55 protein-coding genes and 1 pseudogene (2 of these 56 running past the window's edge) are annotated in these 57,671 nt (G+C 35.1%); 49 read left to right on the top strand and 7 right to left on the bottom strand.

The window, feature by feature from the left end:
* Both miaA and hfq read left to right on the top strand, forming a co-directional pair.
* A protein-coding gene (miaA, locus tag F0362_RS18170) for a tRNA (adenosine(37)-N6)-dimethylallyltransferase MiaA (protein WP_000504365.1) crosses the window boundary here: on the top strand, positions 1-579 show its 3' portion. It extends 375 nt beyond the left edge of the window; only the last 579 of its 954 coding nucleotides appear in the window; its start codon lies off the left edge, out of view; the stop codon is at positions 577-579.
* 21 nt (positions 580-600) lie between these two features.
* The gene (hfq, locus tag F0362_RS18165) at positions 601-825 is read left to right on the top strand and encodes an RNA chaperone Hfq (protein WP_000813896.1); all 225 of its coding nucleotides are present in this window, start codon (positions 601-603) and stop codon (positions 823-825) included.
* Between the two features lie 80 nt (positions 826-905).
* Here hfq and F0362_RS18160 read toward each other — a convergent pair whose 3' ends face one another.
* Positions 906-5,153: a Gly-Xaa-Xaa repeat protein gene (locus tag F0362_RS18160; protein ID WP_149889917.1), complete on the bottom strand. Its 4,248-nt coding sequence runs from the start codon at positions 5,151-5,153 to the stop codon at positions 906-908.
* A gap of 113 nt (positions 5,154-5,266) precedes the next feature.
* The gene (locus tag F0362_RS18155; RefSeq protein ID WP_000450335.1) at positions 5,267-6,232 is read right to left on the bottom strand and encodes a tyrosine-type recombinase/integrase; all 966 of its coding nucleotides are present in this window, start codon (positions 6,230-6,232) and stop codon (positions 5,267-5,269) included.
* 265 nt (positions 6,233-6,497) lie between these two features.
* Between F0362_RS18155 and spoVK the strand changes: the two genes are divergently transcribed.
* Positions 6,498-7,454 (top strand): stage V sporulation protein K, encoded by a 957-nt coding sequence (gene spoVK, locus F0362_RS18150; protein WP_000438193.1) that lies wholly within the window; start codon positions 6,498-6,500, stop codon positions 7,452-7,454.
* A gap of 32 nt (positions 7,455-7,486) precedes the next feature.
* Here the strand turns inward: spoVK and F0362_RS30595 are convergent, their stop codons facing one another.
* Both F0362_RS30595 and F0362_RS18145 read right to left on the bottom strand, forming a co-directional pair.
* Positions 7,487-7,624, bottom strand: a complete 138-nt coding sequence (locus F0362_RS30595) for a hypothetical protein (RefSeq protein WP_000181509.1) — start codon at positions 7,622-7,624, stop codon at positions 7,487-7,489.
* Between the two features lie 100 nt (positions 7,625-7,724).
* Positions 7,725-8,348, bottom strand: a complete 624-nt coding sequence (locus F0362_RS18145) for a trimeric intracellular cation channel family protein (protein WP_000312260.1) — start codon at positions 8,346-8,348, stop codon at positions 7,725-7,727.
* A gap of 92 nt (positions 8,349-8,440) precedes the next feature.
* Here F0362_RS18145 and hflX point away from each other — a divergent pair, with 92 nt between their 5' ends.
* The 4 genes from hflX to glnA all read left to right on the top strand — a co-directional run bounded on the left by hflX (position 8,441) and on the right by glnA (position 12,927).
* Positions 8,441-9,715 carry a GTPase HflX gene (gene hflX / locus F0362_RS18140; RefSeq protein WP_000391426.1) on the top strand — a complete coding sequence of 425 codons (1,275 nt, stop codon included), beginning with the start codon at positions 8,441-8,443 and terminating at the stop codon, positions 9,713-9,715.
* Positions 9,708-10,979, top strand: coding sequence for a methionine gamma-lyase family protein (locus F0362_RS18135; protein WP_000460314.1), 1,272 nt, complete (start codon positions 9,708-9,710; stop codon positions 10,977-10,979). The genes hflX and F0362_RS18135 overlap by 8 nt, the downstream gene beginning before the upstream one ends.
* Before the next feature lie 175 nt (positions 10,980-11,154).
* The gene (gene glnR / locus F0362_RS18130) at positions 11,155-11,544 is read left to right on the top strand and encodes a transcriptional repressor GlnR (protein WP_000656783.1); all 390 of its coding nucleotides are present in this window, start codon (positions 11,155-11,157) and stop codon (positions 11,542-11,544) included.
* Positions 11,545-11,592: 48 nt separating this feature from the next.
* Positions 11,593-12,927: a type I glutamate--ammonia ligase gene (gene glnA / locus F0362_RS18125; protein ID WP_000135333.1), complete on the top strand. Its 1,335-nt coding sequence runs from the start codon at positions 11,593-11,595 to the stop codon at positions 12,925-12,927.
* A 203-nt stretch (positions 12,928-13,130) separates the two neighbouring features.
* On the opposite strand, the gene F0362_RS18120 is transcribed toward glnA, so the two are convergent.
* On the bottom strand, positions 13,131-13,790 hold the full coding sequence (locus F0362_RS18120) for a LexA family protein (RefSeq protein WP_000409433.1): 660 nt from the start codon (positions 13,788-13,790) through the stop codon (positions 13,131-13,133).
* Positions 13,791-13,992: 202 nt separating this feature from the next.
* Here F0362_RS18120 and F0362_RS18115 point away from each other — a divergent pair, with 202 nt between their 5' ends.
* The 36 genes and pseudogenes from F0362_RS18115 (at position 13,993) to F0362_RS17940 (ending at position 51,245) form a co-directional block, all read left to right on the top strand.
* Positions 13,993-14,256, top strand: a complete 264-nt coding sequence (locus F0362_RS18115) for a helix-turn-helix domain-containing protein (RefSeq protein ID WP_000283429.1) — start codon at positions 13,993-13,995, stop codon at positions 14,254-14,256.
* 186 nt (positions 14,257-14,442) lie between these two features.
* Positions 14,443-15,200 (top strand): annotated as a pseudogene (locus tag F0362_RS18110) (ORF6C domain-containing protein).
* An 11-nt stretch (positions 15,201-15,211) separates the two neighbouring features.
* Positions 15,212-15,406 carry a hypothetical protein gene (locus tag F0362_RS18105; RefSeq protein ID WP_001189063.1) on the top strand — a complete coding sequence of 65 codons (195 nt, stop codon included), beginning with the start codon at positions 15,212-15,214 and terminating at the stop codon, positions 15,404-15,406.
* 148 nt (positions 15,407-15,554) lie between these two features.
* Positions 15,555-16,424, top strand: a complete 870-nt coding sequence (locus F0362_RS18100) for a DnaD domain protein (RefSeq protein WP_000511428.1) — start codon at positions 15,555-15,557, stop codon at positions 16,422-16,424.
* 397 nt (positions 16,425-16,821) lie between these two features.
* A complete protein-coding gene (locus F0362_RS18095) occupies positions 16,822-17,208 on the top strand; it encodes a hypothetical protein (protein WP_000464429.1) in 387 nt (128 codons plus the stop codon).
* A gap of 238 nt (positions 17,209-17,446) precedes the next feature.
* Complete coding sequence (locus F0362_RS18090) at positions 17,447-18,415, top strand: lysozyme family protein (protein ID WP_000025071.1); 969 nt, start codon at positions 17,447-17,449, stop codon at positions 18,413-18,415.
* 254 nt (positions 18,416-18,669) lie between these two features.
* Positions 18,670-19,491: a M23 family metallopeptidase gene (locus F0362_RS18085; RefSeq protein ID WP_000190134.1), complete on the top strand. Its 822-nt coding sequence runs from the start codon at positions 18,670-18,672 to the stop codon at positions 19,489-19,491.
* A gap of 67 nt (positions 19,492-19,558) precedes the next feature.
* On the top strand, positions 19,559-20,554 hold the full coding sequence (locus F0362_RS18080; protein ID WP_098908389.1) for a GH25 family lysozyme: 996 nt from the start codon (positions 19,559-19,561) through the stop codon (positions 20,552-20,554).
* A 171-nt stretch (positions 20,555-20,725) separates the two neighbouring features.
* The gene (locus tag F0362_RS18075) at positions 20,726-20,956 is read left to right on the top strand and encodes a BhlA/UviB family holin-like peptide (protein ID WP_073990767.1); all 231 of its coding nucleotides are present in this window, start codon (positions 20,726-20,728) and stop codon (positions 20,954-20,956) included.
* 342 nt (positions 20,957-21,298) lie between these two features.
* Complete coding sequence (locus F0362_RS18070; RefSeq protein ID WP_001031071.1) at positions 21,299-22,039, top strand: YveK family protein; 741 nt, start codon at positions 21,299-21,301, stop codon at positions 22,037-22,039.
* Positions 21,988-22,650: a CpsD/CapB family tyrosine-protein kinase gene (locus tag F0362_RS18065; RefSeq protein ID WP_000323603.1), complete on the top strand. Its 663-nt coding sequence runs from the start codon at positions 21,988-21,990 to the stop codon at positions 22,648-22,650. Before F0362_RS18070 ends, F0362_RS18065 begins: the two co-directional genes overlap by 52 nt.
* Before the next feature lie 295 nt (positions 22,651-22,945).
* Positions 22,946-24,772: a polysaccharide biosynthesis protein gene (locus tag F0362_RS18060; RefSeq protein WP_000222377.1), complete on the top strand. Its 1,827-nt coding sequence runs from the start codon at positions 22,946-22,948 to the stop codon at positions 24,770-24,772.
* Between the two features lie 33 nt (positions 24,773-24,805).
* Complete coding sequence (locus tag F0362_RS18055; RefSeq protein WP_000253762.1) at positions 24,806-25,963, top strand: glycosyltransferase family 4 protein; 1,158 nt, start codon at positions 24,806-24,808, stop codon at positions 25,961-25,963.
* Positions 25,948-27,057: a glycosyltransferase family 1 protein gene (locus tag F0362_RS18050; protein ID WP_000537132.1), complete on the top strand. Its 1,110-nt coding sequence runs from the start codon at positions 25,948-25,950 to the stop codon at positions 27,055-27,057. Before F0362_RS18055 ends, F0362_RS18050 begins: the two co-directional genes overlap by 16 nt.
* A gap of 5 nt (positions 27,058-27,062) precedes the next feature.
* Positions 27,063-27,956 (top strand): glycosyltransferase family 2 protein, encoded by an 894-nt coding sequence (locus F0362_RS18045; protein ID WP_000793795.1) that lies wholly within the window; start codon positions 27,063-27,065, stop codon positions 27,954-27,956.
* 35 nt (positions 27,957-27,991) lie between these two features.
* Complete coding sequence (locus F0362_RS18040; RefSeq protein WP_000154273.1) at positions 27,992-29,053, top strand: EpsG family protein; 1,062 nt, start codon at positions 27,992-27,994, stop codon at positions 29,051-29,053.
* Positions 29,054-29,088: 35 nt separating this feature from the next.
* The gene (locus tag F0362_RS18035) at positions 29,089-30,261 is read left to right on the top strand and encodes a glycosyltransferase family 1 protein (RefSeq protein ID WP_000510527.1); all 1,173 of its coding nucleotides are present in this window, start codon (positions 29,089-29,091) and stop codon (positions 30,259-30,261) included.
* Between the two features lie 119 nt (positions 30,262-30,380).
* Positions 30,381-31,589: a glycosyltransferase gene (locus F0362_RS18030; RefSeq protein ID WP_000730211.1), complete on the top strand. Its 1,209-nt coding sequence runs from the start codon at positions 30,381-30,383 to the stop codon at positions 31,587-31,589.
* A 63-nt stretch (positions 31,590-31,652) separates the two neighbouring features.
* Positions 31,653-32,621 carry a polysaccharide pyruvyl transferase family protein gene (locus F0362_RS18025; RefSeq protein WP_149889916.1) on the top strand — a complete coding sequence of 323 codons (969 nt, stop codon included), beginning with the start codon at positions 31,653-31,655 and terminating at the stop codon, positions 32,619-32,621.
* A gap of 43 nt (positions 32,622-32,664) precedes the next feature.
* Positions 32,665-33,933, top strand: coding sequence for a hypothetical protein (locus tag F0362_RS18020; protein ID WP_001084457.1), 1,269 nt, complete (start codon positions 32,665-32,667; stop codon positions 33,931-33,933).
* An 18-nt stretch (positions 33,934-33,951) separates the two neighbouring features.
* A complete protein-coding gene (locus F0362_RS18015) occupies positions 33,952-35,511 on the top strand; it encodes a lipopolysaccharide biosynthesis protein (RefSeq protein WP_001222558.1) in 1,560 nt (519 codons plus the stop codon).
* Between the two features lie 338 nt (positions 35,512-35,849).
* Entirely contained in the window at positions 35,850-38,084 is a 2,235-nt protein-coding gene (locus F0362_RS18010; protein ID WP_000269322.1) for a right-handed parallel beta-helix repeat-containing protein, read from the top strand.
* A gap of 611 nt (positions 38,085-38,695) precedes the next feature.
* The gene (locus F0362_RS18005) at positions 38,696-39,301 is read left to right on the top strand and encodes a sugar transferase (RefSeq protein ID WP_000825901.1); all 606 of its coding nucleotides are present in this window, start codon (positions 38,696-38,698) and stop codon (positions 39,299-39,301) included.
* Positions 39,288-40,265, top strand: coding sequence for an ATP-grasp domain-containing protein (locus F0362_RS18000; protein WP_000509383.1), 978 nt, complete (start codon positions 39,288-39,290; stop codon positions 40,263-40,265). The genes F0362_RS18005 and F0362_RS18000 overlap by 14 nt, the downstream gene beginning before the upstream one ends.
* Position 40,266: 1 nt before the next feature.
* Positions 40,267-40,962, top strand: a complete 696-nt coding sequence (locus F0362_RS17995; RefSeq protein WP_000236583.1) for an HAD family hydrolase — start codon at positions 40,267-40,269, stop codon at positions 40,960-40,962.
* A 30-nt stretch (positions 40,963-40,992) separates the two neighbouring features.
* The gene (locus F0362_RS17990; RefSeq protein WP_000557691.1) at positions 40,993-42,156 is read left to right on the top strand and encodes an aminotransferase class I/II-fold pyridoxal phosphate-dependent enzyme; all 1,164 of its coding nucleotides are present in this window, start codon (positions 40,993-40,995) and stop codon (positions 42,154-42,156) included.
* Positions 42,157-42,447: 291 nt separating this feature from the next.
* On the top strand, positions 42,448-44,385 hold the full coding sequence (locus F0362_RS17985; protein WP_149889915.1) for a lasso peptide isopeptide bond-forming cyclase: 1,938 nt from the start codon (positions 42,448-42,450) through the stop codon (positions 44,383-44,385).
* A gap of 15 nt (positions 44,386-44,400) precedes the next feature.
* Positions 44,401-44,526 (top strand): paeninodin family lasso peptide, encoded by a 126-nt coding sequence (locus tag F0362_RS17980; RefSeq protein WP_000712621.1) that lies wholly within the window; start codon positions 44,401-44,403, stop codon positions 44,524-44,526.
* Positions 44,527-44,602: 76 nt separating this feature from the next.
* The gene (locus F0362_RS17975; protein ID WP_000460441.1) at positions 44,603-45,574 is read left to right on the top strand and encodes an aldolase; all 972 of its coding nucleotides are present in this window, start codon (positions 44,603-44,605) and stop codon (positions 45,572-45,574) included.
* On the top strand, positions 45,537-45,845 hold the full coding sequence (locus F0362_RS17970) for a lasso peptide biosynthesis PqqD family chaperone (RefSeq protein ID WP_000260275.1): 309 nt from the start codon (positions 45,537-45,539) through the stop codon (positions 45,843-45,845). The genes F0362_RS17975 and F0362_RS17970 overlap by 38 nt, the downstream gene beginning before the upstream one ends.
* Before the next feature lie 36 nt (positions 45,846-45,881).
* Positions 45,882-46,355, top strand: a complete 474-nt coding sequence (locus tag F0362_RS17965; RefSeq protein ID WP_149889914.1) for a lasso peptide biosynthesis B2 protein — start codon at positions 45,882-45,884, stop codon at positions 46,353-46,355.
* A gap of 1 nt (position 46,356) precedes the next feature.
* Entirely contained in the window at positions 46,357-47,559 is a 1,203-nt protein-coding gene (locus tag F0362_RS17960) for a nucleotidyltransferase domain-containing protein (RefSeq protein ID WP_000409751.1), read from the top strand.
* Complete coding sequence (locus F0362_RS17955) at positions 47,556-49,355, top strand: ABC transporter ATP-binding protein (protein WP_001106590.1); 1,800 nt, start codon at positions 47,556-47,558, stop codon at positions 49,353-49,355. Before F0362_RS17960 ends, F0362_RS17955 begins: the two co-directional genes overlap by 4 nt.
* Before the next feature lie 227 nt (positions 49,356-49,582).
* Positions 49,583-49,906: a PadR family transcriptional regulator gene (locus tag F0362_RS17950; RefSeq protein ID WP_001102631.1), complete on the top strand. Its 324-nt coding sequence runs from the start codon at positions 49,583-49,585 to the stop codon at positions 49,904-49,906.
* Positions 49,899-50,441 (top strand): DUF1700 domain-containing protein, encoded by a 543-nt coding sequence (locus F0362_RS17945; protein WP_001031393.1) that lies wholly within the window; start codon positions 49,899-49,901, stop codon positions 50,439-50,441. The genes F0362_RS17950 and F0362_RS17945 overlap by 8 nt, the downstream gene beginning before the upstream one ends.
* Positions 50,442-51,245: a DUF4097 family beta strand repeat-containing protein gene (locus F0362_RS17940; RefSeq protein ID WP_000976110.1), complete on the top strand. Its 804-nt coding sequence runs from the start codon at positions 50,442-50,444 to the stop codon at positions 51,243-51,245.
* Positions 51,246-51,359: 114 nt separating this feature from the next.
* On the opposite strand, the gene lexA is transcribed toward F0362_RS17940, so the two are convergent.
* Positions 51,360-51,980 (bottom strand): transcriptional repressor LexA, encoded by a 621-nt coding sequence (lexA, locus tag F0362_RS17935; protein WP_000413736.1) that lies wholly within the window; start codon positions 51,978-51,980, stop codon positions 51,360-51,362.
* 141 nt (positions 51,981-52,121) lie between these two features.
* Between lexA and F0362_RS17930 the strand changes: the two genes are divergently transcribed.
* Both F0362_RS17930 and F0362_RS17925 read left to right on the top strand, forming a co-directional pair.
* The gene (locus F0362_RS17930; protein ID WP_000991792.1) at positions 52,122-52,778 is read left to right on the top strand and encodes a YneB family resolvase-like protein; all 657 of its coding nucleotides are present in this window, start codon (positions 52,122-52,124) and stop codon (positions 52,776-52,778) included.
* A gap of 45 nt (positions 52,779-52,823) precedes the next feature.
* Entirely contained in the window at positions 52,824-53,063 is a 240-nt protein-coding gene (locus F0362_RS17925; RefSeq protein WP_000931861.1) for a DUF896 domain-containing protein, read from the top strand.
* A gap of 30 nt (positions 53,064-53,093) precedes the next feature.
* Here F0362_RS17925 and F0362_RS17920 read toward each other — a convergent pair whose 3' ends face one another.
* Positions 53,094-54,677: a bifunctional metallophosphatase/5'-nucleotidase gene (locus F0362_RS17920; RefSeq protein WP_001075251.1), complete on the bottom strand. Its 1,584-nt coding sequence runs from the start codon at positions 54,675-54,677 to the stop codon at positions 53,094-53,096.
* 185 nt (positions 54,678-54,862) lie between these two features.
* Here F0362_RS17920 and F0362_RS17915 point away from each other — a divergent pair, with 185 nt between their 5' ends.
* The 4 genes from F0362_RS17915 to phnE (F0362_RS17900) form a co-directional block, all read left to right on the top strand.
* On the top strand, positions 54,863-55,801 hold the full coding sequence (locus tag F0362_RS17915) for a phosphate/phosphite/phosphonate ABC transporter substrate-binding protein (protein ID WP_000915069.1): 939 nt from the start codon (positions 54,863-54,865) through the stop codon (positions 55,799-55,801).
* Between the two features lie 95 nt (positions 55,802-55,896).
* Complete coding sequence (gene phnC, locus F0362_RS17910) at positions 55,897-56,670, top strand: phosphonate ABC transporter ATP-binding protein (RefSeq protein ID WP_000569223.1); 774 nt, start codon at positions 55,897-55,899, stop codon at positions 56,668-56,670.
* A complete protein-coding gene (gene phnE, locus F0362_RS17905; protein ID WP_001000771.1) occupies positions 56,667-57,461 on the top strand; it encodes a phosphonate ABC transporter, permease protein PhnE in 795 nt (264 codons plus the stop codon). The genes phnC and phnE (F0362_RS17905) overlap by 4 nt, the downstream gene beginning before the upstream one ends.
* Positions 57,461-57,671, top strand: partial view of a phosphonate ABC transporter, permease protein PhnE gene (gene phnE, locus F0362_RS17900; protein WP_000047884.1) — the 5' end (the start) only. It continues 593 nt past the right edge of the window; 211 of the gene's 804 nt are visible here — the first part of the coding sequence; it begins with the start codon at positions 57,461-57,463; the stop codon falls past the right edge of the window. The genes phnE (F0362_RS17905) and phnE (F0362_RS17900) overlap by 1 nt, the downstream gene beginning before the upstream one ends.

Genomic DNA, 57,671 nt, shown 5'->3' with positions numbered 1-57,671 from the left:
ATATACCGAGAGCAAATGGAAAAGCTAGCTCAAGAACGTGGTGTGGAATATGTACATGAAAAATTGCAAGAAGTAGATCCAGAAAGCGCGGAGCGTATTCATGCTAATAATGTGCGTCGTGTCATTCGGGCGTTAGAAATTTTCCACACGACGGGCGAAAAAATGAGTGATCAACTCGAAAAACAAGAAAACGAGTTATTATATGATGTTTCATTAATTGGCTTGACAATGGATCGAGAAATGCTATACGATCGCATTAACTTACGAGTGGATTTAATGATGGAACAAGGTTTATTAGAGGAAGTAGAAGGGCTGTATAATCGTGGGATAAGAGATTGTCAATCTATTCAAGCGATTGGGTATAAAGAGGTATATGATTATTTTGAGAATCGTGTCTCTTTAGAAGAAGCGGTATCACAATTAAAGACGAATTCACGTCGTTATGCAAAACGTCAATTAACGTGGTTCCGTAATAAAATGGATGTCACATGGTTTGATGTTACAGATGGTGAAAAAACGTCAGAAATTTTACGATACATAGAAGGAAAGTTACAACTAAAGTCGAATAATAGTAAGTAGAGAAAAAGAGGAGGATTCGACATGAAGCAATCAATCAATATTCAAGATCAGTTTTTAAATCAACTCCGTAAAGAAAATACGTTTGTTACGCTGTACTTATTAAATGGTTTCCAGCTTCGTGGATTAATTAAAGGATTTGATAATTTTACAGTCCTACTGGAAACAGAAGGTAAGCAACAGCTTATTTATAAACATGCAATTTCTACATTCGTACCACAAAAAAATGTTTCGATTGAATTAGAGTAGTAATGAATTATTGTACATAACAAAAAAAGAGCGAGTTTCTCGCTCTTTTTTTATTTGTCATAAACAATACATAGTGAAATTTAAGCGATTCTAAATACAGTAAGGCGAATGTTAGTATTTCCTGTTGCAGGGATCGTAATCTCGTTAAGAGTAGATTGGACAGAGATGTTTGCACCAGCTGCTAACGTTTCAATTGTAGTAAATGAAAGTGAGTCACCTATTAAACTTGAAGAGAAGTTGTCAGTTGCGACTGCTCCATTAATTGAAATTCCTACTCCAAGTGGAGCACATCCTGGCGCAGTTGTAGCGATGGATACGCTAATTACATAAATGCCAGCGTTAATAACAGTAACTGTATTTGTGCCGTTAAAGATCATATTGTTTACGTTAATTGCAGTACTAAAAATAAAGTTATTAAATTGCAGTACTGTTTGTTGAATGTTATTTGTTACAACAATTGTTGCTACAGGGAAGCTAGGTCCAGTAGGTCCAGTAGGCCCAGTAGGTCCGCCAGAAGGTCCGGTTGGTCCAGTAACTCCTATACCAGTAGCGCCAGTGGCACCCGTTGGTCCTTGGATACCTTGAACACCTTGAGGTCCGGTAGCACCAGTAGCACCTGTGTTACCTTGAACGCCTTGAGGTCCGGTAGCACCAGTAGCACCTGTGTTACCTTGAACGCCTTGAGGTCCGGTAGCGCCAGTAGCGCCTGTGTTACCTTGAGCGCCTTGAGGTCCGGTAGCACCAGTAGCACCTGTGTTACCTTGAGGTCCAGTGGCACCAGTAGCGCCAGTAGCACCTGTGTTACCTTGAGGTCCAGTGGCACCAGTAGCGCCAGTAGCACCTGTGTTACCTTGAACGCCTTGAGGTCCAGTGGCACCAGTAGCGCCAGTAGCACCTGTGTTACCTTGAACGCCTTGAGGTCCAGTGGCACCAGTAGCGCCAGTAGCACCTGTGTTACCTTGAGGTCCAGTGGCACCAGTAGCGCCAGTAGCACCTGTGTTACCTTGAGGTCCAGTGGCACCAGTAGCGCCAGTAGCACCTGTGTTACCTTGAACGCCTTGAGGTCCAGTGGCACCAGTAGCACCAGTAGCACCTGTGTTACCTTGAGGTCCGGTAGCGCCAGTAGCGCCTGTGTTACCTTGAGCGCCTTGAGGTCCGGTAGCACCAGTAGCACCTGTGTTACCTTGAGGTCCAGTAGCACCCGTGGCACCTGTGTTACCTTGAACACCTTGAGGTCCAGTAGCGCCAGTGGCACCAGTAGCACCTGTGTTACCTTGAACGCCTTGAGGTCCAGTAGCGCCAGTGGCACCAGTAGCACCTGTGTTACCTTGAACACCTTGAGGTCCAGTAGCGCCAGTGGCACCGGTAGCACCAGTAGCACCAGTAGCACCTGTGTTACCTTGAGGTCCAGTGGCACCAGTAGCGCCAGTAGCACCTGTGTTACCTTGAGGTCCAGTGGCACCAGTAGCGCCAGTAGCACCTGTGTTACCTTGAGGTCCAGTGGCACCAGTAGCGCCAGTAGCACCTGTGTTACCTTGAGGTCCAGTGGCACCAGTAGCGCCAGTAGCACCTGTGTTACCTTGAGGTCCAGTGGCACCAGTAGCGCCAGTAGCACCTGTGTTACCTTGAACGCCTTGAGGTCCAGTGGCACCAGTAGCGCCAGTAGCACCTGTGTTACCTTGAGGTCCGGTAGCGCCAGTAGCGCCTGTGTTACCTTGAGCGCCTTGAGGTCCGGTAGCACCAGTAGCACCTGTGTTACCTTGAGGTCCAGTAGCACCCGTGGCACCTGTGTTACCTTGAACACCTTGAGGTCCAGTAGCGCCAGTGGCACCAGTAGCACCTGTGTTACCTTGAACGCCTTGAGGTCCAGTAGCGCCAGTGGCACCAGTAGCACCTGTGTTACCTTGAACACCTTGAGGTCCAGTAGCGCCAGTGGCACCGGTAGCACCAGTAGCACCAGTAGCACCTGTGTTACCTTGAACGCCTTGAGGTCCAGTAGCACCCGTGGCACCTGTGTTACCTTGAACACCTTGAGGTCCAGTAGCGCCAGTGGCACCAGTAGCACCTGTGTTACCTTGAACGCCTTGAGGTCCAGTAGCGCCAGTGGCACCAGTAGCACCTGTGTTACCTTGAACACCTTGAGGTCCAGTAGCGCCAGTGGCACCGGTAGCACCAGTAGCACCAGTAGCACCTGTGTTACCTTGAACGCCTTGAGGTCCAGTAGCACCCGTGGCACCTGTGTTACCTTGAACACCTTGAGGTCCAGTAGCGCCAGTGGCACCGGTAGCCCCAGTAGCACCAGTAGCACCTGTGTTACCTTGAGGTCCAGTAGCACCCGTGGCACCTGTGTTACCTTGAACGCCTTGAGGTCCAGTAGCGCCAGTGGCACCGGTAGCCCCAGTAGCCCCTGTGTTACCTTGAACGCCTTGAGGTCCAGTAGCGCCAGTGGCACCGGTAGCCCCTGTGTTACCTTGAACGCCTTGAGGTCCAGTAGCGCCAGTAGCGCCAGTGGCACCGGTAGCCCCAGTAGCCCCAGTAGCCCCTGTGTTACCTTGAACGCCTTGAGGTCCAGTAGCGCCAGTGGCACCGGTAGCCCCAGTAGCCCCTGTGTTACCTTGAACGCCTTGAGGTCCAGTAGCGCCAGTGGCACCGGTAGCCCCAGTAGCCCCTGTGTTACCTTGAACGCCTTGAGGTCCAGTAGCGCCAGTGGCACCGGTAGCCCCAGTAGCCCCTGTGTTACCTTGAACACCTTGAGGTCCAGTGGCACCAGTAGCGCCAGTAGCCCCTGTGTTACCTTGAGGTCCAGTAGCACCCGTGGCACCTGTGTTACCTTGAACGCCTTGAGGTCCAGTAGCGCCAGTGGCACCGGTAGCCCCAGTAGCCCCTGTGTTACCTTGAACGCCTTGAGGTCCAGTAGCGCCAGTGGCACCGGTAGCCCCCGTGTTACCTTGAATACCTTGAGGTCCCGTGGCACCAGTAGCCCCTGTGTTACCTTGAATACCTTGAGGTCCCGTGGCACCAGTAGCCCCAGTGTTACCTTGAACACCTTGAGGTCCAGTAGCGCCAGTGTTACCTTGAGCACCTTGAGGTCCCGTGGCACCGGTAGCCCCAGTGTTACCTTGAACGCCTTGAGGTCCAGTAGCGCCCGTGGCACCAGTAGCCCCAGTGTTACCTTGAACACCTTGAGGTCCAGTGGCACCAGTAGCGCCAGTAGCCCCAGTGTTACCTTGAGGTCCAGTAGCACCGGTAGCGCCAGTGTTACCTTGAACGCCTTGAGGTCCAGTAGCGCCAGTGTTACCTTGAGCACCTTGAGGTCCCGTGGCACCGGTAGCACCAGTGTTACCTTGAACGCCTTGAGGTCCAGTAGCGCCAGTGTTACCTCGAGGTCCAGTAGGTCCAGTAGCACCGGTAGCGCCCGTGTTACCTCGAGGTCCAGTAGGTCCAGTAGCACCGGTAGCGCCCGTGTTACCTCGAGGTCCAGTAGGTCCAGTAGCACCGGTAGCGCCCGTGTTACCTCGAGGTCCAGTAGGTCCAGTAGCACCGGTAGCGCCCGTGTTACCTCGAGGTCCAGTAGGTCCAGTAGCACCGGTAGCGCCCGTGTTACCTCGAGGTCCAGTAGGTCCAGTAGCACCAGTAGCGCCCGTGTTACCTCGAGGTCCAGTAGGTCCAGTAGCACCGGTAGCGCCCGTGTTACCTCGAGGTCCAGTAGGTCCAGTAGCACCGGTAGCGCCCGTGTTACCTCGAGGTCCAGTAGGCCCAGTAGCACCAGTAGCGCCCGTGTTACCTCGAGGTCCAGTAGGCCCAGTAGCACCAGTAGCGCCCGTGTTACCTCGAGGTCCAGTAGGTCCAGTAGGCCCTCTGCCGAACGAAGCTGAATTAACTAGAGTAGTTTGTAACTCTGCAATTAATTTAAGGAGTTCTTGGAGTGTACAATGATCGATTCGGAATAACTTTGTAATGTAAAGTAAATAATTAATTAAAATTTGGAGTTCAACAAATACAGCACTTGCTACGAAGGTTGGATTTCTTAATATAGTTATTAAGTTTTTTATAATAGCTAATCCTTGCGCTTTCAGGGAGGAAGTAGCGTCTAGCGAACAGATGAACTTACTTAGTAGGTTTAATGTATCAATTAAATCTTCGATGTTTTTAGGGGATGGATTAGCGAAAAGTTTTGGAATTATTTTAATTAAATCGTTAATAATCGCTCGAAATGTTCTAATTTGTGCTTTAGAAATTGGGATGGATGGTGTGTTTGAGATTCGTCCGGCACTACTTGGAAAGCATGGTTTGGAGAATTTGTTTTGACTGTCGTCATAACGAGACATTAAATCGCTCCTTTCTAATGAGAATGTGAATGAAACTCATCATAGTAGATGCAAAAATTAGTTAAATGGTCATAATAAAATCGTTTGTTTAAAGAAAAAATAGAAAAAACGCCTTACAATAAGGCGTTTTTTCTATTTTCTGCGTATTTATAATATCGTTTTAGTGAAACTTTTGATTTGAATCCAGCTAGTTTTATAATTTCTGATTCCGGCGTTTCTTTTTTTATTAAGTTTAAAATATAGGTGTTACGAAAGTGTTGCCCTGAGATTCCTTTGCGTAAATTAGCTCTAGCTACTTCAAGGCGAATCATTTTTTGGATAGCGATTTCTGTTAATCCCTTCGGTGAATCATTTTCGTATACCCATCTGTATGTTCCGCGGTTAAAATCGAATGCGACAAACAGTGGGTCATTACTATGGTATTTTGGACGAACGGGTTCAGGGATGCTTTTGTAGTATGTGTATAATTGCTTTTTGTCTTCTTTTGTTAATGTAATCGTTCTTTCTACTCCTGCGGTTGCTGGGATAGATAATGTATTAGTTTCAAAGTGAACATGATACATAGTTAATGCTGTAAGCTCTTGTAGGGATAAACCATAGTCAATTAATAGGTTTAAAATAGTGATATTACGATCCATCAATAAAGGTCGTACAGGACGTTGTTTTTCTGATAGTCCTTCCAATGAAGTGACGATACGCTTTAATTTTTTTTCTTCATTAGATGAAATAAAATCTTCATTTCGTAGTGCGCGATCTGGTTGAATGGAAATTTCCATATTCTTTAATGGATTAGGGATGTTTAGGAAATGATTCATTCTATTTAGTACAATAAATACACGATGCATCGTCTTTTCTGAGTAGTTTCGATTCGTTTTTAAGTCAGAAAAGTAATCTTCGTAGTCTTTTGTACAAAGTGTAGCCCATATATTACTGGAAGGGAGCTTTTTGTTTTTTTCTAACCAATGTCCGAAATCTTCAATGTCATAAACATAACGTTTAATGGTTGAGGTTTTTCGGCCTTTATTCAATAAAAAAATAGAAAAGGCTTGTATTGTATCATGGAATTCCGTTGTCTCCATAGTCCCACCACCTTAATTATTTCTTATATTATAGCAAATTTTTCTGAAAATAGGCATTTGTAAGAAGGACGGGAATAATAATATGTGTTGAGTGGATAAAGTGAAACTTTAATCAGTGGGGGGGTGTTCATCCTCCGCTGATTATCAGCCCACACCAATCGGGCATTTACGGGCAGTTATCCCCCGCCTAACTTCCTCGCATTCGCTGAATTTTGAGGTGGGAGTCTTACTGCCTGCAAATTGCGGGATAAAATGAGGTGATTGTATGGAACAATCGATGCGAAAGAAAAATAATAATCAAATTAATATTGTGTTAAACCATCGAAAGAAAATTTCTTTACCAGCATCAGAAAATAAAACGGAAATTTCAAATGAAACTACAATTAAACATGAGATGCTGCAAAGAATTGAAGAAGAGATGGGGAAACTCGTTGGGATGGATGATATAAAAAAGATAATAAAAGAAATATATGCTTGGATTTATGTAAATAAAAAAAGACAAGAAATGGGATTGAAATCTGAGAAGCAAGTACTCCATATGTTGTTTAAAGGGAATCCAGGTACAGGAAAGACAACTGTTGCTAGAATGATAGGGAAATTGTTGTTTGAGATGAATATTCTATCAAAAGGGCATTTAGTTGAAGCGGAACGTGCTGATCTTGTAGGAGAATACATTGGCCATACGGCTCAAAAAACAAGAGATTTAATAAAAAAAGCAATGGGAGGTATTTTGTTTATTGATGAGGCGTATTCTTTAGCTCGAGGTGGAGAGAAGGATTTTGGAAAGGAAGCAATTGATACGCTCGTAAAGCATATGGAGGATAAACAACATGGTTTTGTATTGATTTTGGCTGGGTATTCAAGAGAGATGAATCACTTCCTTTCATTAAATCCAGGACTGCAATCTCGTTTTCCGTTTATTATTGAGTTTGCGGATTATTCGGTAAATCAGTTGTTGGAAATTGGGAAGAGAATGTATGAAGAGCGTGAATACCAGTTATCAAAGGAAGCGGAATGGAAATTTAGAGATCATTTACATGCTGTAAAGTATTCGTCGCAAATTACATCGTTTAGTAATGGCCGATACGTACGGAATATTGTTGAAAAATCGATTCGTACACAGGCTATGCGGTTGTTGCAAGAAGATACGTATGATAAGTATGATTTAATTGGAATATCAAGTGTTGATTTAATGTTGGAAGAGGAGACGCACAGTACATAAACTGTGCGTCTGTTTTTTGTGCATATGTTCGTTTATTCTTTTTTTTCTTTTTCTTGGTGAGATTTATGGAAACGTTCCATTTTAGCGCTCTTTTCGTGTGCTGAATTAGAATCGTGCCCAAATTGGTTTACTGAGCTTTTTTGAGCTCCTTTATTAACGTGGTTTGTCATTTGTATTCACCTCACTTTAAAAATTAGTATAAACATTAAGTAAAGAAAAAATCGTTAGAAAAGAAAAACCTCTTTACGATATGTAAAGAGGTTAGAATTGCTATTTATGCATTGAACGTTCGTTTGTGTCGATACGTCGATGCGGTAAATGCCATTTGTAATGAATAGAAAGCATGCGGAAGCAAACAATTAAAATGAATAAGGTGTAAAGAGCCCAATCACTAACAATAATTTGAGCCCCAATTAAGAAGCCTGCTAGAATCGTCCAAAAAGCATATACTTCAGCTCGAAGGACGAGAGGTTTTCTACGGGCTAAAAGATCGCGAATAATCCCGCCGCCAATACCGGTTAAAACAGCTGCTACGATTGTAGCGCTAATGGGTAAATTTAGTTTTTGAGCATATAATGCCCCTTGTATGGCGAATGCTGATAAGCCGATAGCGTCAGTAATGTTTTCCCATTTTTTCCAATGTTTAATTAATTTATTTGGAAAAAGAAAAATAATTGTCATTGATAAAAGTGCGATTTGGAATAACATGTCTTGTTGCCAAAACGCGACAATCGGATAACCGATTAGTAAATTACGAAGGGCACCTCCCCCAAATGCGGTTGCCATTCCTAAAATATACACCCCGAAAATGTCATAATCCTCTTCCATTGCAACAATGGCTCCGCTTAGTGCGAATGCGATTGTGCCTATGATGCTAAAAATCTCCCATGCCATGAATTTTCTCCCCCGCTAACTAGATGAAATGTGCTTCCTCTGCTATTATATTAGAAGGTTTAAATTTCGAAAAGGATGAGTGAACATATTTGATGGAAGAAAAAGAAAAAGTCATATTAGTAGGCTGTCAATTACAGCAAGATGACGATGAACAGTTTATGCATTCCATGAAAGAACTTGCATCGTTAGCAAAGACTGCGCGAGCGAAAGTGTTAGTGTCAACAACGCAAAAACGACCGAAGTTTCATCCAGTGACTTATATAGGTAAAGGTAAATTAGAAGAGCTTACAATGTTAACAGAAGAATTAGAGCCGGATGTTATTATATTTAATAACGAGTTAACGCCGAGTCAAATTCGGAATTTATCCTCAGTATTAGATGCAAGAGTAATCGATCGAACGCAACTCATATTAGATATTTTTGCGCAACGTGCGAAGTCGAGAGAGGGTAAGCTTCAAGTGGAGTTAGCCCAGTTGCAATATACAATGCCGCGTCTAATGGGGCAAGGTTTGTCTTTATCACGTCTTGGTGGTGGTATTGGAACAAGAGGGCCGGGTGAGACGAAACTTGAGACGGATCGTCGTCATATTCGATCGCGTATTGATGAAATAAAGAAACAACTTGCGGTTGTTGTGGAACATCGAAAAAGATACCGTGAGAGAAGAAAAGACAATAAAGTATTTCAAGTTTCATTAATAGGATATACAAATGCAGGGAAATCGACGCTATTTAATAGATTAACGGAAGCGGATACGTTTGAAGAAAACTTATTGTTTGCAACGTTAGATCCGACAACAAGGAAGATGCCGTTACCTTATGGTTATACAGTGTTGCTAACTGATACGGTTGGTTTTATACAAGATTTACCTACGTCGTTAATTGCAGCTTTTCGTTCAACACTAGAAGAAGCTGGTGAAGCAGATGTTATTTTACATGTTGTTGATTCTGCAGATCCAAACTATGTAGGGCATGAGAAAACGGTAAAGAAGTTATTGTCAGAACTTGAAATTAATCATATTCCGATTATTACGTTATACAATAAAAAAGATGCATTACATCAAAATTTTATTCCGTTTCCGAAAAGCGACTTCTTAATGACTAGTGCTTTTGAAGAAATCGATTTATTACATATAAAAGAAGCGATAGAAACGAAAATGAAGGAAGAAATGGATCCATATCAAGTGGAGATTCCTCCGAGTGAAGGTAAGTTGTTAACGTTATTAAAGACGGAAACTCTATTAACAAAGATGGAATTTCTGGAAGATAAATTTGTATATAGTTGTACAGGATATATATTTGCCTATTCGCCATATAATGGGCAGTTAAAGAGATTTTTAGTGGAAGAAGGAGAAAATGATAATGTTTGATCGTTTAAAAAATGGAGAAAAAATGGCTCCTATTGTAAAAGAAGTAGAAAGTCAAATTACAGAAGTGCATAAACGTGCAGATGAAGTGATTGAAAGTAATCAATTTCGTGTATTAGAAAATTTTCGTAAACATAAAATTAGTGACTCGCATTTTATTCCAACGACTGGCTATGGATATGACGATATTGGTCGTGACACATTAGAAAAAGTGTATGCTGATGTATTTGGAGCGGAAGCGGGTCTTGTTCGTCCGCAAATTATTTCGGGGACTCATGCGATTTCAACAGCTTTATTTGGTATTTTACGTCCGGGAGATGAGCTACTATACATAACGGGGAAACCGTATGATACGTTAGAGGAAATCGTTGGTGTACGCGGAAAAGGTGTAGGGTCATTTAAAGAATATAATATCGGTTATAACGCAGTTTCGTTAACGGAAGAGGGGCTTGTGGACTTTGAAGCTGTTGCGGCTGCGATTCATAGTAATACGAAGATGATTGGTATTCAGCGCTCAAAGGGATATGCTACTCGTCCGTCGTTTACTATTTCTCAAATTAAAGAGATGATTTCGTTTGTTAAGGAAATTAAACCTGATGTAGTTGTATTTGTTGACAACTGTTATGGCGAGTTTATTGAAGAACAAGAGCCGTGCCATGTAGGTGCAGATTTAATGGCGGGCTCGCTTATTAAAAACCCAGGCGGTGGAATCGTTAAAACTGGTGGTTACATTGTTGGGAAAGAACAATATGTTGAAGCATGTGCATATCGTTTAACATCTCCAGGGATTGGTGCTGAAGCAGGGGCATCTTTATACAGTTTACAAGAAATGTACCAAGGGTTCTTCTTAGCGCCGCATGTAGCGGGACAAGCACTAAAAGGTGCAATCTTTACAGCGGCATTTTTAGAAAAGTTAGGAATGAACACGTCACCAGCGTGGAATGCGCCAAGAACGGACTTAATTCAATCTGTTCAATTCGATGATAAAGATCGTATGATTGCCTTTTGTCAAGCGATTCAATATGCATCTCCGATTAATTCTCATTTCACTCCGTACGCAAACTATATGCCGGGTTATGAAGATGATGTAATTATGGCTGCGGGAACGTTTATTCAAGGTGCAAGTATTGAATTGTCGGCTGATGGCCCAATTCGTCCGCCTTACGTTGCTTATGTACAGGGTGGATTAACGTATTCTCATGTGAAGATTGCAATTTGTTCTGCGATTGATGCGTTAATCGAAAAAAAATTATTAACAATTTCTTAAAGGGAAGCTGTCGATTTCGGCAGCTTTTTTCGTGTAAAAGTAATGATTTGTGCCATTAGAAAAAAGAATGAAAAAAAACTTTAAAAAATCATGTAAGAAAAGCTAACATCTATTGACACTAAACATAACATAATATAAAATGAGAAGCAGTTAAGGCGAAGGAGGAACTGAAACAATGAAAGAAGATAGACGTTCTGCCCCGCTGTTTCCTATTGGTATTGTTATGGATTTAACACAATTGTCTGCACGTCAAATTCGCTACTATGAAGAGCACAATCTTGTTTCTCCAACCCGTACAAAGGGGAATCGTAGATTATTTTCATTTAACGATGTAGATAAGTTGTTAGAGATTAAAGATTTATTAGATCAAGGCTTAAATATGGCTGGTATTAAGCAAGTGTTACTAATGAAAGAAAATCAAACAGAAGCAGTGAAAGTAAAAGAAGAAACGAAAGAAATTTCAAAAACGGAGCTTCGCAAAATACTTCGAGATGAACTACAACATACAGGTAGATTTAATCGAACTTCATTGCGACAAGGTGACATTTCAAGGTTTTTTCACTAAAGATAACTGATTCTGAAGGTGTTTAGAGGGACTAAGGAGGAATTTATAATGGCTAGGTACACAAAAGAAGATATTTTCCGTTTGGCGAAAGAAGAGAATGTAAAGTATATCCGTCTGCAATTTACGGACCTTTTAGGAGTAATTAAAAACGTAGAAATTCCAGTGAGCCAATTAACAAAAGCTCTTGATAACAAAATGATGTTTGATGGATCTTCTATTGAAGGTTTCGTACGTATTGAAGAATCTGATATGTATTTATATCCGGATTTAGATACTTGGGTAATTTTCCCTTGGACAGCTGAAAAAGGTAAAGTAGCTCGTTTAATCTGTGATATTTATACTGCAGATGGTGCTCCATTTGACGGAGATCCACGTAACAATTTAAAACGTGTATTAAAAGAAATGGAAGCTTTAGGATTCTCAGATTTCAATCTTGGACCAGAGCCAGAATTCTTCCTATTCAAAGTTGATGAAAAAGGAAATCCAACATTAGAATTAAACGATAACGGTGGATACTTCGACCTTGCGCCGATGGATCTAGGGGAAAACTGTCGTCGTGATATCGTTCTTGAGCTTGAAGAAATGGGCTTTGAAATTGAAGCGTCTCACCATGAAGTTGCACCAGGTCAACACGAAATTGACTTTAAATATGCAAATGCAATTCGCTCATGTGATGACATTCAAACATTCAAACTTGTTGTAAAAACAATTGCTCGTAAACATGGTTTACATGCAACATTTATGCCAAAACCATTATACGGTGTGAACGGTTCAGGTATGCACTGTAACTTATCACTATTTAAAAATGGTGAGAACGTATTCTTCGATCAAAACGGTGATTTACAATTAAGTGATGATGCTCGTCACTTTATCGCAGGTATTTTAAAACATGCACCAGCATTTACAGCGGTAGCAAACCCAACTGTAAACTCTTACAAACGTTTAGTACCTGGATATGAAGCTCCTTGTTACGTAGCATGGTCTGCACAAAACCGTAGCCCATTAGTACGTATCCCTGCATCTCGTGGTATTAGTACACGCGTAGAAGTACGTAGTGTTGACCCAGCTGCAAACCCATATTTAGTAATGGCTACATTATTAGCTGCAGGTCTTGACGGAATTAAAAATAAATTAACTCCACCAGCTGCAGTAGACCGTAACATCTATGTAATGACAAAAGAAGAGCGCGAAGAAGCAGGTATCGTTGACTTACCAGCAACATTAGCGCAAGCGTTAGTTACATTACAATCTAATGAAGTAGTATGCAGTGCACTAGGAGAACATTTACTTGAGCACTTCATCGAAGCAAAAGAAATTGAGTGGGATATCTTCCGCACACAAGTTCACCAATGGGAACGCGATCAATATATGTCTCTATACTAAGAGAGAAAAAAGCCCTGATACTACGGTATCAGGGCTTTTTTCTTTTTTATAAAGTTAACTTCAAGTGGCGCAAAATGAAAAGAAACCACAAAACAGCCACTAAAAATCTTCAGTATAAGAGTATCTTAATAATAGGGATGGTAATTTCAATAAACCTTTATTAGAATCGGTTCTTTTTTCAATAAATTGCTAGCGCTAAAAATTTAATAATTTTTTACTGCTTGTACAACGCGACCAATGATTTTTACATCTTCAGCTGAAAGGTCGTAAGTCTGTGGTTCATGGATAGGATCATTACTCAATGGTATTAAAGTAATGATGCTTCCAGATTTTGAGATTTTTTTCACAGTTGCATCATAACCATTGACTTTTACAACAGCAATTTGCCCATTCTCAACATAAGGAGTTTCTTCTACCAGAACATAAGAACCATCAGGGAATTCGAGATTCATGCTAGTGCCTTTTACAGTAAGATAAAAATACTTTTTACGTTTATTTAAAAATGTACTTAGCATTGGTAAATAACCCTCGATATTTTCTTCGGCGAATATAGGTGTACCGGCTGCGACAGAACCAATGATTGGGATATGGATAATGTTTGATTGGTCGTTTTGAATGGTTTCATAAATAGAAACTTCTTCTTTAACTGTATTATCCCCTTTAGTTGTGAGCACCTCTAAATCATCAGTAGTGATCCCTAATCCCTTACAAACTTTTATTACATTATCAACAGATGCTTTACCGATTCCTCTTGATAACATTGATTGCAGTGTTGTGGGAGGGAGCCCGATTTTTTCTGCGAAAGCTCTTTTGCTATATCCAGCTTCTTTTATTAAGCGTGTTACAATCTTTGCTTTTTCCATAAACTTCACCATCCTTCTTATAAAATGTATACGATATTGAGTATGTTTGTTACTATCATAACTTAGCTGAATTTATAAGTAAATAGTGTTTTGTACGATATTGAGTGTATTTCCCTATTGTATCATTGACTTTGTACGGAAATGCGTATATATTAAAGTGGAAATAAACGCAATTTCGTATAAAAATTAAGGAGGTGAGCTAATGTATCCGAATCTGCGTGCAGAGATGGCGAGAAAAGGGATTGTAATTACCCAAATCTCTTCGCATCTGAATCTTCGCTACGCAACAGTGTGCGACAAAATTAATGGTAAATTTCGTTTTTATTATGATGAGGCTCTTGAAATTAAGGAAACCTTTTTTCCTGATCATAATTTAGAATATCTTTTTGAATTTGAAGAAAACAAGCCGAATTGTAGTGTGAAAAGAAACCCTACTTTTTTGGAACATAAAATATTGAATTTTTAACTCAATAACGAAATTATTAAGCAAAGCTTTATTGGAGAGTTAAGGAAATATTTTATATTAAATCACATAATTTGAATGTTGAGGATTGGTTAATGCCCAAGAAAACTGGTAAATAATAACAATTGATGCAAGGGTATGTAAATGTAAGGAAGGTAATTGAAAATTAAAGATGAGGAGGAGATCAGAATGGATCACTTAACCGAAGTATTAATACATAGTGAACTAGTATTTGAAGTTAATGGTGAGGTAGTAACGGATAGTTTGGTAATTGCGAAAACGTTCGGGAAAGATCATTACTACGTTTTGGAGGATATTGTAAAAATATTGTATATGCGGGTGAAGAATTTGCGCAAGGAAATTCTTACGAGTCCACTTATATCAATTCACAGGGTGAGCGCATGTCTAAATACAATTTAACTGAAGAAGCTTTCGTATTACTTGCTATGGGGTATAACTCTAGAGAAGCTGTGCAAACGAAAATAAAATGTATTGAAGAGTTCAAACGGATGAGGAGGTATATACAAAGTCAGAACAAAATACCAAAGGATGCTATGGGAGTCCTAAAGTTAACGTTTGCAGCTTTAGAAGGACATACGCAAGAAATACAAGAGATTAAGACTGAAGTGAAGGGGTTACGAGAAAACGCTCCGCTATACGCCATTGAATGTGACGAAATAACAAAGGCTGTAAAAAGGTTAGGTTTTTTGTTATTGGGGGGTAAAAATTCGAATTCTTATCAGGATAACAGTCTTAGAAAAAAGCTGTATAGCGATATTTATAGTCAATTACATCGAGAGTTTGGTGTGAATAGTTATAAAGCTATTAAACGTAATCATTTGGATAGAGCTATACAAATAATTAATGAAGAATATTCAATTCCAACAGTTTTAAATGAAGAAATTAAAGTTAAAAACTCACAAATAAATATGGCAGAATTTCAATAGGAGGAAGAAACATGCAACGGAAAATTTTAGTGATTACTGGCAATTTAGTAGGTCTACCAACTGTCAGTGAATTTAAAACAAAAGATGCCGCAAAACAGCAGATTAAAAAGCTTATCCAAAAAGGAATAAGTCCAAATGTTATTCGTATAACACAAGAAATTTCTATGAATATCGAAATTCAAGTTGATGTTGAATTTGAGGAATAAGAAAGATTTAGGAGAAAAAATATGGATAGCATGATGGATTTAAATGAGTACATAAAAAAAGAATCCGTTGCAGCGGATTCTATAAAAAAATATCTCTGAATAAGTATAACATTGAATATCGATTTTGAGAATTTATGAGGTGACTAGTATGGGGATTATTCGAGTGAAAAAAGATAGTAATTATTCCGTCATAAATAATACTGGTTTAAAAGATAAAAGGTTGTCATGGAAGGCAAAAGGAATTTTGGCTTATACACTTACACTACCAGATGATTGGACTTTTCATATTAGTGAATTAGCTCAACATGCAAAGGATGGAGAAGATTCATTACGTACAGGTTTTAAAGAACTAAAAGAATTAGGGTATGTAAAGCGTTATCCCGTTCGTGATGAACATACAAAAAAAATTAAAAGATGGGATACGGAAATTTATGAAACACCACAAAAGAGAATTCCACAAGTGGAAAAGCAAGATGTAGGAAAGCCATATGAGGAAAATCCGACACTACTAAATATCAATAAACTAAATACTAAAATACAAAATACTAATCATGATGATAAGGATAAATTAGAATCTCATATATTATTCGGTAGAGAGTTTAAAAAAAATTATAATTTTTTAAAAGAGAGAGGCATTCCGTTAAGTGAAATTGCATTTACGGAGTTAGGCGATTTTTGTGATTTGTTTAGTAGTGAGTTAATTCAGTATGCAACTAATAAAGCTATTGATGAGAATGCACCAAGATGGAACTACGTTAAAGCTATATTGAGTAATTGGAAGGAGCAAAAAGTTAAAACATTTGCTGATGTGACCGCGCTAGATAGACGTTTCAAAATGAGTAAGAATAAGAAATTTAATGAATCAGGTAGAAATTATTCGACTAGAAAAGAGCTTGTCCCAGATTGGTTATATAAAGATGACGAACACACGAATCAAGAAGTGGAAAGAAAACCCGCGCAGTACACTGAGGAAGAGCGTGAGAGATTAAAAGAGGTATTAAATAAATATAAGTCTTAAGAAAAGATAAAATGGTCGACGACTTTGGTGTTTAAAAATGTATTATCTTAATGCTAAGATTAAATGATTATATTCTTCAAAAATGTTTGATGTATATTAAACATCTTTGAAGATATTCGTGAATGTTTGGAGCAAGTATTAACAATTTGTGATTTCTGTTTGATTATTAATGTCTTACAAGGATTGTTCGAAGGGTGTTTTTCATTATCTATTCAGGAGTTAATTACAGTATTGGAATTCTAAAGAGAAAATGAATTTATAAATAGTAGGAAATGGTTGTGTTTATTAAATGAAAGATGTTCTACAAATAACAAAGATTGAAAAAGCCAATAAGGATATAAGTTTTATTAAATTAGTAGTATTTAAATTTACAAAAAGGAAGTAGGTGAATCGTCAGATGTTTGAATGGCTCAAAGATTATAAGAAGTTAGAAGAAGAAATCGCTTATTTAGAATACAACTTAGACAAATCAAAAGCGGAATTAAAGCGCTGGACTAGTGGGGACTTGCAAAATGTACGATTAACCGCTGAGTCGGAAGGGGCTAAGGTAGAAGACCGGATTGAAGCAATTGAATATGAATTAGCTCATAAGATGAATGAAGAATTTGATTTAAAGCTTTTGATGAATAAGTTTGCAGGACTGGATCATCAAATACTTAAAATGAAATATGTTGATGGAATGACCTTAGAACAAATAGCATTTGAATTGCATTATAGTACAGGCTATATTCGACGCAAACACGCTGAAATAAGAAAAATTGTCAAGTTTTTAGATGGATTTTAATGTTACCTTTTTGTAGGGTACATGCGGTGTACAGAAAGTATTGAAAAAGTGATTTATAGTAGTAATATAAGATTTCGACGAAAGAGCAACTATTTTTATGGCTGCTCTTTTTGTTGTGAAAGAAGGTGAGCAACATGAAGTAATTTTATAAATTAATGAGTATTGGGCTGATAACCATATGTAGTAAAGTAGTAGTTTTTTAGACAAAAATAATAGTGGAATAAGGAGATGATTAGTAATGAGTATACTAGCTGCTTCAGTTAAAACAAAGAATCTGCCACAACAAGTGTTACGTTGGCAATCAATGGTAGAAAGTGAATGTGCTGCACAAGGTGTTTCTGAGTTAGTTCCTTACGTACTTGGAATTATTATGGTGGAAAGTGGAGGGAACTCTGAAACAACACCGGATATTATGCAGTCAAGTGAATCACAAGGGTGGGCGATGAATACAATCAAGAATCCTAAAGATTCAGTGTATTACGGGGTAAAGCATTTAAAAGGAGCCTTTGATGATGCAAAGAAGAATGGTATTACAGATTTAAGTGCTATTGTTCAATCATATAATTTTGGACGAGCTTACCTTCGTTGGTTAGCTTCTAACAATAAACAACATTCATTACCGGTGGCAGATCTGTATTCTAAGACGGTTGTTGCACCATCGCTTGGAAATAAAACTGGCGCTATGGTTAAATATAGTCACCCTATCGCCGTGGCGTACAATGGTGGTTATCGATATAAAAATGGCGGTAATTTTTTCTACGCTGAAATTGTTAAACAATATGTAGATTTTAATGCAGGTGGTGTCCCGCAACCAGAAGGAATTGGGTTCGCAAAGTCAATATACTGGGAAGGTTATGGTATTAACTATCATGATAGACCACATGGCAACTATCAGGGAAACTTTACAACAGCAGCAGAAGTATTATACTGGGGTGCGTACTGGGGAGAAGATAACGATGTGTGGTTAGATTTAGGTAGAAGCCGTTGGGTAAAAGCGGAGCATTATTATTGGAGACCTTTCAAAGCAATATCAAAATATCCAGAAGGATATGGAGTAAACTTTTATGATGGAATTAACGGTTCATACAAAGGACGTATTACTTCAAAAGAACCTCTTACAGTATTCTTCCGTAAAGAAGGCTGGATTGATATTGGTGGGAATAGTTGGGCACCTGAGGAACACTTTGATATTGTAGATATTCGATAAAAAACAACTCTACTAAGAGTTGTTTTTTATTCTTAAACTGTAATGTAGGAAAGAAGAATTAGTCATATAAAATAATAGTCTTTCAAGAGTTTTTGGTAATCTTAATAATATTTAACTTATGGTTAAAAGAATAATATTTTGATGGTAGATAACAATGGAGAAATTCTCTGTTTTGTTCGTTTTAAGGTTGGAAAACCTACAATATATCTAAAAATAATAAATATAGAAAATATAAAATAGAAAGGAAGATTCATATGGCAACATTTATTTATCCAACAAATACAACGAGAGTAACAAGTGGTTTTAGAGGTGACAGACCAGATCATCATGGGGTAGATCTTGCTGAAGCAGGCTATCATCCGATTTATGCAGCGGCTAGTGGGAAAGTTAGTCGTTCGTATTTTTCATCTAGTTACGGTGAATGTATTATGATTGTTCATAATATTAATGGAGTTACATGGGAAACTGTATACGCTCACATGCGAAGTGGTTCTCGTACAGTTAAAGAAGGCGATTCTGTTACACAAGGACAAACAATTGGGGTTATGGGAGAAACGGGACAGGCTTATGGTCAGCACTTACATTTTGAAATGCATAAAGGCGGCTGGAATATTAATAAGAGTAATGCTGTGAATCCATTAGACTACTTGGGGAAAGGTGGCGCTGTTGGTACACCGCAACCAGAAGGAATTGGGTTCGCAAAGTCAATATACTGGGAAGGTTATGGTATTAACTATCATGATAGACCACATGGCAACTATCAGGGAAGCTTTACAACAGCAGCAGAAGTATTATACTGGGGTGCGTACTGGGGAGAAGATAATGATGTGTGGTTAGATTTAGGTAGAAGCCGTTGGGTAAAAGCGGAGCATTATTATTGGAGACCTTTCAAAGCAATATCAAAATATCCAGAAGGATATGGGGTAAACTTTTATGATGGAATTAACGGTTCATACAAAGGACGTATTACTTCAAAAGAACCTCTTACAGTATTCTTCCGTAAAGAAGGCTGGATTGATATTGGTGGGAATAGTTGGGCACCTGAGGAACACTTTGACATTGTAGATATTCGATAAAAAACAACTCTATTAAGAGTTGTTTTTTTATTCGTAAATTTTGATATAGGAAAGAAGAGGAATAGAAATGAAGAAAATTGCAGATTTATCTCATCACAATGGTTCAATAAATTGGGCGGCAGCTAGTAAAGAGCTTGAACTTGCTATTATACGTGTACAATATGGATCAAGGACAATTGATACACGTTATAAAGAGTATGTACAAGGTTGTAAAGACTATGGTGTCCCATTTGCACACTATGCTTATGGATGTTATGTAAGTGTTCAGGATGCTATTGTAGAAGCGAATGATTTTATGGCGCGCGCTGACAAAGAAGCGAAATTTTTAGTATTAGATGTGGAAGATGATACATTAGCAAGTTGTGGAGCAGCTAACTTAGCGAAAGCTTCACAGGCATTTATTGATACATGCCGTGCAGCAGGCTGGAAAGTAGGTCTATATGTATCACATCACATGTATACAAGCTATGGACTAAATACTGTGAATGCGGATTTCCTTTGGATTCCACGTTATGGAAATAAACCATCCTATAACTGTGATTTATGGCAGTATACGGAAACTGGTAGTCTTGCGGGCGTATCTGGTAATGTAGATTTAAATTACTTAAACGGAGAAAAATCTCTTGAATGGTTTACAGGTAAAGGTGGCGTTGTTGGTACATCGCAACCAGAAGGGATTGGTTTCGCAAAGTCAATATACTGGGAAGGTTATGGTATTAACTATCATGATAGACCACATGGCAACTATCAGGGGAACTTTACAACAGCAGCAGAAGTATTGTACTGGAATGCGTACTGGGGAGAAGATAATGATGTGTGGTTAGATTTAGGTAGAAGCCGTTGGGTAAAAGCGGAGCATTATTATTGGAGACCTTTCAAAGCAATATCAAAATACCCAGAAGGATATGGAGTAAACTTTTATGATGGAATTAACGGCTCATACAAAGGACGTATTACTTCAAAAGAACCCCTTACAGTATTCTTCCGTAAAGAAGGCTGGATTGATATTGGTGGGAATCGTTGGACACCTGAGGAACACTTTGACATTGTAGATATTCGATAAAAATTCCAGTAGTAACTGTTTTTGTATTTTATAAAGTTATGACATAAAAGATAGCTTTAGCAAGAATTATAAGACAGAGATAGCTATAAGGACATATTGGTGTTAAAAGATGATAAAAGATTAGAGTCACTCGAATGAGTAATTATTTAGATTAGAAAAGGAGTGAGAATAATAGAAGAGCAGATCTTAAATTCAATGATTCAACAAGGAGCATTCGCAGCGTTATTTGTGTGGATGCTTATTACTACACAAAAAAAGAATGAACAGCGCGAAGAACAATATCAAAAAGTTATTGAAAAAAACCAACAAGTCATTGAAGAACAAGCAAAAGCGTTTAGTTCGTTGGCGAAGGATTTATCAGATGTTAAACAAAAAATTTTGGGACATGGTGATATGAAATAAAGCATCATGTTAAACTATTTATTCCGCAAGCAAGTTCACTAATGAGAACGTAATCGAAATACATCTCTATACTAAGAAAAAAAGCCCTGATACTACGATATCAGGGCTTTTTCGTCATTTATCTACAATGAATTGCAGTGAATATTGTCGTAATTTATGAGGTGTAATTAAGAAGTCATTTAACAAGAATAATTTATGTTGACTCGTTCTGTATAAAGAACTAAAATGGCATTAATTAGAAATGTTTGTATATTTAAAAAATAAAACATATTACTTTTATTTCTGTTTTTTTATGGGAATGTCAACTGGAATCTCATTGGTATTAAATGAGGGGGAGAAGTAATGAATAAGGAAATAAATTTAAAAAATCTATTTACTGTTATATGGAAAAGGGTATGGATACTACTGTTGTTTACGACTCTCACAACCGTAGGAGGAGCGATGTATAGTATGTATATGAAAACACCTTTGTATGCCTCCTCAGCAAGGGTTATTGTTCAAGCTAATGCTGAAACGATGAATACATTAAAAGCGATGGTAAAGGAGCCTGTAATATTAGAAAAAGTAGCGGCTGAATTAAATATTAACAGATCTGCAGGTGCATTAAGTGGACAAATAAGTATAGAAAGTGTACAAGGCTCTCAGATTATGAGAATAAATGTAGTGGATATTGATCCTGTACTTGCACATAAAATTGCAAATACGACAGCGGCTGTTTATAAGAAAGAAGTAGCAAATATACTAAATTTTAATAATGTGAGTATATTACCAGAAGACCCAGTTCAAAAACATTCGATGCCTATAAATATAAATCACCTTAAGACGATACTAATTGCGTTCTCTGTAGGTATGGTGCTCAGTATCGGTTTTATTTTTTTATTGGATTCATTTGATGATAGAATCAAATCGGAACGACGAATTGAGCAATTGTTAGATGTCCCTGTTTTGGGCGGGATTTCTAAAATGAATAGGAAAAATACGGAAGACAAATTCAGTAAAAAAAATACAGTGGTACTGGGGGATGGAACGGAGTGGCCTACAAAAATAGACGAAAAACAAATAAAGTTAAAGGAGAAAGTATAATTGCTTATACAGCTCCAAGATCGAAAATTTCGGAGCAGTATCGTTCGCTTCGAACAAACCTTCAATTATCTTCGTCTATTCATAAAAGCAGAACTATAGTTATTACTTCTCCAAGGTATGGTGAAGGAAAATCAACGATTACAGTTAATTTAGCAGTCTCAATAGCACAAAAAGGTGAAAAAGTATTGATAGTAGATGCAAATTTACGAAAACCCACGATTCAGGAAATGTTTGGAGTAGAAAATACAGTTGGATTAACTGATATATTGAACGGAAAAACAAATTTAGAAGGCGCTGTAAAAAAAACAGAGATGGAACGTCTTGATATATTAACTAGCGGTCCAGTACCATTCAATCCATCTGAAGTACTTGGTTCAGGTGAGATGGATATGTTAATTCAAAAGGCAATGGAACGGTATGACATCATATTATTTGATTCTTCCCCTGTATTAGAAGTAACAGATACGAGTGTATTAGTTGATAAGTGTGAAGGAGTACTTTTGGTGATCCGATATAATCGTACTGTGAGCGAAGATGCGCTTGAAACGAAAAGAGCGCTAAGTTTTACGAAAAGCAGAATATTGGGTGCAATTTTGAATGGGAAAGTATAAAGGGGATTAGAATAATAAATTTAACCTTCTTACATAAAAATGTTCGTTATAAAGAAAGAATAATAGAATTGTGATGTGGTGATGTCTCCTGACCGCTATCAATGGAGGCACTCGATTATGCTGTGGGTCGTGAAAGCAACCTTAGATGCGAGTCATCAAAAGTGTAATGTGAGGGAGGGTTAGATGCCCATATTTTATTAAAGTTTCTAGCTATGTACTTTTAATAAAGAGTATATAGTTAGAAACTTTAACTTTGAAAGAGTTCAGTAAGGAATTGATTAAAGGAGGAAGTTATATGACGTATCGCCGGAGGATATCGTTATTGCTTTTAATGGATTCACTGATTGTATTAAGTGCAGTTTTTTTTAGTTATTTTTTTGTAAATGCTAGCTTTAGTGTTATCACTTTATCATCAGTTATTAGCTCTATCACTCTATTAGTTAGTCATCATTTATTTGCTTTTGTTTATAAATTGTATAAAAAAGCTTTGGAATATGCAAGTATAGGAGAGTTGCTAATTATATGCAAGGTCGTTACATTTTCAATACTTACTACAGCGGTTGTACAGCAAATCATTATGCAAAAAATGTATTTTCGATTGTTAGTTGTAACTTGGATGATTCATATTTTATTAATTGGTGGTTCCCGCTTTATTTGGAGAATGTACAGAGATATTTATTATGTAAAGAAGGGTGATAAAAAAAGAACGTTAATTGTTGGTGCTGGATCAGCTGGGACGATGGTTGCAAGGCAGTTGTTGAAGAATAATACTGCTGAATTAATGCCAGTCGCGTTTATTGATGATAATGTCAAAAAGCATAATCTTGATATTTGGGGGATTCCAGTAATAGGTGGTATGAATCAAATTGATTATGTTATTAAAAAACTGAATATTGAGATAGTTATCTTGGCAATTCCTTCGTTAAACAAGAGAGAGAGAAATGTTATTTTAAAAGATTGTTTAAAAACAAAAGTAAAAACTCAAATCCTTCCCATGTTAGAAGACTTAGTAACAGGTAAGGTTTCAGTAAATGAATTTAGAGATGTTCAAGTAGAAGATTTATTAGGGCGAGATCCTGTAGAGTTAGATGTGGAAATTATTTCAGATTATATAACGGATAAAGTCATTTTAGTTACTGGTGCAGGTGGATCAATTGGTTCGGAAATTTGTAGACAAGTTGCGAAATTTAAACCGAAAAAATTGATTTTATTAGGGCATGGAGAAAACAGTATTTATTCCATAGAAATGGAATTAAATGAAAAATATAACGATATGAGAGGCGTGTTTATTCCAGAAATCGCGGATATACAAGATGAAAAGAAGATGCATTTAATAATGAATAAACATCTTCCAAATGTTGTATATCATGCAGCCGCACATAAACATGTACCATTAATGGAGAACAATCCTGAAGAGGCTGTTAAAAATAATTTGATTGGAACTATGAATATAGCAGAGGCAGCGAGAACACATGGAGTAGGAACGTTTGTTATGATTTCTTCCGATAAAGCGGTGAACCCGACGAGTGTTATGGGTGCAACAAAGAAATTAGCTGAGATGGTCATTCAGCACAAAGATAAAATAAGTCATACAAAGTTTGTTACAGTACGTTTTGGAAATGTATTAGGTAGCCGCGGAAGCGTCATACCTTTATTTAAGAAACAAATTCAAAATGGTGGACCAATTACAGTTACTCATCCTGATATGGTTCGTTATTTTATGACAATTCCGGAGGCATCAAGACTCGTAGTGCAAGCTGGGGCGCTAGCTAAAGGAGGAGAAATTTTTGTGCTGGATATGGGAGAACCAGTAAAAATAGTTGATCTTGCTAAAAATCTCATTCGATTATCAGGAAACTCTTTGGATGAAATAGGAATAGAATTTACCGGTATACGCCCAGGAGAGAAGCTTTTTGAAGAATTACTAAAAGAAGATGAAATGAATGAGAAGCAAGTTCACCCGAGAATTTATGTAGGGCAAGAAATGAATGTTCGTATAGAAGAAATAGAAAAGTTAATTTTGGAATATACAGAGTTAGATGAGATGGAATTAAGAAAGCGATTGTTAAATTTAGTGAATCAGCGAAAAACTTTAAAACTATTAATACCAGTATCAGGTTAATAGCAAAAAATTATTATAAGACGGGTGCGTGGGATGGTGTCTAAAAAAATTCTGTTTTGTGCAACTGTGGATTATCATTTTAAAGCTTTTCATTTACCGTATTTGAAATGGTTTGCAGACCAAGGATGGGAAGTGCATGTTGCAGCGAATGGGAATATACATCTTCCGTACGTAACTCAAAAATATAATATTCCTCTTCAAAGATCACCGATTAGCGTACAAAACTTTCATGCATATAAAAAACTTACATCAATTATTCATCAAAATAAATATAATATCATTCATTGTCATACGCCTATGGGAGGAGCAATTGCTCGTCTAGCTGCTAGAAAAGTGCGGAGAGAAGGCACAAAGGTTATATATACAGCGCATGGATTTCATTTTTGTAAAGGATCATCATTCATAAATTGGCTCTTATACTATCCAATCGAAAGAATTTTAGCTACTACTACGGATTGTCTTCTAACAATTAATCAAGAAGATTACAGTTTAGCAGTAAAGCATCGATTTCAGGCGGGAAGTATTAAACTCGTTCATGGTGTAGGAGTAGATATAGAACGATATATTCCTGTTAATGAAAGTGAAAAGGAGCAATTAAGACATAAAAATGGTTATAATTCTGAAGATTTTTTAATGTTTTATGCAGCTGAATTTAATAAGAACAAAAACCAAAGCTTCTTAATTCAATCATTGGCACAATTAAAAAATGAAATTCCGCATGCGAAGCTACTACTTGCTGGTGAAGGGCCTTTAATGAAGGAGTGCAAAAATATAGCGGCTCAACTAGGTGTGAGTAGTATGGTGCATTTTCTTGGTTATAGAAATGATATAGCCCCTTTGCTGCAGATGTGTGACCTAGCTGTTGCATCGAGTTACCGGGAAGGTTTACCAGTTAATATTATGGAAGCTATGGCTTGTGGACTTCCAGTTATCGCCACTGACAATCGGGGACATAGGGAGTTAATTATTCATAATAAAAATGGTTGGATTATAGATCGTGATGATATAAAGACGATGTCTGAAAGAATAAATTCTATTTCTAAAAGTATTAAATTACAAGCTCAGTTTGGACGGTGTGGGCGTACTATTATTACAAGTAAATATTCAGTTAACGAAGTGTTAAAAGAGAAAAAAGAAATTTATACAACATATATGGATGAAATGGAGGATTTAAATTGGGCACTCCATTGAGAGTACTACATGTAGTCGTAAATATGAATAGAGGCGGAGCCGAAACTTTAATTATGAATTTGTATCGTAATATAGACCGCTCAAAAGTACAATTTGATTTTTTAACTTGTAAAGAAGGAGTGTTTGATGAAGAAATAGTAAAGTTAGGCGGGGAAATTCATAGAATTCCATATGTTACAGATGTTGGTCATAGGGGCTATATAAAGGCGCTAGATAATTTCTTTAGTACCCATACGCAATATAAAATCGTTCATTCACATATAGATAAAATGAGCGGATTTGTACTTCGTTCAGCTAAAAAAGCAAGGGTGCCAGTTAGGATTGCGCATAGTCATAATACTAGTAGTGAGGGTGGTATTGCTGCAAAAATCTATAAATGGTATGCGGGAAAATCAATAGCCATATGTGCAACACATTTGTTAGCATGTTCAAATGCTGCTGCCAGATGGCTATTTGCGGATAAAGCCGATGTAGCTAGAATCTTAAAAAATGGAATTGATTGTGATAGATTTTTGTTCTGTCCAGACATACGAAAACAAGTAAGAGAAGAATTACAAATTGAGAAAGATACTCTTGTTGTAGGTCATGTTGGAAGATTTGCTCATCAAAAAAATCATGCTTACCTTATAGAATTATTCGCGCAGTTAACTCGATTTAAGCCGGATTCAATTCTTTTATTAGCTGGCGAAGGGCCGCTTCGCGTGGGAATTGAAAATAAAGTAAGGGAATTGAATATGGAGAAGCATATACGGTTTCTCGGGATACGAGACGATATAGAAAGGATACTTCAAGCATTTGATGTATTTGTTTTTCCATCCATACATGAGGGATTGCCACTCACTCTCATAGAGGCGCAAGGAGTTGGTTTACCTTGTATTATATCTGATACTATTACGAAAGAGGTGGACTTGGGAATGAATTTAGTTGAACATGTTTCTCTAACAGATAAATTTGCTTGGATAGAAAAAATGAAAAATATAGAAACTAGTAATTTTTCGAGGAAAACACCAACTCAAGTAGTATTCGCAAAAGGATACGATATAAAACATACGGCTGAATTAACTCAAGACTATTATTCTGTACTTTCGAGGTGAGTAATTTGAAGAATTTAACGATTTTCACCCCTACTTATAATAGAGCATATTGTCTTGCAAATTGTTATGAGAGTTTAAAACATCAAACATGTAAGGATTTTGTATGGTTAATAATAGATGATGGATCTAGTGATAACACAAAAGAATTGGTGGATAGCTGGATTGCTGAAAAACATATCAAAATTAAGTATCATTGGCAACAAAATCAAGGGATGCATGGTGCTCATAATACAGCATATGAAATGATTGATACGGAGTTAAATGTTTGTATTGATTCTGATGATTATATGCCCGATGAAGCGGTAGAAAAAATCCTTTCTTTTTGGAGTAGCTATGGAAATGAAGAAGTTAGCGGGATAATTGGATTGGATTTGTATACAAATGGACAAATAATTGGCTCAAAGTTACCAGAGAACCTTAAACACTCCACGCTTTTTGATCTTTACAATAAACATGGTGTCACAGGTGATAAAAAATTGGTCTATCGCACAGAATTGACTAAGAAATATCCATACCCAATTTTTAACAATGAAAAATATGTAGGGTTAGCATACAAATATTACATGTTAGATCAACAGTATGAGATGTTACTAATGAACGAAGCGCTTTGTTATGTGGAATACATGGCTGATGGATCATCAATGAATATGCTAAACCAATATCGTAGAAACCCAAAAGGTTTTGCTTTTTATCGCAAGGAACTTATGAAATTACCATTTACTAATCGACTATTTAAGTATAGGCAAGCTATACATTATGTATCTAGTAGTTTCATATCGAGAAATAGAAAGTTTATACAAGAATCGCCATGTAAAGGACTGACACTTTGTGCACTACCATTTGGGGCTATCCTTTATAGTTATATTACAATGAAAACAAAAATGAAAGTAAACATGTAGAGACTTATTTAGTAATTAAATGAGAGGACAGAATAATGACCATACTTTGGATGAATCTTGCTATAGTATTCATGCTCGCATTTTTTGCAAGGTATTTTGCTATACCAGTGACTAATAGTCTTACATTGATAAAGCCCAATAGGCTGTTGATTATAATGGCGGCTTTATCTCTTGTGTTGGTGGCGGGGCTTCGAAATAATATTGGGGATACTTATTTTTATATGCATGCATATAAAATAACGGAGTTTAATTGGGAATATGTTCAAACTAATAAAGACATGGGCTTTAATATTTTTCAAATGGTTTTGAAAAAATATACGGATAATCCTCAAGTAATGGTTTTTACTACAGCATTGATAACAAATGTACTCATTGTAGCAACACTATATAAATATTCAAGACTAATTGAATTGAGTTTATATGTTTATATTACGTCGGGTATGTATTTAACATCAATGAATGGGATTAGGCAATATTTAGCCGCTGCAATTATTTTTGCTGCTACAAAATATATTTTCGAAGGAAAATGGAAAAAATATACATTAATTGTATTATGTGCATCAACATTTCATGCAAGTGCATTAGTTTTAATGCCAATATACTTTTTTGTAAGAAAAAAAGCCTGGTCAGGAACGACATATTTGCTCCTTTTTTTAGCGGTATGTGTAGTAATAGGTTTTAATCAGTTTTCGGAAATTTTATTTTCGGCTATTGGAAATACTCAATATGGTCAATATAAGGAATTTCATGAAGGTGGTGCCAATATACTTAGGGTTGCTGTGAATATAGTGCCAATTATACTGGCTTACCTTGGGAAAGATAAAATGAGGGCGTTATTCCCTGAAAGTGATTATATTGTAAATATGTCTATATTAGGTCTTGTTTTTATGATTATTTCAACACAGAATTGGATATTTGCTAGATTCTCCATATATTTTGGATTGTATCAGTTAATATTAATTTCTTGGGTTGTGAAGTCATTTACAGATAAAGATCAAAAGTTGATGTATTATGCAGTTCTAGTGTGCTATTTTATTTATTTTGTATATGAACATGTAATTACTTTGGGAATTATCTATAAGAGTAATCTACTTTGATAATAAAGTGCAAAATGCTAGGAGAGGATTGTTGAATGGGGATAGATTCTAAGCCTGAACCTATAAATAAAAAGAAGGTTTTACACATTGTCAGCGCTCTGAATCGCGGGGGAGCTGAAACATTATTAATGAATATATATAGGAAAATAGATAGGGAGCAACTTCAGTTTGATTTTGTATCCCATCGAAATGAGAAAAATGATTACGAAGATGAAATAATGGCCTTAGGTGGGAGAATATATAAGGTACCTAGTTTAGGACAAATAGGACCTTTTGCCTATGTTAAAGAACTTGTGAAAATTATGTCGGATAATCAATATGAAGTTGTACATGCACATACGGATTATCAAGGTGGTTTCGTTGCTGTAGCGGCAAAAATAGCTGGTATAAAAAAGAGGATTTGTCATTCCCATAGTAATAATTGGCCACAAGACTCTGGAATAAAAGCAAGAGTTATCCTAAAGGTTTTGCAATCTATTATTAAATATGCTGGAACTAATTATTGTGCGTGTAGCGTTGAAGCAGCACGTTTTTTATTTGGTGAAAGGATGCTTCAAAGTCAGAGGATAGAACTGATTAAAAACGGTATAGATATTAATCAATTTACTGATATAGATGCTGGAAGTAGTGTCAGCGTAAGAAGGGAACTTAATATACCGAATACAGCAAAATTAATAGGACATATAGGAAGTTTTTCAGAGTCAAAGAATCATGTTTTTATCCTAAAAGTTTTAAAGCAAATTTTAAAAAGAGATTCAAATTTTGTTGCTATTCTAGTAGGAGATGGTCCGTTAAGGATTTCTATTGAATTAAAAGCAAAGCAATTAGGGATTTTTGAAAACATTAGATTTTTGGGCGTTAGGAAGGATATTCCACGACTCATGAAGAGCTTTGATGTTTTTATTTTTCCTTCTTTGTTTGAGGGGTTTGGTATTGTAACTTTAGAAGCGCAATCTGCAGGTGTACCATGTGTTGTAGCAGATACACTACCTAATAATACTGATATGGGGTTAGGGATAATGTCATTTGTTGACTTAGATGAAGAAATTGAAATATGGTGTAAAGAAATTTATAAAGCCTTGTTAAAAGAAAGACCAGACAGGGAATTCATAATTAACAATATATCGAAATTAGGCTTTGATATTAACGATAACATTTACGAGTGGCTATCGTTATATGGAATTGTGTGCAAGGAAGAAGTAGGGTAATCTAATTTGTTTTCATTTTATATGTCTGATGTATAAGGAAAATTGGTAAGCGTAACAGCAAAATACTAATATAAAATGAAGAAGGGAAATCAATAATAGATTTTGTGAGGTATCCTATTATGAAAAAGAAAAGAATATTAATTACATCTTTTGATATGGAAATTGGTGGAGTAGAAAGAAGTTTGATTGGTTTATTAAATACAATTGATTACAGTAAGTATGATATAGATTTAATGTTATTTAAACATGAAGGAGGATTTTTCTCTTTACTACCCAAAGAGCCGAATTTATTAGAAGAATTGCAACAATATACTACTTTTAGAAAATCAATTAAACAGATATTACAAGAAGGGCATTTCTCAATTGGAATTACTAGGATGATAGGAAAAGTTATGGGTGTTATGCATGGAAGGTTTGTAAATAGTAAAGAACCTGGATACTTTGTCATTCAATATGGATGGAGAATATCTCTTCCATTTCTTCCAAAATTGAGAGAAGAGTACGATGTTGCGATAAGTTTTTTATGGCCGCATTATTTTATAGGGGATAAAGTTCGAGCGAAAAGAAAAATTGGGTGGATTCATACTGATTATTCGAACATACAACTTAACAAAGAAATGGAATGTAAAATGTGGAGGGAAATGGATGATATCGTGGCGGTTTCTGAAAGTTGTAGAGATACATTCCTGAATAGTCTACCTTATATTAATAAAGAGGTGCAAGTGATAGAAAATATAATAGATTCTGAATTTGTTTGTGAACAATCCAATGAAGGAGATATTACTCAGGAAATATCAATAAATAGCGCGCGAATCAAGTTAATTACTGTTGCTAGACTTTCGCATGCTAAAGGAATTGATGACGCTATATATGCGCTTAGACAGTTATTAGATCAAGGGTATGATATCGAGTGGTACATAGTTGGATATGGGCCGCAAGAAGCGGAACTTAAATTGTTGATAGATAAACTAGGACTTCAAGATAAATTTGTTTTACTAGGTAAGAAGATTAATCCGTACCCGTACATAAAAGCATGTGATATTTATGTACAACCTTCTAGATACGAAGGGAAGGCAGTAACAGTTCGGGAAGCGCAAATTCTTAAGAAACCAGTATTAATAACTAATTTTTCAACTGCCAAAAGTCAGTTGGAGAACGGCGTAGATGGATATATTTGTCCAATGGGTATAAAGGGAATTGTCGAAGGAATAAAAAAAATGATTGATGATGTTGAATTCAGAAATGAAATTGTTAATAATGTAAGCCAAAAAAATTATGGTAATGAAATAGAAGTGGAAAAGATATATAGGTTAATTGAATTAGAATAGATTAAGCTATAAAACTAAAAAATCTTTTACTATTTATAAAAGATACTTGGGGGAATTATTTTTATGGATAATGTTTTAGTATTAGATACATCAGTAGGTTCTCTTAACAAGGGTGACGATATAATAATGAAGTGTGTAAAGCATCATCTTTCTGATATAACTAAAAATGCATATGTTTTAACATTACCTACTCATGTTTCACCTTTTCATTGGTACCAAGTAGCGAGAAAATCAAATAGGGTAAAGATTTATAGTGATGCGAAATATAAGTTTGTAGGTGGTTCGAATTTGCTAGCAATGGATATGTTTACTCATTTTCCACAGTGGAATATAAATATATTTAATTATGGTCCTTTAAAGGGGAGTATTCTGGTTGGAGTGGGTGCAGGCAAAGGGAATAAAATAAATCCCTATACAAAAATGTTATATAGAAAAGTTTTATCGCATGAATATATACATAGCGTTAGAGATGAAAGAACAAAAAAATTTTTAGAAGAAATGGGGTTTAAAGCTCTAAATACTGGTTGTGCAACTTTGTGGTCTTTTACGCCTGATTTTTGTAGGGGAATTCCGAGTGGAAAATCGGAATCGGTTGTTTTTACATTAACTCATCATTCTAAAGATCGTGAAAAAGATCAATTACTGATAGATATACTTAACAAAAGTTATGAAAATGTCTACTTTTGGATACAAGACGCTGATGATTTTGAATATTTAAAATCTTTAGAGGGTATACAAGGTATAAAAATTATATCTCCTACTATAGAGGCATATAAAAAAATCCTAAATACAGCCGTTGATTATATTGGAACACGTTTACATGGCGGTATATTTGCTATGCGTCATAAAAAACGTGCAATAATTATCTCTATAGATGAAAGAGCTAAGGGGATGGGGGAAACGTATAATTTAAATCTGATTGATAGAGAAGATTTAAATAATCTCGAAAAAATGATAAATGCAGAGTTTATCACGGATGTTCAAGTGAATTTTGATGTAGTAAATCAATGGTTAAAACAGTTCTCTAATTAACAAATGTATTGTGATAAAAATGGCGATTTATTAGGAGGCTCAAATGAATAGTATAATTCTCGATAAAATTGTCGTAAGAAATAATAGAGTTGATTATTATTTTAGTATTAAGGGGGATTTACAAAAGTATTTTAAGACAAGTAATCATATGTTTCTTGAATATAACTATGATGTATCTGACATCTCTTTAAGTATTTTGGCTATTCCGTTTGTTGCGAATGTAGTTCCTCTTGTATGGATTACTAATTCAACAATAGTAATAAATGAATTAGATAAATCTTTTTATATTTGTTTAAATAATATAAAAAATGCATATCAAAACATGTTTCCTGGTGTGAAATTTAAAGGATCCATGGTTGTAGGAGAAATTATTGATAATGTTTACATTCCGGAACTTGAAGCGGCATCTTTATTTAGTGGTGGATTGGATGCACTTACTACATTTATAAGAATAAAAGATAAACACCCCTTGCTAGTTACTGAATATGGATGGCATGAAAATGAAATAGAGGGTAGTAAAGTATGGGAGGCAGATAAAGAAAATGCCGTAAATTTTGTAAAGGATAATGGACTAGAAAATATTTTTATACAATCTAACTATGGGACCTTTATAATTGCAGGGAACATTGACCATGATTTTAGAGAAAAGTTAAACGATACATGGTGGCATGGATTGCATCATGGTCTAGCAATAATATCTGCAGCTATTCCAATAGCTTTTAAACTTAAGATAAAATGTATATATATTGCAAGTTCTAATTCCCCATTATATCAAGTTACTTGTGCATCTGATCCAACTGTGGATAATGAAATAAAATATGCATCTGGAACAGTCTTTCATGATGGATACGAACTTACTAGACAAGAAAAGATTAAAGTTGTTGTGGACCATTATTCAGCTAGTAAAGAACCTGTTAATATCAGGGTATGTTTTAAAAATGAAGAAAATTGTTGTAAATGTGAAAAATGTTTAAGAACAATTATGGGAATTATTGCTGAAGGGAGAGACCCTCGTGAATATGGTTTTAATATTCCAAGTAATCTTTATCAGTACGTTAAAACTTCTTTAAATAATGAGGTGAAGTTTTTTACTAATACATTCATTGAAATGTATTGGAATTTAATCCAAGTGCGAATGAAACAAAATTGTGATTGTATTACAGATAAAAATTTACTAAATTGGTTTCTAGATTATGATTTCAAGGCGCAACGAAGAAAAGCGTTATTAAAATACAGGATAACAAAGTTTTTCCCGATTTTAAAGAGGAAGATTAGTGCCAAATTTAGTAGAGTGGGTACGCAAAACAATTAAAATATAGAAGGTATTACGATGAGAATACAAAACTCCTTAAAAAATATTTTATTCGGTTTGTCTGGACAAATAATTAGTATTGGTATGGGATTTGTTGTTCGAACTGTTTTTATTTTTACACTCGGTATAGAATATTTAGGTGTGGATGGGCTTTTTACAAGTATACTATTGATGTTTTCCCTAGCTAATTTAGGATTTGATACAGCTATAATATATAGTTTATATAGGCCATTAGCTGAGAAGGATATTTATAAAATACAGGCATTAATGAATTTATATCAAAAAGCATACAGATTAATAGGAGTAGTAGTTTTATTAATAGGGTTATCTCTATTGCCATTTCTTGATCATTTAGTGAATGCAGATACTACGATTAAAGACATTAACATTATCTATCTTTTATTTTTAATAAGTTCAGTGTCATCATATTATTTTGTATATAAGCAATCTATTATTATTGCTGATCAAAGTAACTATATTATTTCTAAAATACACACTTTGTTCATGATTATATCTAATGCATTACAAATTGTTTTATTAATAATTATTAGTGATTACATTGTAGTACTGGTAGCTCAATTAACATTAAAAGTAATTGAGAATGTATATATTGCAAATAAGGCAAATAAATTATATCCATTTTTAAAAGAAAAAAATAATGCGAAATTATCTAAGACAGACAGACGTGAGTTTTTTGAGAATTTGTATTCCTTGTTGCTATATAAAATTAGTGGTGTAGTAATTAATGCAACAGATAATATAGTTATATCGAAATTTATTGGGGTTATTTGGGTTGGGGTTTATTCAAATTATTTGTTGATCTTAAATACATTAAATACCTTATTAGGCTATTTGTTTTATTCTATCACTGCTAGTGTTGGAAATTTGAATGTGAAAGAAAATGCAGAAAAAAAATATTTTATTTTTCGTGTAATTAACTTTTTAAATTTTTGGATATATGGATTTTGTACAGTTTGCCTTTGGAATTTGATAAATCCTTTTATAACAATCTGGTTAGGTGAGGAATATGTGTTTAATAAGTATGTATTATTTTTCATATTACTTAATTTTTTCACTTCAGGAATGCAAAATACAACTACAATGTTTAGAGAAACCACAGGTTTATTTAAAAAAGGGAAGTACAGACCTATTATAGCGGCAATTATAAATATTGTAGTTTCTATAATTCTTGCGAAACAAATAGGAATAGCAGGAGTGCTTTTAGGGACTGTTATTAGTAGATTATGTACTTACTTTTGGTATGACCCTTATATTATATTTAAAATGATTTTCAAAAAATCTGTAAAAGTATATTTTATTAGATATATTTTGTTTGTAGTGCTTGTATTATTTTCTATTATAGCAACGGATTTTATTGGTTATATTTTTCACATAAATATATTTATGGACATGGCAATACGTAGTATTTTGTGTCTGATTATTCCGAATCTGATCTTTTGGATGGTATTTAAAGAGGCGGAAGAGTATAGATATTTCCTTAATTTAACCCGGATATTAATAAAAAAAATAAAGCCGAAAATATTAACTCGGAAATTTCCGAATGATAATTATCCATAAATTATAATTTTATTTTTTCCATATCACAGTAAAAAATGCTTTATTTACGGAAGAGATTTTAGGTTGTTCTGAAAATAATAGTAGGTAATAATAGGGGCGTTAGGTATAAAGAGTATAGTGTCTTTTTAATAATATTGTAAGTTTAAATAGTTATAAATAAAAGAGTATTGAAATGAAAACAGCTAGTAAGAATAGACCTTTTTAGAAAGGAATTGTAAAAAGACTTTCTAAATAATGGATCTCTAAAAACAATAAAAAGTGATATTACTTCTCTTATATCCAATCAATTTACCTTATGAAACATAAGATGTAGAAAAGCAAAAAAGAGGTGTGAATTGATGTGGAGAAGAAGGGATAATCTTGGGAATTTGAATGATTTAGATTTGGTGTCCAAGCCTCCTTTTCATAATGACATTTTAACTTATGATAGTACGCAATTAAAATGGATTCCAAAATCATTTGAAGCTACAAATTCTACAAGTATATATGTATTAGAATTAGATAGATGGGATGTTAAGAATGATGGGACTGATGCTATCAATACTTCCCAAGGTATTAATAATGCTCTAGTATGGGCGGCTCAACAAGGTTATACGGAAGTTGTGTTACCTAGAGGAATATATTTGATTGATAAACAAACACCCATCGAACCACCAAGTCATTTAACTTTGAATCTAAACGGTTCGACATTAAAAATGGAAACAAATAATTTGACTGGATATGCAATTATAAGTTTTCGTAGAAATCAAGTATATTCTAGGATAACAAATGGTATTATCCAAGGAGATAGATATACACATGATTACTCTAGTGGGGGAACACATGAGGCAGGGTACGGCATTGAATTGGGGAGTTTTACTCCACCTGCTGATGGGGGGAACAATACACGGTTTGTATCTTTAGATAATCTAGATATTTTAGATTGTACAGGAGATGCCATTACACTGAACAGTACTTTTGGGCAGATTTCACCTTTTCCTACAGCATTAGCAAGTTCATTTGAACAGGGAGCAATTAATACAACAGATGGTTCATTGGTAAGTAGTACAACAAAGATACGTTCCAATTTGCAAATTGATATGAACCAAGTGGCTATTGTAAAGTATGGTTACTTTGGATTATATGGAAATGGATTTGGAGCATTGGGTTCTGAAATAAAATGCGATTATTATGATGTCATTTTTTACACTTCAAACAATATATTTTTATCTTCAAAAACCAATGTACAATTCTTTGATGAAGTAGAAGTCCCTAATGGAGCAAGTTATGCTAAAGTTGTTTTGCATCAAGGGAATGTTCCTGCTCCTGCAAATTGTTTAATAAATGTTCGGGTACCTTCTTTTTCGCAATATACTTATATAGAAAAATGTAATTTACATGATTGCCGTAGACAAGGGATTAGTGTATGTGGGGCAAAGAATGTATATATTCGAGATAATGATATTCATCATATCGCAGGTACCAATCCACAAAGTGGACTAGATATTGAAGATGGATATGATTTAAATCAATATATATATATTGAAAGAAATAATTTTCATGATAATAAAAATTATAATATTATTGTTGTAAATGGGAAATTTATCTATATATCGAATAATTCTATTATGAATACCATTACAAATGCTTATGTTGGGTTGTCTATTAATGGTGGTGCAGATAGGGTAATCGTAACAGGGAATAATATCCGATTAACCAAGGTCTCTTTGTTAGGAGATGTTATTTTTTCCAATAATTATGTATACGGAGCGCAAGTAAATGTTCAAGGTGTATATGTAAATCGATCTATTAATATATCGGATAATGTTTTTTCTAATAGTAAAATGATTATTGATACTCCCTTTCCATATGCGGTTAAAGTTGATTCCTGTCGTTTTATAAACGATACAGATAAACTTAATTCCTTGTCATCATTGTATCAGTGGACATTAGAGCTGAAAAATGAACCGCAAACTATCTCAAATTGTATATTTGAAGGACAAGACGTTTTGTATTTAAATTATGTACCAGTAGGAACAGTTAAATCAGGATGGATATTTGAAAATATTATATTTAATAATGTTAAACCCCCAACCCTAGTTGCAGGGACGTATACAAATTGCTTTTTTAAGGATGTAATCTTTTTGGGGATAGCAAGTACAGGAAGCACTTTAGAATTAAAAGGTTGCAAGTTCTTTAGTATAGATAGAAATAACACGTTATTTACAGTGAATAACCTCAAAGCATTCAAGATGATAGATTGTCATATAGAAAAACCAAATGGTACGGTCTTGAATATTCAAAATGTATCTGATGAAATAGTGTTAAGGGGAAATACTATAAAAATTACAAATGATACTCTTCAGAGAGCTATTATTGTTTTGGATGCAGCGTTTACTGGTAAGCAAGTGATAATTCAAAATAATATTATAAATTCCACAAATTTGATGCAAGTTGGGATAGATAATAGAACAACGAGTAGTACACCTCAAGTAGTAATTCAAAATAACGTGTTAAATAATGCGAAAATTACAATTACGGGGAGGGAATTTTTACAAGGAAATATTGTTAATGGTGTAATCGATTCAAATTAATGCATGGTGATAATTAAATTTGAATAGTTTCAAAAAGTTATGAGAAATGAAGTAGAGTGGCTCTTAATAAATATGTCTATAAAGTATTATATAATGGTACATGGAAGGGTTTTGTCCAATGTAATCATTCGAAATAGTCTAATTCCTAATAGATAATATGCTTATTGACTTTTAGTTACTACTATAGAAAAGAGAAAAGCTATTATGTTTTTTATAAACATAATAGCTTTTTGTTATTACGTTAACTGCATACTAAAAAATAGTGAGTAGGAGAATGTTTTAATAATAAATGTTTTTTTATACTATTAAGCGTTGTTTATAAAATTGTTTTTGTGAATATACTTTTTGAGATTTTTACAGTGTGTAATAGTCTCTTGGATAAGCATTTGGAAAATATATTTTGCACCTATGTGTATTGCTTTCTTCTACTTATTAAGTTTTAAAGTTGTGTACTAAAGAAAATGTTTGCAGGTGATAAGTAAAGAAAAATTGAATACAATTCTTTACTTACAACTTGAAAATACTTGATTTCAATCCGTAATGAATACTTTATATATTATTTCACTTTGGAAAAGCATTTGTAATAATTTAAGATGGGGGAATGATTGGTAATGAAGAGACTGTTGGATATCTTTATTTCTTTATTATTATTAATTTGCTTTTTTTTCATTATTCTTTTAGTAGCAATTATAGTTAAAACCCAGATAGGATCACCTATTTTATTTAGACAACAACGTCCAGGGTTACATGGAAAACCCTTTTATCTTTATAAATTTCGTACGATGACCAATGAGCGAGATAATAGCGGGGAGCTCTTACCAGATTACGCTAGATTAACTAAAGTTGGAAAATTCCTGAGGAAATATAGTTTGGACGAATTACCACAATTAATAAATGTGCTAAAAGGTCAATTAAGTTTGGTGGGCCCTCGACCATTATTAATGGAATATATGCCTTTATATTCGCAAGAGCAAGCTAAAAGGCATAATGTTAAACCCGGAATCACTGGATGGGCTCAAATTAATGGAAGAAATAGTATCTCATGGGATGAGAAATTTAAATTAGATGTATGGTATGTTGAGAATCAAAGTTTTCTTTTAGATTTGAAAATTTTATATCTAACTTTTAGTAAGGTTTTAAAATCGGAAGGGATAACAAATAATAAGCATGTGACTATGCCAGTTTTTAAGGGGGGAATCGAGCATGGGGGGGAATAAAATGAACATTTTGTTTACTAGCTCTGGTAGGAGGGTCACTTTAATTAAAAAATTTAAGGAGGTATTTGAACAAGTAGGAATCAAAGGGAAAATCTTTACTGCAGACTTAAAAGAAACTGCTCCTACCATTTACTTTAGCGATAAGCATTTTATTGTTCCGCGTGTAAATGAAGAAGGATATATAAATGAATTGTTAAAAATATGTAGATCTGAAATGATAAATCTAATAATTCCGTTAATTGATACGGAATTAATCCTTATGGCTAATAATTCGGAGGTTTTTGAAGGTATTGGTGTAAAAGTACTAGTTTCTAGTATGGAATTAAATAAAATTGCTAATAACAAAAAATACACATATAACTTTTTTGTCTCTAATAATATACCAACTCCTAGAGTGTATAGTGATGAAGAGATTGGAAGAAAGGAATATCAATTTCCACTATTAATTAAACCTTATGATGGCAGTTCTAGTAAAGGTGTAACAAAAATAATGAATGAAAAGGAATTGGAATTTTTTAAGGAGTATATACCTAACGCTATGATACAAGAGTACGTTTCAGGAGAGGAATACACTATAGATGTCATGGTAGATTTCTATGGGAATATAAAAACGATCGTTCCTAGATTGCGTATAGAGACACGAGCAGGTGAGGTAAGTAAAGGTGTGACCAAGAAAGATTTTGACATCATCCAAGCAGCAGAAACTGTAATAAAAGCTCTTCCTAATCCTATTGGATGTATTACTTTACAATGTTTTAAAAAGGAGGATGGGCAAATTACGTTTATTGAAATAAACCCTCGTTTTGGAGGAGGAATACCACTATCAATAGAAGCAGGAGCGAATTTTCCACTTTGGACAATTAAAATGTGTCAGGGGGAAGTCTTTATAGATAAAGACTTTAATTGGAGAGAAAATTTAACAATGCTTAGATATGACGAAGCGGTTTTTATGGAGAGTATTTAATATGGTGATTCAAGCAATTGTTTTTGATATGGATGATACTTTATATAAAGAGAAAGATTATGTCGTAAGTGGCTTTAAAGCAGTGGATGATTGGATTAAAGATAACTATGGAAAAATTGGTTTTTATAATATCGCAATTCGATTATTCAATTCAGGTGAAAGAAAGTTTGTGTTTAATAAAACACTTAAAAAGTTAGACATTGATTATGATGAAAAATTGATTAGTAATTTGATAGAACAGTATAGGTTCCATAAACCAGATATTCAATTGTTGGATGAAGCGGATTGGGTACTAAATAATTTGGTTAATACCGTTAAAATAGGACTTATTTCAGATGGATATTTAGTTGCTCAAAAAAGAAAAATAAATGCATTAAAGTTAAAAGAGAGGGTTCATTCAATAATTCTCACTGATAAGCTAGGAAAAGAATGTTGGAAACCAAGCAAAATTCCTTATGAAAAAATAAGTAAGGAATTACAGGTGCCTCATGAGCAATGTGTCTATATAGGAGATAATTTAAGTAAGGATTTTATAACGGCCAAGAAATTGAAATGGTTAACGATCCATATTAGTAGAGAAGATGGAATTTACCATAATCTTATAGTTGAGCAAGCTTATAAAGCACATTATACAATTGATAATTTAAGGAGATTATCTGATATATCTGTATTAAAGCATATGTTTTTAGATACATAGTATTTAAATATGTATAAAGGATGTGTTTACATGCACACAGTTCAGCATAAAAAGCGAATTTACCTTTCCTCTCCGCACATGAGTGGGAATGAACAAAAATATATCCAAAATGCATTTGATACAAACTGGGTTGCTCCTCTTGGGCCAAATGTCGATGGGTTTGAACGAGAACTTGCATCTTTTGTAGGAGTTAGAGGAGGTACTGCAGTTAGTTCAGGTACTGCTGCTATTCATTTAGCTTTGCAGTTATTAGGTATTCAAAAGGGAGATACAGTATTTTGTTCCAGTTTTACTTTTGTAGCGAGTGCAAATCCGATTGTTTATTTGGGAGCGGAACCGGTATTTATTGACTCAGAACCGGAAACCTGGAATATGTCACCGAGTGCATTGGCACATGCATTATATGAAGCTAATAAAATGGGGAATTTGCCTAAGGCTATCATTCTTGTTCATTTATATGGTCAGAGTGCTAAACTAGATGAAATTCTCTCACTTTGTCATCAATATAATGTTCCTATAGTTGAGGATGCAGCAGAATCTCTTGGTTCTACATATAAAGGAAAAGCAAGCGGTACATTCGGGAAATTTGGTGTTTATTCATTTAATGGAAATAAAATTATTACAACTTCAGGTGGTGGAATGCTAGTTTCTAATGATGTAGAAGCATTGGAAAGAGCGAGATTTTTAGCGACACAAGCAAAGGATCCAGCTCCACATTATGAGCATAGTGAGATAGGGTATAATTATCGACTGAGTAATATTTTAGCTGGTATTGGTAGAGGACAATTAGAAGTGTTAGAAGATAGGGTGAGAGCTAGAAGATTTGTATATAAACGGTATTACGAAGCGCTATCTCACATGCCAGGGTTTTATTTTATGCCTGAATTAGAACATACTCGCCCAAATCGTTGGCTTACTACATTGACAATTGATGAAAAGGAATCTGGGATTTCTATTGGGAAATTGTTGAGAATTTTAGCAGAAGAGAACATTGAAGCGCGTCCTATGTGGAAGCCACTTCATATGCAGTCGCTCTTTAAAGAGATGAAGTATTATCCGCATAGCAAAAATGAAGATGTGTCGCAGTACCTATTTCAAAGTGGAATTTGTTTGCCTTCAGGATCTAATATGTTAGCAGAAGATCAACAAAGGGTAATTCAAAGCATTTTAAAAGCTGTAGAATGGAAGAATTAAAAGAAAAGTAAGTGAAAATGGAATTTGAATTAGATTTGTATACGTACCACTAATTGTTCTTTATAATGAATCTTTTCTAGTGTTCAGTTTCAATTTACATAAAAAAAGGGAGGAGTATAGATTTGGAAATGTCTATAATATATAAGTCTGAGAGTAAATTAAAGCATGTAATTGAGAAAGTAATAAAAATAAAAAATTTCGTTCTTTAAAAAGAATGATAAAGGGGTATGTTTAACGAATTTAATATGTAAATAGTAATTGTAGTAACTTTTCATATATTAGGAGGAAGAAATGAGCGCTATAACTGGCATTATTCACTTTAATAATGAACCTATATCAATTGAACATGGCACACGATTAATGAGTGAATTACAAAAGTACCCTGCTGACGATATTCAAATATGGCACAAAGAAAATGCTTTTCTAGGATGTCATGCACAATGGATTACACCAGAGTCAGTTGGTGAACAATTACCCTTTTATAATTATGAAAAGCAATTGGCAATTACAGCAGATGCTATTATTGATAATCGTAATGAGTTATTTGAAAAATTAAAAGTGGATTATTCGGATAGAAAAAACATGACAGATAGTGAGTTGATTTTACTCTCTTATCAGAAATGGGGGGAAGCGGCTCCAAAATATTTGGTAGGCGATTTTGCCTTTATGATTTGGGATGAGAAAAAACAAATTCTTTTTGGTGCCAGAGATTTTTCAGGAAGTCGGACCCTTTATTTTTATCGTGGTGAGGAAAAACTTGCTTTTTGTACCATTATAAATCCGTTATTTACTCTACCGTATATTGAGAAAAAATTGAATGAGCAGTGGCTTGCTGAATTTTTAGCTATACCTGTAAATTTCGAATCGGTAGATCCACAGTTAACAGTTTACAAATATATAGAACAAGTGCCTCCATCACACACTATTTTGGTAAAGGAAGGCGAAGTAAAGTTTTCACGATACTATACACCAACTGTTGGGAAAATGCTTAATTTAAAATCAAATGAAGAGTATGAAGAGGCGTTTCGAGAGGTGTATAAAAGTGCAGTGAAGGCACGTTTGCGAACACACCACCAAGTCGGAGCCCATTTGAGTGGAGGGTTAGACTCAGGTTCTGTCGTTAGTTTTGCTGCAAGGGATTTACGGACTGAAAATAAAAAATTACATACGTATAGTTATGTTCCAGTAGAAGGATTTGAAGATTGGACACACAAAGGTAGGATAGCTGACGAAAGACCATTTATTCAATCGACTGTAGAGCATGTAGGGAATATACAGGATTATTATTTAGAATTGCCAGAGAGAAGCCCACTATCGGAAATTGATGATTGGCTGGAAACAATGGAGATGCCATATAAATTTTTTGAGAATACTTTTTGGTTGAGTGGAGTTTATGAAAAAGCATCTCAGCAGGGAATAGGAGTACTTCTTAGTGGTCAAAGAGGTAATTGGACAGTATCATGGGGACCTATTTTAGATTACCAGGCAATGTTATTGAAAAAGCTACATTGGATTCGTTTTTATCGTGAACTATATTTATATAGTAGAAATATAGGAGTAAAAAAATCACGTGTTTTTGAAGTGGTAAGACGAAAGGCATTTCCATTTTTGCATCAGTTACTTTTTTCAGGAAAACAAGATGCAAATTCCGTAATAATTAATCCGGAATTTGCAAGGGAAATGAATGTTTTTGACAGACTTAGAGAACAAGAAATCGATATAACAGGCACCGCTATTTCTAATGCATATGAAATGAAAAGAGAACAGTTTGAAAAACCATATTATTGGAGCATAAATGGCACGTATGAAACGAAATTATCATTACGTTATGCCTTATGGGATCGTGATCCCACAAATGACTTACGATTGATTCAATTTTGTTTGTCAGTCCCAGAAGAACAGTATGTTCAAAATGGTTTAGATAGAGCCCTGATCCGGAGAGCCACAAAGAGCTTCCTTCCTGATAAAGTACGATTGAATCAACGGGTTCGCGGTATTCAAGGTGCAGATGGTGTTTACCGTATGGCTCCTTTTTGGAATGAATTTATTGAGGAAGTTGAAGAACTTAGTGTAGATCCAGTAATCTCTGAATTTCTAAATGTAGAGGTAATTAAGAAAGCTATCTCAAAAATTTGTAAAGAACCTCGACCAGAATATGCATTTGATTTAGATTTTAGAGTTTTAATGCGCAGCTTAATCTTCTATCGATTTATAAAAAAAGCAATATGAAAGGAGGTGATACGTATGAAAAAGGAATGGAAACAACCTGTATTAGAAGTACTTAATATTAATATGACTATGGCTGGGCCTGGGCATAAATATCCAGATGCTGTTCAACCTGACCCAGATGATCCAGTTAAGTACAGTTAAGTCATTGGAAAAATAAAGCTCTTATATAGCTTTATTATATAAGAGCTTTCAAAAAATTGACAATGTGGGGGATAGGATGTTTGATTCTATGGGGAATGTGTTATATCAAGCTTTCGGGTTAAAAATAGTAAGTGAAATTCCATTACCCGAATTGTCTCAGCTGAATGAAAAAAAAGAGGTGGCAGATGTTCAAGTTGAAATAACGGATTTGTCAGAACAGTGGTGTAAATATAGCGCGGAAAAGCAAAAAACAATTGTAGTGGAGGATAATGTAGTTATGTTTCATGTTCCTCAAACTGCAATATTTTCTATACAGGCCGGCGAGAAAATCACCTTTTCACCTATGGCAGACGCAGAAGAAGATAAAATTCGCTTATATATTCTAGGAACTTGTATGGGGGCGCTTTTAATGCAACGTAAAACACTCCCATTGCATGGGAGTGTAATTGCCATAGATGGAAAAGCATACGCATTAATTGGTGATTCAGGAGCTGGAAAATCAACGTTAGCCTCGGCTTTTTTGAATAAAGGATATCAGCTTTTAAGTGATGATGTAGTTGCTGTGTCTCTTTTGAATAAAAATACTGCAATAGTTCATCCTTCTTACGCACAACAAAAATTATGGCAAGAGAGCATAAATGAGTTGGGGATGGAAGTAGCGCAATTGAGCCCTTTGTTTGAAAGAGAAACGAAGTATGCTGTTCCTGTGAATTCTCAATTCTTTCCAGATCCATTACCTCTTGCTGGTGTTATTGAATTAGTAAAAACACAGGGAGAAGATATTGAGACGACCCGTATAGAAGGGCTCGCACGCTTGTATAAATTATACCGTCATACTTTTAGGAGTTCTTTGATTTCTAAATTAGGATTAATGGAATGGCATTTTGAAACTTCAACTCATATTGCAAGTGGAATGGAAATGTTTCAAGTAAGTCGCCCGACTTCAAGATTTACAGCTCATGAGCTTGTGGAAGTTATTTTAAATACTATACAGAAAGGGAGTATGGTTGATGGTTGTCCACTCGAGAAAAATATCATTAAAACATAACGTTGTCCAAAGTAAAGGTAATATAGTAAGCGATATGGATGGAGAAAAAGTTATGTTAAATGTCCAGAAAGGAAAGTACTATAACTTAGGTGAAATAGGCGGAGAAATATGGGAGCTTATTGAAAAGCCAATAATAATTAATCAGCTTGTTACTATGCTAGTATCCAACTATGATATTGAACGAAAAGATTGTGAAGAGCAAGTTCTTTCCTTTTTAGAGTGTTTATTTCAAGAAGGGTTAATTCAAATAAAAGATCAGCCTAATAGATAGATTTGTAATTTCAAAAGAACTGTTAGGAAGGGATTAATGAATATTGTGAAAAGGTTAAGGGTATTTTTATTGCTGAACATGGAAACAAAGCTTTTATTTTTAGAGGCTTTTATTTTTTTAGGATGGGCGCGTGTAATAAAAAGTATTACCTTTTCCAAAGTTGCACCTTCTTTAGGGGATTACATGAACGAAACATCAGTTGCTCAAATTCAGCAACACGAGGATACACTAAAGGAGGTGTCCGAAGCAATTTCTATTATGAGTCGTTATACTTTTTGGGAAAGTCAATGTCTCGTTAAAGCGATAGCTGGGATGAAAATGCTTGAAAAACGTGACATTGAGAGTACTCTTTATTTAGGAACTGCTAAGGATAATAGTGGGGCACTAATTGCACATGCATGGTTACGTAGCGGTTCTTTTTATGTTACTGGATCGGAAGGAATGGAGAAATTCACTGTCGTTGGATCATTTGCAAAGAGGCTAAGTGAGAACACTATTAAAGGAGAGTAAAATGGAGAAAGATTTTGGTCTTAATGTAGAGTTCATGTCTAAGGAATTGAAACTTCTTTTTGCAATTTTGAAGTTAAAAGATGATGAAACAATGCAAACTTACAGCAATGAATGGTTTTCGGATATTGATTGGGAATTATTTCTTGAACAGGTTGTGCATCATCGCGTTTATCCGGTGATATATCAAAAACTTAAACAGGTAGATGAGGAAATAATTCCTTCACATATTGTACAATCCTTGAATAGAAAATATAAAAAAAATACATTTCAAATGCTTTATTTAAGTGCTGAAATGGAACGAATAAATAAAATATGTAATGAAAATGAGATTCGTATGATTTTTCTAAAAGGGCCTGTACTATCTCAGGATTTATATGGAGATATTTCTTTACGAACATCCTGTGATTTGGACGTTCTTATTCCAATTCAAAATTTAGAAAAAGTAGAAATGCTACTTTTAGAGCAGGGGTATGTAAAAGACGATTATATTCAAACGATATTAAATGATTGGAAATGGAGGCATCATCATATAACATTTTTTCATCCGACAAAACAGATTAAGCTTGAGATTCATTGGCGGTTAAATCCCGGACCTAGTAAGGAACCTGGGTTTGAAGAGCTTTGGAAGCGAAAGAGAAAAAGCACCCTTACGAGTAATTCCGTATATATGCTAGGGAAGGAAGATTTATTTTTATTTCTTGTATCTCATGGTGCTAGACATGGTTGGTCCAGATTACGCTGGTTAGTAGATATAAAAAAAATTGTCAATCAAGATCTTAATTGGAGTGAGATTCATAAACTAATGAAAACATATCAAATGCTACATTTAGGAGGACAAGCATTAATTTTGTCATCTCAATTGCTAGGTGTACGGATGGATGAAAGAATGATGGAATTAGTAGCTAAAAAACATTCAAAACAGTTAGCGCAAGAAGCCTTGTTTTATTTCAAGCAAATGATAAACTTGCATACCGATCCGGTTCCTGAAGAAGTACTTGCTTATCATAGTCGACATTTATTTTCGTTAATGTCTAATCAGCAAAAAACTTTATTTATTATGAGCCAACTATATCCTTATCCAATTGATGCGAAAACATTGCCGTTACCTAAATTTCTTCATTTTTTATATTTTCCTTTACGTCCGTTTCTATGTATTTGGAGAAAAACGAAGAAGTTTGCTTTGTTATTGGGGGAACATCGATGAATTATATTATATATTTTATGAAGAAATTATATTCTTCAGCAGGAAAAATACTGTATGTGAATTTATTTGGTATGGTGTTAATCAGTTTACTTGAAGGGATAGGTATTATTTTATTACTTCCTATGATAAGTATGACTGGAATAATTAATACAGGTGAGGAGACTTCTTTTATTGCACCTGTCTATAGAATTTTGCAGAATTTCCCTAAAACAACAAGTTTAATTTCTATTTTAGGTATATATGTATTAATAGTGTTAAGTCAAAATATACTGCAAAGAAATATAACGTTAAGAGATGCGAGAACGCAACAAGTTTTTGTACGAAAGTTAAGAGTAGAAACATATAGTATGATTTTAAAAGCAAAGTGGAGATTTTTTTTAGAAAAAAGGAAAACAAATCTAATTAATATATTAACTACAGAATTAGCTCGTGTTAGTTATGGGATTAATTTAATTTTACAATTGCTAGCTACTATTCTATTTACATTCATACAGGTAGGGCTTGCGTTTTTATTATCTCCCCAAGTCACTGTATTTGTTTTGGGCTTTGGCTTATTGTTCTTGGTAGCTTCTCGTGTTTTTATAAAAAAAGCACGGATACTAGGCGGTAAGACCTCAGAATTGGCAAAAGACTATCTTTCTGGTATAACAGATCATTTCAATGGAATTAAAGATATAAAGAGCAATACTTTGGAAGGATCACGTTTGGAGTGGTTTCAATCTATAACAAAAAAGATGAGTAGCGAACAAATGGAGTATATGAGAATAAGGTCAAACTCTCAATTGTTTTATAAAATTTCAATGGCTATATTAATTGCATTTTTTATATTTTTGTCAGTAAATATGTTTCAAGCGCAAACGGCCCAGTTACTATTAATCATTCTCATTTTTTCAAGATTATGGCCAAGGTTCATGACGATTCAGTCAAATTTAGAACAACTGGCTGCAAGCATTCCTGCCTTTAAGTCATTATGGGAATTGCAACAGGAGTGTAATGAAGCGGTTGAAATGCAGGATATATACATGCAAAAACATATAAAGCCGATTTGTATAAAACAAGGTATTGAGTGTAAGGATGTTTCTTTTCGTTATAATAAGCAAGAAGCTTTATATGCACTTCAAAACATTAATGTACAAATTCCAATAAATAGTATGACGGCAATTGTAGGACATTCTGGTGCTGGGAAAAGTACATTAATTGATGTGTTAATGGGGTTAATCCAACCAGAAAAAGGTCAAGTGTTAATAGATGGTACCCCTCTTACAACTGATAATTTATTATCATTAAGACAGGCTATTAGCTATGTACCACAAGATCCGTTCTTATTTAATGCTAGTATAAGAGAGAATTTAATGATGATTGACTCGAATGTAAATGAAGAACAAATTTGGGCTGCATTAGAATTTGCGGCAGCAACTGAATTTGTACGAATGCTTCCAAATGGACTTGATACACTGATTGGAGATCGTGGGGTGAGGCTTTCAGGTGGTGAACGTCAGCGACTTGTATTGGCTCGAGCTATTTTAAGAAAACCGTCGATTTTAGTATTAGATGAGGCTACGAGTGCGTTAGATACTGAAAATGAAGTGAAAATCCAATCAGCAATAGAAAGATTGAAAGGAACAATGACTATTGTTGTTATTGCACATCGCTTATCTACTATACGCAATGCAGATCAAGTTATTGTTTTAGGAAAAGGTGAAATTGTTCAAAAAGGTGAATTTAATCAACTAGCTAAAGAAAGAAAAGGTGTATTTCGAAATTTACTAGGGTCACAAATGGAAGTTGGTTCTTAGAGGAGAAAAATTGAATGAAGCTTTGTATGAATGCAGTTCGAATCGAATAAAATCTCGAATAATGGTGAACTACAACAGAATCTTATTCGGGATTTTATTTGCGCGTTTTTAAAGTCAGTGAATACATATAAACAAGTACCTTGCAATAAATAGTACCAAGTGGTATATTATGGATATATCTAGTACCGTGTATTGAACAGTACTAAACTAAGAAAGGAGGATTACATTTGAACGTTCAGTTTAAAAAAGGTGTGTTAGAGCTATGTGTTTTGGCACTTGTGAAACGTAAAGATAGTTACGGTTATGAACTTGTACAGCAAATTTCAAATAAATTTTTAATATCGGAAGGTTCAGTATATCCATTATTACGTCGTTTAACGAAAGAGGGATATTTTCAAACGTATTTAAAAGAGTCCACGGAAGGACCGCCTCGTAAATATTATCAGCTAACAGAGCAAGGAGAGACGCAACTTCATTTGTTAGTAACAGAGTGGAGTGATTTTGCGAAAGGGGTACAAGAAATTATTGAAGGGGTGAATTGGGATGAATAAAGAACAATTCCTTAGAGAATTATCGAATCAGCTTAGAAAGTTACCGGAAGAAGAGAGGAAAGATATTTTATTTGATTATGAAGAGCACTTTCAGTTTGGGATAGAAGAAGGGAAAACTGAATTAGAAATAATAAAAGGACTTGGTTCTCCTAAAGTAATTGCAAAAGAATTACTTGCGATGTATCGTTTCGATGAAATGAAAAAAGATCCATCGACTTCAAATGTTACAAGAGCTGTCATGGCGGCGATTGGACTTAGTTTATTTAATTTTATTATCGTGTTAGGCCCTTTAGTTGCAATTATCGGTTTTATATTTTCTTTTTGGGTCGGTGGGATTGCTAGTGTAGTGACACCATTTTTCGTTATCGTAAAAGTATTTATGGGCACTTTTATATGGTTGGATCTTTTCGTTAGTATAACATTTGTTGGAGTAGGTTTGTTGTTATGTATGATAGCGTATTATAGTACGAAGTGGTTTAAAAGATTGTGCGTACGTTATGTGATATGGAACTTCAAAATGATAAAAGGGGAGTAGATGATGAAAAAAATATTGTTAGTAGCTATCGCTTGTATCATTATTGGAGTAATAGGGATTTCACAAACATATGAAAAAGCAGTACAAACTGCAGAAAAAGGCGATAAAGAAGACGTAATTAAAAACGAAACGTTAAAAAATATAGAAGTTAAGTTAGGGGCTGGGGATATTGTCGTCCAAAAATCTCCGGATGCCTCTTTTTATGTAAAGCAAACAGGAGATGTAAGTAAACAAGAAATTCGTATTACTGAAGATGGTGACACATTAAAAGTTATTGGGGAAAGAAAAAAAGATGTTTCGTTTGATTTTTCCTTTTACAATTTCGGATTTCAAACGTCTACATTGACTATATTTGTACCAGAACGTTCTTACCAAGAGATCAAAGTAAATTCAGCAGCTGGACAAATAGAAATAAGTGATGTGAAAAGTGACCGCGTAAATGTTGGAACGCTGGCAGGAGAAGTGGATTTGAAGTATGTAACAGCTAAGAACGTAGAGGGATCTACAAAAGCTGGTGAGGTGAACTTTAAAAAGGTTATGGGGAAAGTAACAGCAAAAACGACTAGTGGGGATGTATATATTATGGATCATGATCCTAAGTATGATGTAGAGGCAAGCTCAACTGCTGGAGATGTAACTATTACTTTATCGGAAAAACCAAAAGATGCAGTAATAACTGGGCAAACTCCTGGTGGAGATGTGACAATTTTTAATGAGGAAAATAAAAACGTAACAATTGGTAATGGGAGTAAAAAGATTAGCGGCAAAACGGCTGCTGGAGATGTTACTATAGAAACACGTTAATAATAGATGAGAAGATAGATTCATTCGAGTTTTTTGGAATGAATTAAAATCTACCAATATATAAAAGAAGATAATTCCCTATATAAATAAGGGAATTATCTTCTTTTATTATTTTTAATGTAAATCACGATATACGCCAATTACTTTTCCAATAACTGACACTTGTTTTAAAATGATAGGTTCTAATGAAGAGTTTTCCGGCTGTAGACGGAAGTGGTCTTTTTCTTTATAGAAACGTTTAACAGTTGCTTCGTTATCCTCTGTTAAGGCAACGACAATTTCACCGTTGTATGCAGATTGTTGTTGGCGGACAACAACTAAATCTCCATCAAAGATACCAGCTTCAATCATGCTATCTCCAGAAATACGTAACATAAATACTTGATCTGATCCAGAAACGATACTAGCTGGAAGTGGGAAGTGCTCTTCTACACTTTCGACTGCTGTAATCGGTAAACCGGCAGTAACTTTTCCGACGATTGGAACTTGAATAACAGATTGTGTTTCTGTATCCATTCGGTCATCGCCTAAAATTTCGATTGCTCGTGGTTTTGTTGGATCGCGTCGGATATAGCCCTTTTCTTCTAGTCGTGATAAATGTCCGTGCACTGTAGAACTAGAAGCGAGGCCGACTGCTTGACCGATTTCACGTACGGAAGGTGGATATCCTTTTTCTTGTACTTTTAGCTTAATAAAGTCGAGAATGTCTTGCTGGCGTTTCGTTAACTTTTCCATGTTTTCTAACACCTCGTTTTCTTTCGTTTTTCTTATTAATAAGTATAACATGCGAAAAAACATTCTACAAACATAAGTTCGAACAAAAGGGAGATTTATGATACACTAGAGAGAAAATATAGCGAGAAAGAAGGGTTCAAAATGAATGCAATTGTTTATGCACGTGTGAGTACAACAAAAGAAGCACAAGAAACATCGTTATTGCGTCAAAAGGATGAATTATTGCATTTAGCTGAGCGCTATGAAATGAATGTGACAAAAGTGATTGAGGAACAGGCTAGTGGCTATACAATTGAACGTGATGGCATATTAGAAGTATTAGATACAATTCGAGATGAACAAGTTGATGCACTTCTAATACAAGATGAAACACGTCTTGGTAGAGGGAATGCGAAGATTGCGTTAATGCATTGTTTACATAAAGAGGGAATAAAAGTATATACACATACGCATAATGGTGAATTACAATTGTCGGATTCTGATTCGATGGTATTAGATATAATTAGTATTGTTGAAGAATATCAAAGAAAGATTCATAACTTGAAAATTAAACGTGGTATGCAACGCGCGGTAGAAAAAGGCTATCGGCCAGAAAATAATTTGAAAAATCGTCATTTAAGCGTAGGGCGAGAGAAAAAAGAAGTGCCAATTGAGGAAATTGTACGTTTGCGCAAGAGTGAACTCACTTTCGAAGAAATTGCGGCAACGCTTCGTGGATTTGGTCATAATGTTTCAAAAGCGACTGTACATCGTAGATACGTAGAGTATACAAAGCAATTGCTTGATAAAGAAGAGTAACTATTGTATGATAATAATCAGTTTTGATTAGAAGGGGGATTCGAGATGCTTAATCACGAACTCGTTGAACGCATTAACTTCTTAGCGAAAAAAGCAAAAGCTGAAGGTTTAACTGAAGAAGAACAACGTGAGCGTCAATCGCTACGAGAACAATATTTAAAAGGATTTCGTCAAAATATGTTAAACGAACTTAAAGGAATTAAAGTCGTTAACGAAGAAGGTACAGATGTTACACCAGCGAAATTAAAAGCTTTAAAAAAGCAAGATAATGCAAAATTAAATTAAAAGATGGGCGAAGCCCATCTTTTTTATTTGTTATTTAATAACTTTCCAGTTGTTATTTCTCGTTGCTTCTATTCTTTTATGCTTCAATATATAGTTAGCAATAAGTTCAGACATATCTGTTGGAATATCTTTTATTACTGGTTTATTTTGAAACATGAAGAAGTTCCCTCCGCCGTTTGCTCGATAATTATTCATAACAACGTCATATTCTTCATTTATATCGAGTGTAGCGCCTTTATACTGTAAAGACTCTACTCTTTCACCAATTGGTTTTGAAATGTTTAATACATACGAAATCCCTTCCCACATATCGTAATTATAATGCGCAGGTTTTGGTTCTATGAATGCAGGATTAACAATTATATCTCCAACTTTATTTAATGTGAAATAAGAAGCAGAAAGTTCGAGAGCATCTTTTATATCGGCTCCAGTCACTCGAATAACTTTTAATGTGTTTGGGTAAATATAATTGGAAACGATATCCCGCATTGTGACATGTTTCGGGAATCCTGGAGATGTATTATGAAACAAACTTGTACAAGAAATAGAAACGTTAGCTATATCCATCTGGATTTTATTTATGAATTCAATAAAAGGATGGTCTTGCAAACGAGTTTGCATAGCATCTGAAATTCGCATGTCTCCATGAATGATGCCAATAGGCTGATCAAGCCATTTTTGTGTTTTCTCTTCATAATCGGCGACCAAGGAAAGAACATCTTTGTCGGCCTCGATTCCTTGCACAGGCAATAATTGTGCGTAACTATTTTTCTTTACCCATTTTTGTTCTGTTTTTTCGAATATTACTTTTACCTTTCCAACGGAGTGTCCATTGCATCCGGTCTGTAAAATTGTTACACCATTATCTAAAGTTTGAGCAATTTCTCGGTGTTGGTGGCCTGTTAGTAAAATATCTATACCATCAATTTCATCATACATTGCGTATCCTTGGTTTTCACCTGTTAAAACTTCAGTCGGTACTCCTGTTTGAAAATCGCGTTCAAATCCCCCGTGATAGGCTACGACTAGTAAATCGGGCTGCTCATGTTTACGGATGTAAGGAACCCACTTTTTTATTGTTTCTAATGCATCTTCAAATAGTAAATCTTTAATATGATGGGCCTGTTCCCAATTCGGGATGTAATGTGTTGTTGCCCCTAAAATAGCAATTTTTATATTTGATTCAATATGTTTTATTATATAGGGTTTCCCGAAATAAGGTTCTTTTATGTTTTTATCTAAAATGTTTGCTGATAAGTACGGGAAGTTTGCAGTTTCTACAGCATGATTTAATATATCCATTCCATAATTAAATTCATGATTGCCGATAATTGCAGCATCATAATTTAAATAGTTGGCCAATAAGGACATTGGATTTTTCTTATCTTTTTCGTATGTAGCGTAATGATAAGTTAAAGGTGTTCCTTGTATGAAATCACCGTTATCAACTAAAAGAACGTTTGTATTTTTGGAACGTTCTTTTTTTATAAGAGTAGAAATTTTAGCTAAACCAATTTCTGCTTTGGAGTTATCTTGGTAGTGAATTGGATACACAGTACCATGTACATCGCTTGTTAATAAAATATTTAAAGTTACAATTTGATTTTGATTCAATACCATTCACCTTTTCTATTGTTATCTTTCAATTAATCATATCAAATATATGAAAAGAATTTTAATCAGAATGTATAGAATGTGTAAAGATTCTGTAAATAAGTAATTGTTTGTAAAAATATGTGATATATTTCTTCATGTTTACGGAAGGTTATTTTATAACAACGAAAAATGGAGGCATTCACATGTTGAAAAAAGTTTTTGCAATGAGCACAACAGTTGTACTAGCAGCGGGGTTATTAAGTGGCTGTGGAACGAAGGAATCAAGTGCAAGTAAAAATGAGGATACGAAAAAAGGTTATGTACCGAAGACGTTAAATGTTCAATTTGTTCCTTCTCAAAATGCAGATACGTTAGAGGCAAAAGCAAAACCATTGGAAAATCTATTAAGTGATAAATTAAACATTCCGGTAAAAGTTAGTATTTCAACGAATTACAATACAATTGTAGAAGCTATGGCATCAAAACAAGTAGATGTAGGATTTTTACCTCCAACAGCGTATGTGTTAGCGCATGAGAAAAAGGCTGCAAACGTAATATTACAGGCGCAACGTTTTGGGGTAGATGATGAAACTGGAGCTCCCACAAAGGACTTAGTAGATTTTTATAAATCAGAGTTTGTTGTTAAGAAAGATTCTAATATTAACAGTGTAAAAGAATTAAAGGGTAAAAAAATTGGTTATCAAGATGTAACATCATCAGCAGGGTATGTATGGCCTGCAGCTGTATTGTTAAAAGAGGGAGTCGATCCGCTAAAGGATGTGAAACCTGTTACATTAAAAGGTCATGATCAGTCACTTATTGCTCTTTTAAATGGTGATGTTGATGCAGCTGTTGTATTCCAAGATGCTCGTAATATTGTAAAAAAAGATTATCCGAATATATTCGATCAAACGAAAATAGTAAAATTTACGGAGAAAATTCCAAACGATACGATTTCTGTACGTTCTGATTTAGATGCGGAGTGGAGCAAGAAATTACAAGATGCTTTCATTGAAATAGGAAAGAATGAAGAAGGGCACAAAATCATTAAAGAGGTATACTCACACGAAGGATATGTGAAATCTGATGATAGTAAATTTGATATCGTTCGTGACTATGGAAAGAAAGTGAAAACACAATAATACATATGGAAATGGCGACTAACTGGAAAGTGTGTGATTTCAGTTAGTTTGCCGTTTTTCAGTTATTGATAATACATAGAAGGTAGGTAAGATGTGTGATAGAGTTTCAAAATGTCTCCAAAGTGTATCCAAATGGTACGAAAGGATTGAAAAACATAAATTTAAAAATTCAAAAAGGTGAATTTGTTGTAATGGTCGGGCTATCTGGGGCTGGAAAATCTACACTCCTCAGATCAGTAAATCGCCTTCATGAGATTACAGAAGGAGAAATTATTATTGAAGGTGAGTCTATTACTGCTGCAAAAGGCAAAGAGTTACGACGCATGCGCCGAGATATTGGTATGATTTTTCAAAGCTTTAACCTTGTAAAGCGATCCACGGTACTGAAGAATGTATTAGCCGGGCGTGTTGGATATCATTCGACATTACGTACAACGTTAGGCTTGTTTCCGAAGGAAGATTTGGAACTTGCATTTCAGGCTTTGAACAGGGTAAATATTTTAGAAAAAGCATATGCACGAGCAGATGAATTATCAGGAGGACAACAGCAACGTGTATCGATTGCTAGAGCATTGGCACAAGAAGCGAAAATTATATTGGCAGATGAGCCTGTTGCTTCGTTAGACCCACTGACAACAAAGCAAGTAATGGATGATTTGAAAAAAATTAATGAAGATTTTGGAATTACGACAATTGTAAACTTACATTCTATTGATTTAGCGAGGCAATATGCTACACGCATTATTGGATTACATGCAGGTGAAATTGTTTTTGATGGTGTAGTAGATGAGGCAACGGATGAAAAATTTGCTGAAATTTATGGGGACGTAGCTCAGAAAAGCTCACTATTAGAGGTGGCAGCTAAATGAATGACGTGACGATATATTCGAAATCGATACCGAAGCCGCCGAGTAAATTGAAACATATGTTAACGGTTATTCTAGTTATTTTACTGTTGTGGGGTAGTAGTGTACAGGTCGACGCATCATTTTCAAAACTAGTAGTTGGTTTTCCAAATATGATGGATTTATTGAAGGAAATGGTGCCACCAGATTGGAGTTATTTTCAAGTTATTACAACAGCAATGTTAGATACAATACGCATGGCGATTATTGGAACGACTTTAGGAGCGATTTTAGCCATTCCACTTGCACTATTTGCAGCAAGTAATGTATTTACTAGTGTATTTTTGTACGGTCCAGCTCGATTGATTTTAAATTTTATACGAACGATACCAGATTTATTATTAGCGGCTATTTTTGTAGCGATTTTTGGAATAGGACCACTTCCAGGTATTTTGGCTCTTACTTGTTTCTCGGTTGGGCTCGTAGCGAAATTATTGTATGAGTCAATTGAATCAATTGATCCAGGTCCATTAGAAGCGATGACAGCTGTAGGAGCGAATAAGGTGCAATGGATTGTTTATGGGGTCATTCCGCAAGTGAAAGCGCACTTTGTTTCCTACGTACTTTATACATTTGAGGTGAATGTACGTGCCGCAGCCGTTCTAGGTTTAGTAGGAGCAGGTGGCATTGGTTTATATTATGATCGTACACTTGGATTTTTACAATATCAACAAACTGCTTCCATTATTATTTATACCCTTGTTGTTGTATTGTTAATTGATTATATAAGTACATTGTTGCGGGAGAAATTATAATGAGTAAAACGACGATAATCGTACCAAAACCGAAGAAACCGAGTGTAAATCGCTGGATTATTTTTATAGCACTAACAGTTATATATGTATGGGCCTTTTCAGGTGTCCCACTCGAGGGAATAAAAAATACAGCGGGAGAAATTACAAAAGCAATTATGACAGGCGTGTTGAACCCAGATTGGTCATATGTATCTTTGCCTGATGGTGAAG

This window comes from Bacillus sp. BS98 (assembly GCF_008432245.1).
GTDB lineage: Bacteria > Bacillota > Bacilli > Bacillales > Bacillaceae_G > Bacillus_A > Bacillus_A toyonensis.
This window is presented reverse-complemented; position numbering and strand designations above follow the sequence as displayed.

Coding starts and splice junctions, on each gene's coding strand:
- hfq (WP_000813896.1), top strand. CDS start 601: ATGAAGCAATCAATCAATATTCAAGATCAGTTTTTAAATCAACTCCGT.
- F0362_RS18160 (WP_149889917.1), bottom strand. CDS start 5,153: ATGTCTCGTTATGACGACAGTCAAAACAAATTCTCCAAACCATGCTTT.
- F0362_RS18155 (WP_000450335.1), bottom strand. CDS start 6,232: ATGGAGACAACGGAATTCCATGATACAATACAAGCCTTTTCTATTTTT.
- spoVK (WP_000438193.1), top strand. CDS start 6,498: ATGGAACAATCGATGCGAAAGAAAAATAATAATCAAATTAATATTGTG.
- F0362_RS30595 (WP_000181509.1), bottom strand. CDS start 7,624: ATGACAAACCACGTTAATAAAGGAGCTCAAAAAAGCTCAGTAAACCAA.
- F0362_RS18145 (WP_000312260.1), bottom strand. CDS start 8,348: ATGGCATGGGAGATTTTTAGCATCATAGGCACAATCGCATTCGCACTA.
- hflX (WP_000391426.1), top strand. CDS start 8,441: ATGGAAGAAAAAGAAAAAGTCATATTAGTAGGCTGTCAATTACAGCAA.
- F0362_RS18135 (WP_000460314.1), top strand. CDS start 9,708: ATGTTTGATCGTTTAAAAAATGGAGAAAAAATGGCTCCTATTGTAAAA.
- glnR (WP_000656783.1), top strand. CDS start 11,155: ATGAAAGAAGATAGACGTTCTGCCCCGCTGTTTCCTATTGGTATTGTT.
- glnA (WP_000135333.1), top strand. CDS start 11,593: ATGGCTAGGTACACAAAAGAAGATATTTTCCGTTTGGCGAAAGAAGAG.
- F0362_RS18120 (WP_000409433.1), bottom strand. CDS start 13,790: ATGGAAAAAGCAAAGATTGTAACACGCTTAATAAAAGAAGCTGGATAT.
- F0362_RS18115 (WP_000283429.1), top strand. CDS start 13,993: ATGTATCCGAATCTGCGTGCAGAGATGGCGAGAAAAGGGATTGTAATT.
- F0362_RS18105 (WP_001189063.1), top strand. CDS start 15,212: ATGCAACGGAAAATTTTAGTGATTACTGGCAATTTAGTAGGTCTACCA.
- F0362_RS18100 (WP_000511428.1), top strand. CDS start 15,555: ATGGGGATTATTCGAGTGAAAAAAGATAGTAATTATTCCGTCATAAAT.
- F0362_RS18095 (WP_000464429.1), top strand. CDS start 16,822: ATGTTTGAATGGCTCAAAGATTATAAGAAGTTAGAAGAAGAAATCGCT.
- F0362_RS18090 (WP_000025071.1), top strand. CDS start 17,447: ATGAGTATACTAGCTGCTTCAGTTAAAACAAAGAATCTGCCACAACAA.
- F0362_RS18085 (WP_000190134.1), top strand. CDS start 18,670: ATGGCAACATTTATTTATCCAACAAATACAACGAGAGTAACAAGTGGT.
- F0362_RS18080 (WP_098908389.1), top strand. CDS start 19,559: ATGAAGAAAATTGCAGATTTATCTCATCACAATGGTTCAATAAATTGG.
- F0362_RS18070 (WP_001031071.1), top strand. CDS start 21,299: ATGAATAAGGAAATAAATTTAAAAAATCTATTTACTGTTATATGGAAA.
- F0362_RS18060 (WP_000222377.1), top strand. CDS start 22,946: ATGACGTATCGCCGGAGGATATCGTTATTGCTTTTAATGGATTCACTG.
- F0362_RS18055 (WP_000253762.1), top strand. CDS start 24,806: ATGGTGTCTAAAAAAATTCTGTTTTGTGCAACTGTGGATTATCATTTT.
- F0362_RS18040 (WP_000154273.1), top strand. CDS start 27,992: ATGACCATACTTTGGATGAATCTTGCTATAGTATTCATGCTCGCATTT.
- F0362_RS18035 (WP_000510527.1), top strand. CDS start 29,089: ATGGGGATAGATTCTAAGCCTGAACCTATAAATAAAAAGAAGGTTTTA.
- F0362_RS18030 (WP_000730211.1), top strand. CDS start 30,381: ATGAAAAAGAAAAGAATATTAATTACATCTTTTGATATGGAAATTGGT.
- F0362_RS18025 (WP_149889916.1), top strand. CDS start 31,653: ATGGATAATGTTTTAGTATTAGATACATCAGTAGGTTCTCTTAACAAG.
- F0362_RS18020 (WP_001084457.1), top strand. CDS start 32,665: ATGAATAGTATAATTCTCGATAAAATTGTCGTAAGAAATAATAGAGTT.
- F0362_RS18015 (WP_001222558.1), top strand. CDS start 33,952: ATGAGAATACAAAACTCCTTAAAAAATATTTTATTCGGTTTGTCTGGA.
- F0362_RS18010 (WP_000269322.1), top strand. CDS start 35,850: ATGTGGAGAAGAAGGGATAATCTTGGGAATTTGAATGATTTAGATTTG.
- F0362_RS18005 (WP_000825901.1), top strand. CDS start 38,696: ATGAAGAGACTGTTGGATATCTTTATTTCTTTATTATTATTAATTTGC.
- F0362_RS18000 (WP_000509383.1), top strand. CDS start 39,288: ATGGGGGGGAATAAAATGAACATTTTGTTTACTAGCTCTGGTAGGAGG.
- F0362_RS17995 (WP_000236583.1), top strand. CDS start 40,267: ATGGTGATTCAAGCAATTGTTTTTGATATGGATGATACTTTATATAAA.
- F0362_RS17990 (WP_000557691.1), top strand. CDS start 40,993: ATGCACACAGTTCAGCATAAAAAGCGAATTTACCTTTCCTCTCCGCAC.
- F0362_RS17985 (WP_149889915.1), top strand. CDS start 42,448: ATGAGCGCTATAACTGGCATTATTCACTTTAATAATGAACCTATATCA.
- F0362_RS17980 (WP_000712621.1), top strand. CDS start 44,401: ATGAAAAAGGAATGGAAACAACCTGTATTAGAAGTACTTAATATTAAT.
- F0362_RS17975 (WP_000460441.1), top strand. CDS start 44,603: ATGTTTGATTCTATGGGGAATGTGTTATATCAAGCTTTCGGGTTAAAA.
- F0362_RS17970 (WP_000260275.1), top strand. CDS start 45,537: ATGGTTGTCCACTCGAGAAAAATATCATTAAAACATAACGTTGTCCAA.
- F0362_RS17965 (WP_149889914.1), top strand. CDS start 45,882: ATGAATATTGTGAAAAGGTTAAGGGTATTTTTATTGCTGAACATGGAA.
- F0362_RS17960 (WP_000409751.1), top strand. CDS start 46,357: ATGGAGAAAGATTTTGGTCTTAATGTAGAGTTCATGTCTAAGGAATTG.
- F0362_RS17955 (WP_001106590.1), top strand. CDS start 47,556: ATGAATTATATTATATATTTTATGAAGAAATTATATTCTTCAGCAGGA.
- F0362_RS17945 (WP_001031393.1), top strand. CDS start 49,899: ATGAATAAAGAACAATTCCTTAGAGAATTATCGAATCAGCTTAGAAAG.
- F0362_RS17940 (WP_000976110.1), top strand. CDS start 50,442: ATGATGAAAAAAATATTGTTAGTAGCTATCGCTTGTATCATTATTGGA.
- lexA (WP_000413736.1), bottom strand. CDS start 51,980: ATGGAAAAGTTAACGAAACGCCAGCAAGACATTCTCGACTTTATTAAG.
- F0362_RS17930 (WP_000991792.1), top strand. CDS start 52,122: ATGAATGCAATTGTTTATGCACGTGTGAGTACAACAAAAGAAGCACAA.
- F0362_RS17925 (WP_000931861.1), top strand. CDS start 52,824: ATGCTTAATCACGAACTCGTTGAACGCATTAACTTCTTAGCGAAAAAA.
- F0362_RS17915 (WP_000915069.1), top strand. CDS start 54,863: ATGTTGAAAAAAGTTTTTGCAATGAGCACAACAGTTGTACTAGCAGCG.
- phnE (WP_001000771.1), top strand. CDS start 56,667: ATGAATGACGTGACGATATATTCGAAATCGATACCGAAGCCGCCGAGT.